The sequence below is a fragment of the Adlercreutzia muris genome, assembly GCF_008831045.1.
GTDB lineage: Bacteria > Actinomycetota > Coriobacteriia > Coriobacteriales > Eggerthellaceae > Adlercreutzia > Adlercreutzia muris.
In genome coordinates this window covers 1-53,285 of sequence record NZ_WAJS01000017.1, presented here as the reverse complement: position 1 = coordinate 53,285, position 53,285 = coordinate 1, and the positions used below count along the sequence as shown (strand labels likewise).

At 64.9% G+C, this 53,285-nt stretch carries 69 protein-coding genes (1 of these 69 running past the window's edge); 14 read left to right on the top strand and 55 right to left on the bottom strand.

The window, feature by feature from the left end; genetic code table 11:
- The 34 genes from F8D48_RS06800 to F8D48_RS06650 form a co-directional block, all read right to left on the bottom strand.
- Positions 1-112: the start of a phage tail tape measure protein gene (locus F8D48_RS06800; RefSeq protein ID WP_151430683.1), read on the bottom strand. 2,912 nt of this gene lie to the left of the window's left edge; the window shows 112 of its 3,024 coding nt (coding positions 1-112); it begins with the start codon at positions 110-112; its stop codon lies off the left edge, out of view.
- Positions 113-115: 3 nt separating this feature from the next.
- A complete protein-coding gene (locus F8D48_RS11660; RefSeq protein ID WP_170272764.1) occupies positions 116-280 on the bottom strand; it encodes a hypothetical protein in 165 nt (54 codons plus the stop codon).
- 53 nt (positions 281-333) lie between these two features.
- Positions 334-714: a hypothetical protein gene (locus F8D48_RS06795; protein ID WP_151430681.1), complete on the bottom strand. Its 381-nt coding sequence runs from the start codon at positions 712-714 to the stop codon at positions 334-336.
- A complete protein-coding gene (locus F8D48_RS06790; RefSeq protein ID WP_151430679.1) occupies positions 707-1,000 on the bottom strand; it encodes a hypothetical protein in 294 nt (97 codons plus the stop codon). Before F8D48_RS06790 ends, F8D48_RS06795 begins: the two co-directional genes overlap by 8 nt.
- Position 1,001: 1 nt before the next feature.
- Positions 1,002-1,598 (bottom strand): hypothetical protein, encoded by a 597-nt coding sequence (locus F8D48_RS06785; RefSeq protein ID WP_151430677.1) that lies wholly within the window; start codon positions 1,596-1,598, stop codon positions 1,002-1,004.
- 2 nt (positions 1,599-1,600) lie between these two features.
- Positions 1,601-1,993 carry a hypothetical protein gene (locus F8D48_RS06780; RefSeq protein ID WP_151430675.1) on the bottom strand — a complete coding sequence of 131 codons (393 nt, stop codon included), beginning with the start codon at positions 1,991-1,993 and terminating at the stop codon, positions 1,601-1,603.
- Positions 1,994-2,001: 8 nt separating this feature from the next.
- Positions 2,002-2,364 (bottom strand): hypothetical protein, encoded by a 363-nt coding sequence (locus tag F8D48_RS06775; RefSeq protein ID WP_151430673.1) that lies wholly within the window; start codon positions 2,362-2,364, stop codon positions 2,002-2,004.
- On the bottom strand, positions 2,348-2,731 hold the full coding sequence (locus F8D48_RS06770; RefSeq protein WP_151430671.1) for a hypothetical protein: 384 nt from the start codon (positions 2,729-2,731) through the stop codon (positions 2,348-2,350). The genes F8D48_RS06775 and F8D48_RS06770 overlap by 17 nt, the downstream gene beginning before the upstream one ends.
- A complete protein-coding gene (locus F8D48_RS06765) occupies positions 2,691-3,044 on the bottom strand; it encodes a hypothetical protein (protein ID WP_151430669.1) in 354 nt (117 codons plus the stop codon). Before F8D48_RS06765 ends, F8D48_RS06770 begins: the two co-directional genes overlap by 41 nt.
- 4 nt (positions 3,045-3,048) lie before the next feature.
- A complete protein-coding gene (locus F8D48_RS06760) occupies positions 3,049-4,242 on the bottom strand; it encodes a phage major capsid protein (protein ID WP_151430666.1) in 1,194 nt (397 codons plus the stop codon).
- Positions 4,243-4,254: 12 nt separating this feature from the next.
- Positions 4,255-5,034 (bottom strand): head maturation protease, ClpP-related, encoded by a 780-nt coding sequence (locus tag F8D48_RS06755; protein WP_151430664.1) that lies wholly within the window; start codon positions 5,032-5,034, stop codon positions 4,255-4,257.
- Positions 5,031-6,188, bottom strand: coding sequence for a phage portal protein (locus F8D48_RS06750; RefSeq protein ID WP_151430662.1), 1,158 nt, complete (start codon positions 6,186-6,188; stop codon positions 5,031-5,033). Before F8D48_RS06750 ends, F8D48_RS06755 begins: the two co-directional genes overlap by 4 nt.
- Before the next feature lie 13 nt (positions 6,189-6,201).
- Positions 6,202-7,806: a terminase TerL endonuclease subunit gene (locus tag F8D48_RS06745; RefSeq protein ID WP_205717344.1), complete on the bottom strand. Its 1,605-nt coding sequence runs from the start codon at positions 7,804-7,806 to the stop codon at positions 6,202-6,204.
- Between the two features lie 52 nt (positions 7,807-7,858).
- Positions 7,859-8,317, bottom strand: coding sequence for a P27 family phage terminase small subunit (locus F8D48_RS06740; protein ID WP_151430658.1), 459 nt, complete (start codon positions 8,315-8,317; stop codon positions 7,859-7,861).
- Positions 8,318-8,463: 146 nt separating this feature from the next.
- A complete protein-coding gene (locus tag F8D48_RS06735) occupies positions 8,464-8,835 on the bottom strand; it encodes an HNH endonuclease (RefSeq protein ID WP_151430656.1) in 372 nt (123 codons plus the stop codon).
- A 149-nt stretch (positions 8,836-8,984) separates the two neighbouring features.
- Complete coding sequence (locus F8D48_RS06730; protein ID WP_151430654.1) at positions 8,985-9,425, bottom strand: hypothetical protein; 441 nt, start codon at positions 9,423-9,425, stop codon at positions 8,985-8,987.
- A 42-nt stretch (positions 9,426-9,467) separates the two neighbouring features.
- A complete protein-coding gene (locus tag F8D48_RS06725) occupies positions 9,468-9,677 on the bottom strand; it encodes a DNA cytosine methyltransferase (RefSeq protein ID WP_205717343.1) in 210 nt (69 codons plus the stop codon).
- A 369-nt stretch (positions 9,678-10,046) separates the two neighbouring features.
- Positions 10,047-10,328 carry a hypothetical protein gene (locus F8D48_RS06720; RefSeq protein ID WP_151430652.1) on the bottom strand — a complete coding sequence of 94 codons (282 nt, stop codon included), beginning with the start codon at positions 10,326-10,328 and terminating at the stop codon, positions 10,047-10,049.
- 175 nt (positions 10,329-10,503) lie between these two features.
- Positions 10,504-11,583 carry a hypothetical protein gene (locus F8D48_RS06715; RefSeq protein WP_151430650.1) on the bottom strand — a complete coding sequence of 360 codons (1,080 nt, stop codon included), beginning with the start codon at positions 11,581-11,583 and terminating at the stop codon, positions 10,504-10,506.
- A 48-nt stretch (positions 11,584-11,631) separates the two neighbouring features.
- On the bottom strand, positions 11,632-11,859 hold the full coding sequence (locus tag F8D48_RS06710) for a hypothetical protein (protein ID WP_151430648.1): 228 nt from the start codon (positions 11,857-11,859) through the stop codon (positions 11,632-11,634).
- 418 nt (positions 11,860-12,277) lie between these two features.
- Positions 12,278-12,661: a hypothetical protein gene (locus F8D48_RS06705; RefSeq protein ID WP_151430646.1), complete on the bottom strand. Its 384-nt coding sequence runs from the start codon at positions 12,659-12,661 to the stop codon at positions 12,278-12,280.
- Positions 12,662-12,737: 76 nt separating this feature from the next.
- Positions 12,738-12,965, bottom strand: a complete 228-nt coding sequence (locus tag F8D48_RS06700) for a hypothetical protein (RefSeq protein ID WP_151430644.1) — start codon at positions 12,963-12,965, stop codon at positions 12,738-12,740.
- An 11-nt stretch (positions 12,966-12,976) separates the two neighbouring features.
- Positions 12,977-13,315 (bottom strand): hypothetical protein, encoded by a 339-nt coding sequence (locus F8D48_RS06695; protein ID WP_151430642.1) that lies wholly within the window; start codon positions 13,313-13,315, stop codon positions 12,977-12,979.
- Complete coding sequence (locus tag F8D48_RS06690) at positions 13,315-15,807, bottom strand: DNA methyltransferase (RefSeq protein WP_205717342.1); 2,493 nt, start codon at positions 15,805-15,807, stop codon at positions 13,315-13,317. The genes F8D48_RS06695 and F8D48_RS06690 overlap by 1 nt, the downstream gene beginning before the upstream one ends.
- A 75-nt stretch (positions 15,808-15,882) precedes the next feature.
- On the bottom strand, positions 15,883-16,098 hold the full coding sequence (locus F8D48_RS06685) for a hypothetical protein (RefSeq protein ID WP_151430638.1): 216 nt from the start codon (positions 16,096-16,098) through the stop codon (positions 15,883-15,885).
- The gene (locus F8D48_RS06680; protein ID WP_151430636.1) at positions 16,095-16,352 is read right to left on the bottom strand and encodes a hypothetical protein; all 258 of its coding nucleotides are present in this window, start codon (positions 16,350-16,352) and stop codon (positions 16,095-16,097) included. The genes F8D48_RS06685 and F8D48_RS06680 overlap by 4 nt, the downstream gene beginning before the upstream one ends.
- An 11-nt stretch (positions 16,353-16,363) precedes the next feature.
- The gene (locus F8D48_RS06675) at positions 16,364-17,446 is read right to left on the bottom strand and encodes a DNA polymerase III subunit beta (RefSeq protein ID WP_151430634.1); all 1,083 of its coding nucleotides are present in this window, start codon (positions 17,444-17,446) and stop codon (positions 16,364-16,366) included.
- 16 nt (positions 17,447-17,462) lie between these two features.
- Positions 17,463-17,840 carry a hypothetical protein gene (locus tag F8D48_RS06670; protein ID WP_151430632.1) on the bottom strand — a complete coding sequence of 126 codons (378 nt, stop codon included), beginning with the start codon at positions 17,838-17,840 and terminating at the stop codon, positions 17,463-17,465.
- Complete coding sequence (locus F8D48_RS06665; protein ID WP_151430630.1) at positions 17,837-18,622, bottom strand: hypothetical protein; 786 nt, start codon at positions 18,620-18,622, stop codon at positions 17,837-17,839. The genes F8D48_RS06670 and F8D48_RS06665 overlap by 4 nt, the downstream gene beginning before the upstream one ends.
- A 2-nt stretch (positions 18,623-18,624) precedes the next feature.
- A complete protein-coding gene (locus F8D48_RS06660) occupies positions 18,625-19,551 on the bottom strand; it encodes a DUF1351 domain-containing protein (RefSeq protein ID WP_170272763.1) in 927 nt (308 codons plus the stop codon).
- Entirely contained in the window at positions 19,482-20,027 is a 546-nt protein-coding gene (locus F8D48_RS11655; RefSeq protein WP_170272762.1) for a hypothetical protein, read from the bottom strand. Before F8D48_RS11655 ends, F8D48_RS06660 begins: the two co-directional genes overlap by 70 nt.
- Positions 20,024-20,194 (bottom strand): hypothetical protein, encoded by a 171-nt coding sequence (locus tag F8D48_RS11650; RefSeq protein ID WP_170272761.1) that lies wholly within the window; start codon positions 20,192-20,194, stop codon positions 20,024-20,026. The genes F8D48_RS11655 and F8D48_RS11650 overlap by 4 nt, the downstream gene beginning before the upstream one ends.
- 118 nt (positions 20,195-20,312) lie before the next feature.
- The gene (locus F8D48_RS06655; protein WP_151430626.1) at positions 20,313-20,510 is read right to left on the bottom strand and encodes a hypothetical protein; all 198 of its coding nucleotides are present in this window, start codon (positions 20,508-20,510) and stop codon (positions 20,313-20,315) included.
- A gap of 225 nt (positions 20,511-20,735) precedes the next feature.
- Positions 20,736-21,119, bottom strand: coding sequence for a hypothetical protein (locus tag F8D48_RS06650; RefSeq protein ID WP_151430624.1), 384 nt, complete (start codon positions 21,117-21,119; stop codon positions 20,736-20,738).
- 132 nt (positions 21,120-21,251) lie between these two features.
- Between F8D48_RS06650 and F8D48_RS06645 the strand changes: the two genes are divergently transcribed.
- On the top strand, positions 21,252-21,419 hold the full coding sequence (locus tag F8D48_RS06645; RefSeq protein ID WP_151430622.1) for a Ros/MucR family transcriptional regulator: 168 nt from the start codon (positions 21,252-21,254) through the stop codon (positions 21,417-21,419).
- Here the strand turns inward: F8D48_RS06645 and F8D48_RS06640 are convergent.
- The 3 genes from F8D48_RS06640 to F8D48_RS06630 form a co-directional block, all read right to left on the bottom strand.
- On the bottom strand, positions 21,416-21,643 hold the full coding sequence (locus tag F8D48_RS06640) for a hypothetical protein (RefSeq protein ID WP_151430620.1): 228 nt from the start codon (positions 21,641-21,643) through the stop codon (positions 21,416-21,418). The genes F8D48_RS06645 and F8D48_RS06640 overlap by 4 nt on opposite strands.
- Before the next feature lie 63 nt (positions 21,644-21,706).
- On the bottom strand, positions 21,707-21,958 hold the full coding sequence (locus F8D48_RS06635) for a hypothetical protein (RefSeq protein ID WP_028026576.1): 252 nt from the start codon (positions 21,956-21,958) through the stop codon (positions 21,707-21,709).
- A 179-nt stretch (positions 21,959-22,137) separates the two neighbouring features.
- Complete coding sequence (locus F8D48_RS06630; RefSeq protein ID WP_151430618.1) at positions 22,138-22,764, bottom strand: hypothetical protein; 627 nt, start codon at positions 22,762-22,764, stop codon at positions 22,138-22,140.
- 149 nt (positions 22,765-22,913) lie between these two features.
- Between F8D48_RS06630 and F8D48_RS06625 the strand changes: the two genes are divergently transcribed.
- From F8D48_RS06625 to F8D48_RS06595, 7 genes are all read left to right on the top strand, one after another.
- Positions 22,914-23,303 (top strand): helix-turn-helix domain-containing protein, encoded by a 390-nt coding sequence (locus F8D48_RS06625; RefSeq protein ID WP_151430616.1) that lies wholly within the window; start codon positions 22,914-22,916, stop codon positions 23,301-23,303.
- Positions 23,304-23,343: 40 nt separating this feature from the next.
- The gene (locus F8D48_RS06620) at positions 23,344-23,568 is read left to right on the top strand and encodes a hypothetical protein (RefSeq protein WP_151430614.1); all 225 of its coding nucleotides are present in this window, start codon (positions 23,344-23,346) and stop codon (positions 23,566-23,568) included.
- Positions 23,569-23,602: 34 nt separating this feature from the next.
- The gene (locus F8D48_RS06615) at positions 23,603-23,779 is read left to right on the top strand and encodes a type II toxin-antitoxin system HicA family toxin (RefSeq protein ID WP_151430612.1); all 177 of its coding nucleotides are present in this window, start codon (positions 23,603-23,605) and stop codon (positions 23,777-23,779) included.
- Positions 23,780-23,813: 34 nt separating this feature from the next.
- Complete coding sequence (locus F8D48_RS06610) at positions 23,814-24,257, top strand: DNA-binding protein (protein ID WP_151430610.1); 444 nt, start codon at positions 23,814-23,816, stop codon at positions 24,255-24,257.
- A gap of 11 nt (positions 24,258-24,268) precedes the next feature.
- Positions 24,269-24,595 carry a hypothetical protein gene (locus F8D48_RS06605; protein WP_151430608.1) on the top strand — a complete coding sequence of 109 codons (327 nt, stop codon included), beginning with the start codon at positions 24,269-24,271 and terminating at the stop codon, positions 24,593-24,595.
- A gap of 46 nt (positions 24,596-24,641) precedes the next feature.
- Complete coding sequence (locus F8D48_RS06600; RefSeq protein ID WP_170272760.1) at positions 24,642-24,995, top strand: DUF2513 domain-containing protein; 354 nt, start codon at positions 24,642-24,644, stop codon at positions 24,993-24,995.
- A 90-nt stretch (positions 24,996-25,085) separates the two neighbouring features.
- Positions 25,086-26,645: a recombinase family protein gene (locus F8D48_RS06595; protein ID WP_170272759.1), complete on the top strand. Its 1,560-nt coding sequence runs from the start codon at positions 25,086-25,088 to the stop codon at positions 26,643-26,645.
- 30 nt (positions 26,646-26,675) lie between these two features.
- On the opposite strand, the gene rplW is transcribed toward F8D48_RS06595, so the two are convergent.
- The 9 genes from rplW to F8D48_RS06550 form a co-directional block, all read right to left on the bottom strand.
- Entirely contained in the window at positions 26,676-26,963 is a 288-nt protein-coding gene (gene rplW, locus F8D48_RS06590) for a 50S ribosomal protein L23 (RefSeq protein WP_151430602.1), read from the bottom strand.
- Positions 26,963-27,589: a 50S ribosomal protein L4 gene (gene rplD / locus F8D48_RS06585; RefSeq protein ID WP_135971146.1), complete on the bottom strand. Its 627-nt coding sequence runs from the start codon at positions 27,587-27,589 to the stop codon at positions 26,963-26,965. The genes rplW and rplD overlap by 1 nt, the downstream gene beginning before the upstream one ends.
- Before the next feature lie 33 nt (positions 27,590-27,622).
- Positions 27,623-28,243: a 50S ribosomal protein L3 gene (rplC, locus tag F8D48_RS06580; protein ID WP_135971145.1), complete on the bottom strand. Its 621-nt coding sequence runs from the start codon at positions 28,241-28,243 to the stop codon at positions 27,623-27,625.
- Positions 28,244-28,257: 14 nt separating this feature from the next.
- Positions 28,258-28,566, bottom strand: a complete 309-nt coding sequence (rpsJ, locus tag F8D48_RS06575) for a 30S ribosomal protein S10 (RefSeq protein WP_016309237.1) — start codon at positions 28,564-28,566, stop codon at positions 28,258-28,260.
- A 37-nt stretch (positions 28,567-28,603) separates the two neighbouring features.
- Positions 28,604-30,721: an elongation factor G gene (gene fusA / locus F8D48_RS06570; protein ID WP_135971144.1), complete on the bottom strand. Its 2,118-nt coding sequence runs from the start codon at positions 30,719-30,721 to the stop codon at positions 28,604-28,606.
- 14 nt (positions 30,722-30,735) lie between these two features.
- On the bottom strand, positions 30,736-31,206 hold the full coding sequence (gene rpsG, locus F8D48_RS06565) for a 30S ribosomal protein S7 (RefSeq protein WP_150839719.1): 471 nt from the start codon (positions 31,204-31,206) through the stop codon (positions 30,736-30,738).
- A gap of 86 nt (positions 31,207-31,292) precedes the next feature.
- A complete protein-coding gene (rpsL, locus tag F8D48_RS06560) occupies positions 31,293-31,664 on the bottom strand; it encodes a 30S ribosomal protein S12 (RefSeq protein ID WP_016309240.1) in 372 nt (123 codons plus the stop codon).
- 485 nt (positions 31,665-32,149) lie between these two features.
- A complete protein-coding gene (locus F8D48_RS06555) occupies positions 32,150-33,373 on the bottom strand; it encodes a M20/M25/M40 family metallo-hydrolase (protein ID WP_151430600.1) in 1,224 nt (407 codons plus the stop codon).
- Positions 33,374-33,583: 210 nt separating this feature from the next.
- A complete protein-coding gene (locus F8D48_RS06550) occupies positions 33,584-34,552 on the bottom strand; it encodes a manganese-dependent inorganic pyrophosphatase (RefSeq protein ID WP_151430598.1) in 969 nt (322 codons plus the stop codon).
- A gap of 216 nt (positions 34,553-34,768) precedes the next feature.
- On the opposite strand from F8D48_RS06550, the gene sdaAA reads away from it, so the two are divergent.
- Complete coding sequence (gene sdaAA / locus F8D48_RS06545) at positions 34,769-36,379, top strand: L-serine ammonia-lyase, iron-sulfur-dependent, subunit alpha (protein WP_151430596.1); 1,611 nt, start codon at positions 34,769-34,771, stop codon at positions 36,377-36,379.
- Positions 36,380-36,386: 7 nt separating this feature from the next.
- Here sdaAA and F8D48_RS06540 read toward each other — a convergent pair whose 3' ends face one another.
- Both F8D48_RS06540 and F8D48_RS06535 read right to left on the bottom strand, forming a co-directional pair.
- On the bottom strand, positions 36,387-38,801 hold the full coding sequence (locus F8D48_RS06540; protein ID WP_151430594.1) for an ATP-dependent helicase: 2,415 nt from the start codon (positions 38,799-38,801) through the stop codon (positions 36,387-36,389).
- Positions 38,802-38,973: 172 nt separating this feature from the next.
- Positions 38,974-39,948 carry a substrate-binding periplasmic protein gene (locus F8D48_RS06535; protein ID WP_151430592.1) on the bottom strand — a complete coding sequence of 325 codons (975 nt, stop codon included), beginning with the start codon at positions 39,946-39,948 and terminating at the stop codon, positions 38,974-38,976.
- Positions 39,949-40,314: 366 nt separating this feature from the next.
- Between F8D48_RS06535 and F8D48_RS06530 the strand changes: the two genes are divergently transcribed.
- A complete protein-coding gene (locus F8D48_RS06530) occupies positions 40,315-40,719 on the top strand; it encodes a hypothetical protein (RefSeq protein ID WP_151430590.1) in 405 nt (134 codons plus the stop codon).
- A gap of 74 nt (positions 40,720-40,793) precedes the next feature.
- Here the strand turns inward: F8D48_RS06530 and F8D48_RS06525 are convergent, their stop codons facing one another.
- Together F8D48_RS06525 and F8D48_RS06520 are read right to left on the bottom strand one after the other, a co-directional pair.
- Complete coding sequence (locus F8D48_RS06525) at positions 40,794-41,153, bottom strand: YccF domain-containing protein (protein WP_151430588.1); 360 nt, start codon at positions 41,151-41,153, stop codon at positions 40,794-40,796.
- 233 nt (positions 41,154-41,386) lie between these two features.
- Positions 41,387-41,701 carry a hypothetical protein gene (locus F8D48_RS06520; protein ID WP_151430586.1) on the bottom strand — a complete coding sequence of 105 codons (315 nt, stop codon included), beginning with the start codon at positions 41,699-41,701 and terminating at the stop codon, positions 41,387-41,389.
- Between the two features lie 172 nt (positions 41,702-41,873).
- On the opposite strand from F8D48_RS06520, the gene F8D48_RS06515 reads away from it, so the two are divergent.
- Both F8D48_RS06515 and F8D48_RS06510 read left to right on the top strand, forming a co-directional pair.
- Positions 41,874-42,659 (top strand): TatD family hydrolase, encoded by a 786-nt coding sequence (locus F8D48_RS06515; RefSeq protein ID WP_170272758.1) that lies wholly within the window; start codon positions 41,874-41,876, stop codon positions 42,657-42,659.
- Between the two features lie 8 nt (positions 42,660-42,667).
- The gene (locus F8D48_RS06510; RefSeq protein ID WP_151430582.1) at positions 42,668-43,468 is read left to right on the top strand and encodes a TlyA family RNA methyltransferase; all 801 of its coding nucleotides are present in this window, start codon (positions 42,668-42,670) and stop codon (positions 43,466-43,468) included.
- Positions 43,469-43,735: 267 nt separating this feature from the next.
- On the opposite strand, the gene F8D48_RS06505 is transcribed toward F8D48_RS06510, so the two are convergent.
- Both F8D48_RS06505 and F8D48_RS06500 read right to left on the bottom strand, forming a co-directional pair.
- The gene (locus F8D48_RS06505; RefSeq protein WP_151430579.1) at positions 43,736-44,785 is read right to left on the bottom strand and encodes an aspartate-semialdehyde dehydrogenase; all 1,050 of its coding nucleotides are present in this window, start codon (positions 44,783-44,785) and stop codon (positions 43,736-43,738) included.
- A 246-nt stretch (positions 44,786-45,031) separates the two neighbouring features.
- On the bottom strand, positions 45,032-46,309 hold the full coding sequence (locus F8D48_RS06500) for an aspartate kinase (protein WP_135970994.1): 1,278 nt from the start codon (positions 46,307-46,309) through the stop codon (positions 45,032-45,034).
- A 382-nt stretch (positions 46,310-46,691) separates the two neighbouring features.
- Here F8D48_RS06500 and F8D48_RS06495 point away from each other — a divergent pair, with 382 nt between their 5' ends.
- Positions 46,692-47,867: a trimeric intracellular cation channel family protein gene (locus F8D48_RS06495; RefSeq protein ID WP_151430577.1), complete on the top strand. Its 1,176-nt coding sequence runs from the start codon at positions 46,692-46,694 to the stop codon at positions 47,865-47,867.
- A 101-nt stretch (positions 47,868-47,968) separates the two neighbouring features.
- On the opposite strand, the gene F8D48_RS06490 is transcribed toward F8D48_RS06495, so the two are convergent.
- The 3 genes from F8D48_RS06490 to F8D48_RS06480 all read right to left on the bottom strand — a co-directional run bounded on the left by F8D48_RS06490 (position 47,969) and on the right by F8D48_RS06480 (position 51,315).
- Positions 47,969-48,598, bottom strand: a complete 630-nt coding sequence (locus F8D48_RS06490) for a DUF47 domain-containing protein (protein ID WP_016309259.1) — start codon at positions 48,596-48,598, stop codon at positions 47,969-47,971.
- Positions 48,599-48,616: 18 nt separating this feature from the next.
- The gene (locus tag F8D48_RS06485; protein WP_151430575.1) at positions 48,617-49,672 is read right to left on the bottom strand and encodes an inorganic phosphate transporter; all 1,056 of its coding nucleotides are present in this window, start codon (positions 49,670-49,672) and stop codon (positions 48,617-48,619) included.
- Positions 49,673-49,824: 152 nt separating this feature from the next.
- The gene (locus tag F8D48_RS06480) at positions 49,825-51,315 is read right to left on the bottom strand and encodes a helix-turn-helix transcriptional regulator (protein ID WP_151430572.1); all 1,491 of its coding nucleotides are present in this window, start codon (positions 51,313-51,315) and stop codon (positions 49,825-49,827) included.
- Positions 51,316-51,525: 210 nt separating this feature from the next.
- On the opposite strand from F8D48_RS06480, the gene F8D48_RS06475 reads away from it, so the two are divergent.
- Positions 51,526-53,211, top strand: a complete 1,686-nt coding sequence (locus F8D48_RS06475; protein ID WP_151430570.1) for an FAD-dependent oxidoreductase — start codon at positions 51,526-51,528, stop codon at positions 53,209-53,211.
- Positions 53,212-53,285 lie beyond the last annotated feature (74 nt).

Genomic DNA, 53,285 nt, shown 5'->3' with positions numbered 1-53,285 from the left:
GCTTCAGCTCGCCCCGGAGCTGCGTCATCGTGTCTCCGGCCTGCTTGATCGCCGCGCTGAACTCCTTGGTGTCGGCACTGAACTTGATCTTCGCCTCGTCCTTCTTGGCCATAGGTCACCTCCTCTCTCTTTCCATCAGGTACTGCCTCTCGCAGTCGAGCCACCGCCCGTAGGCGGCCTTGTTCTCGGCGACGGAGAGCAGGAACGACAGGTCGGCGTGCCAGAAGAGGTCTTCCGACACGCCGCAGATGAGCACGAGCGACGTGTACAGGTCCTCCATGTCGTTGATCTCGTGCTTCGGTGTCTTGATTTTTGGAGGCTCGATGCGCCTCGTTAGCTGCTCTGTCCGCTTTCTGAAGGGGCCTCGGAATCCCTCATCTTTTTTGGGGCGGTGAGCCACTGCGTCTCCAAGGCGATGGTGTTGGGGTCGGCCGGGAGAGCGAGCATAAAATCGACGTCGCTCATGGCCCCGTCGAGGCCGCCGTTCTCGTCGAGGTACCCGCACAGGTACGCGACATAGAGGACATCGACCATTTGGAAGTAGTCCTTGCCGCCCCGGAAGATGAAGTCGTTGAACTTGTCGTAGCAGTCACGGCGCTCGGTGCGGATCTGGTAGAGCAGCGCGTTGTTGAGGGTGAGGGCCACGGTCGTGCCGTCGGAGAGCTCGAACTTCCTATGAGAGTTGATCGCGGCCGCCTTCATGTTCTTACTCATCGGCCGCACCCCCGATGGCGATGAGCGGGGCCTTGTGCGCGGCGATGATCTGCGCCGCGCGCTGGGGCGAGCACTGGAACACGTCGCCGACCTTGCGGCGAACCCCGGCGGCGAGATCGTTGAACTCGCGGAGCACGGTAGCGTCGACCGAGGCTCGCTCTGCAGGGTCGGAGATGTCGGCCTGGTCGGCCTTCTCCCCCGAGGCCTGCTCTGCGGGGCCGGGGACAGTGGACGGCTCTGCCTTCGCGCTCTTTCGCGGCGCGGTTGTCTTTTTCGCGGTGGTCATACTAGGCCTCCTTCACGTGAACCATGTCGACGGTGAACTCCTTGAGCCACGACGTCTTCACCGTCTCGTCGGACAGGCCAGACGCAAGCGCCTCGTATACGCAGTTGTCGTAGTCATCGGGCATCAGGGACAGCTCGAGCTCGATCTCGGCGACCTCCTCCGCGCCGTTCTCCACCTTGCGCGCGGGGCCGTTGGTCACGACGCAGCGGGGCCACGCCTTGTACTTCTCATTGCCGTCCTCGTCCTTGACGTAGGCCGTCATGACGAACTCAGGGTGGTGGGACTTGCGGCCATAGGCGATGACTCCCTCGATGAGGCTGTCGTCTGCGTCCATGGCCAGGGCCTTCACATAGAGTGCCCACGGCATATGGAGGGTCAGCTTGCAGGTGCCGGTGCCCGCGCCGATGGTGGAGACCTTCGCATCGACCCCACGGCACTTCTTGACGACCTTTCGGACGTCCAGGGCCTCCTCCATGCTGCCCAGGCACTTGATGGTGCCGACCTCGGTCTGCTCGGCCTCCTCAAGCGCAGGGAAGATCATATGGAGACGGTAGACCTCGTACTCCGAGAACACGGTCTCGGTAATTGCCTTTGCCATTTTTACTGCTCCCATTCTCGTGTAAGTGCGGTGATGCAGCGTTCCATGACCGACGGGGCGGCTGCTTGCGCGCCCCGGAACATGAAGTGCTGGTTTCCCGCGTGGTTTTTCGTATTGCCCCCGTCGTTGGGGAAGTACAGGTATCGGAACCTGGCCGAAGTCGCGACGGTCACGGCCAGGTTCTCGCCCGTGCGGTAGACGGGCCACTTCGAGGATCTCGCCGATGCGGGATGACCCTTGAAGCGACGCCCTGATGGGTGGATGAGCGGGTTGATACGACCGTAGATCATCGGGCCGGCCTCCCCGTGAAGCACGCCGTTGACGACGTCCTCCGCGCCGTCGCCGAAGCTGCGCACCCGCACCTCAAGAGCTTTGACGGCATCGGCGTCTAGCATGAGCCCGCTCATCGCTTCTCAGCCTTCGCGATAGTGATGATGGCCTGCTCCACAGGGTGGCCCGTCCCCGGGTTCAGCGCGTAGTCGTACTCGATGCCGCCCGAGATGCGGGTGCCGGGAATGGCTTCAAGCTCTTCCGTCACGCGATTGAGCACCTCTTCTGGCAGGTAGTCCTCTCGGGTCACGGCGACGGTGTAGAGCCGCGTCACGCCAGTCTTGTTCGCGCTCTGGTCGATTCTGGCGCGGGAGTAGACCGTGTAGTTCCACGGCGCGGCGCGCTTCATGCCGGCGTCGAACGCGATGCCGTAGAACACCTGCTTCTCTCCGGCGCGCGCGAGCGCCTCGGAGATCGCCTCAAGAATCGGCTCCATCGCACCCCACCTCCCCAAGCGGCGCGCCGCCGTCCAGGTAGAGGTACATGAACGGGCGGTCTTCGTCGATGTAGGCGACGCTGTACAGCGCGCCGTCGATGACCGCGCGGCACGAGCTGTCGATGCAGGGGACGAGGTGGCACTTGATCTTCTGGGCGAGGGTGAAGCCCCGCTGGTCGGCGAAGTCGAAGTCGCGCTCTCGCTTGGATTCGAGCGAGAAGTGGAGCCGGGCGATGAAGTCCATGTCATCGACGCCCCTGGGGGCGACGACGGCCCCGAAGGGCGTCTTGCGGCCCTCCAACTCGCGGTAGAAGTCGGCAACGCCGTCAGCGAGCGTCTGGGCCTTGCGCTTTCTTTTCAAGGGCATACTGAATCACCTCCCACTTCCGGCGGCACTCCTCGATGAGGTCGAAGTAGGCCTCGTAGAACTCTTCGAGCGCGTCGTAGTTGGCGTACCAGCAGTGGTTCTCCAGCAGGATGTTCTCGGCACCGGGCGTCGTGAACGTGAACTCTGCCGCCTCGGGGATGCCGAGGCGGAACCGCAGATCCTCCTCGGCGTTGGGGATGAGTTCGTCGCGCACGCGGTGTGCGGTCTCGTCGTCATCCCACGTGATCTTGAGCTTGCGCATCACCTGCTGGAAAAGCGCGCATTCCACCGCCGGGATATCGTCGGCGGCCATGGGGCTACACCGACGGAACGGCGTCCACGTTGCGGACGGTGATGTAGGCCGGGTCGAGGTCGGTGATGTCCACGACGACGAAGCAGGTGTTGTCGTAGGCACGGCCGCCAGCGTGCTGGATCGCCTTGAAGGTGCGGCAGTCTTCGAGGAACTTGAACGAGTCGTCGAACTCGATGCCGTTGCGAGACCCGCCGATGCCGAGGCGGTACTTGTCGAGCAGGCCGATGATCGCCTTGCCCTCGGGAACCGCCGAGGAACGGATGATCTTGGTCGCGAAGGGGAACACGTTGGACACGTATCCGCCCACCGTCGCCTGGACTGTGGTGGCCGGCATCACCTTGGTGAGGTAGTCGGTCATGTTGGTGATGAGGCACACCTCGTCGAAGGCGCGCTCGCGGCCCGTGCGCGTCTTCGCCAGCTTGGAGAGCAGGACGCCGTACTCGTCAGGGGCGAAGGAGGTCAGCTTGACGGCATCCTTCTCGGGGTACCCCGTCTCCTGCTCGAACGCGCCGTCGGGGTTGCGCATCATGCCGACGGGCATGTTGACGCCGGAGCCGTTCACCACGGCGGCTTCGAGACCGTAGCGCATGGACTCGGCCATGAGAGAGCGGATGAAGGCATCGACGAACTGCGGCCCCATGTCGAGGATGTCGAGCGGGATGATGCAGAACGCGGTGTAGCGGCTCTGGCTCATCGAGATGACCTTGATGGCACCCTTGATCTCCTTGACGATCTCGGCGGTGATCTCGCCCCAAGCGCCCATCTGGATGGCGGCGTCATTGACGATGAAGTTCTGAGCGTAGCCGACGTACTGGGCGCTCACGGCAGCGAGCAGCGGGGAGTCCTTCTGGATGTCGGAGAAGACGTCCTGGATGATGGTGGGCGGCATGAGGCTGTCCTGGTCGCCCGTGCCGATGATCTCGATGAACGCCTGCTTGGTCTTGGCGGTCTTCACGGCCTGGATGACCTTCTCATACCATGCCGTCTCGTTGGCGGTCAGAACGCGGTAGCCGCGCGACTCCATGGCCTTGGCGTCGATGTCGCGGCCGTACTGCGCGAACTCGCCGCGCAGCTCGTTGGCGATGGACTCGCCGTAGGACGCCCAGGCGAGGGCGAGGGCCTCGGGGTCGGCCTCGTTGGCGAGCATGGCGTCGGAGAGCCGCTCGCAGGCCTCCATGTTTGCGAACTTGATAGTCATATGGTTTCCCTTCTATCGGTTGATGGCGTTAAAAAAGCGCCCCAGTCGCTGGAGCGCTTCGTCGGGTTCCTCCCCGTCTTCCTCGTCTTTGTCCGGCTCATCCGGCTCGTCCGGCTCTTCGCCGCCTTCCCCGTCGTCGGGGTCGGCCTCGTCGGCATCGTCGGGGTCTTCGTCGTCGGCGCTCGACGATTGGGAGGACGCGAGCGCCACGAGGGCGCGGCGCGCGCACTGCGAGGGGCCGGCATCGGCCCCCCACGTCTCAACGGAGGTGGCGAACCCCATATCGACGGCGGCCTCGGGGGTAATCCACGTCTCGGCATCCATGAGGGCCGTGAGCTCTTCAGCGTCGATGGACGTGCGGGAGAGGTAGGCGGCCTTCGATGCGTCGGTGATGACGTCCAGATCGTCTGCCTGCTTGCGCAGTTCGGCAGCGTTGCCGGAGCCGGATGCCCACGCGTTGTGGATCATGAGCAGCGACGCCTCGTGCATCACACGCTCGTCGCCGGCCATGAAGATCACCGAGGCGATGGAGCACGCCATGCCGTCGCAGACGGTCTTGACGCGGGCCTTGAGCGCGCGCAGCGCGTTGTAGATTGCCAGGCCCTCCTTGACCTCGCCGCCGTAGCTGTTGATGTGCACGGAGATCTCGTCCACATCTCCGATCTCCTCAAGCTGCCTGGACAGGATGGCGGCGCTCATGTCCGACTCGTCACACGGCCACGATGTGATGTCGCCGTAGATGTCGAGCTGGGCCGAGCGGCCCTCCTTCTTCAGAGAGAAGTACCGTTTCATTTCTCACCTCCTTCCTGGGTAACCTGGCGCAGCACCTCGTCGATAGGACCGAAGTTGCGGGTGATGAGGTGCTGCTGGGAGTCTTCCGTCCCGATGGTCGGCTGGTTGAGGTAGTCGCGCAGCTCGTCCATGGAGTAGCCGGCCCCGAGCAGTTGCTGCACGGAGGCCGCGCTGTCGAATATGTCGATGTACTTGATTCGCGAGGTGTCCACCACGATCTCGCACCGGCGCAGCCATTCGATGGGGTCGAACAGCTTGGCGGTGAGTTCCTCGGATATCTGCTTGGCGAGGGGCTTCACGGTGAAGGTGAGGAAAACGCGCGTGATCTCGTCGAGGTTCGTCATGTTTCCGAACAGCATCGACTGCGGGATTTTGTAGATGCTTGCCACGAGCTCGAAGGCGTCCTTGCGGATCTTGATGAGGTCGTCGGAGGGGCAGCCCTTCACGTCGATCTCCTTCAGCTCTTGGCCGCGCGTCTCGAAGTAGACGGCGTTGGCACCGCGAATGAACTTCTGCAGCATCTCGCGGGGGTCGTTGCGCTGCTCGTCGGCGAGCCTGTTAAACCCACGGTCTCCCGTGCCGCCCTGCTGGGTGGTCAGCTTCCACTTGGTTCCCGCAGCGGCCTGGTACCCGGACACGGCAGCGCCCATCATCTTCGCGTACTGGTCGTACATCCCGTCGATGAGACCGCTGACGCGCTGGTTGCCGAAGGTGAGGTAGATGGCATCGCCAGCGCTGTAGCTTCGCCGGATTCCGAACCCGTTGACGGTCACGCTCTCAAACGAGACGATTCCGTAGTCGGTCTGGTTGACCGTGAAGCTGTCAGCGAGGTACAGCCCCGACCCGACGGGCACGACGAGCGCATCCCCTTTGGCCATGAGCCTGTACATCATTCGGACTTTGAGCTGGTAGGCGCTCATGATCGGGTTGGGACGCACGTTCAGCATCCGGTAGAGCTGACCGCGCTTCGGCTCGCCGTCCTCCATGACCCGCATCTCGCAGCTCGCGATGGAGTCAGCCACGTACCCGATGGCCGTGTCGGTGGCGGCCGCCTTGAAATAGAGCATGGCGGCATCGTCCCCGATGCTCGCCCCCGCAGCCGGCTTGATCTCGTCGGTCGAGACGCGCAGATCGAGGAAATCGACGACGTTCACTAGGCATCACCTCCTACACGACCAAAGGCTCGATGTACTCGATCTCGTTGCATTCGGGCAGCTCTCCTTCCTGGGTCATGGCCGCCACGAAGGCCATGAACCCGTCCGTTTTCCGGGACTTCTCCTCGATCTTCCCGTAGGTGAAATTGCCGTGGGCCGCAGGCACCAGCTTGGTGTTGTTCGTGTACCAGCGCATGAGCGGGTTCTCTCCCCAGGCGATGGACTGGTTGACCAGCAGCGAGTTGATCTTCACCTGCACGAGCATGATGTCGCTCGGCCGAACCAGCTTCACGGTCTTGTCGTCGGCTGAGAACCCGATGCCCTCAAGCTCGCGCTTGAGGAGCGAGTAGCGGTAGTTGTCGATGGCAACCTTGAGCACGTCATAGAGGCGCATCTGGGAGATCAGCCAGTCGGTGACGAGCCACGGCGACACCTCGACGTCATCGACGAACTCAAGCAGCCCCGCCGCCTCCCACTCGTCGAGAGGTGCCTTGATTCGGCCGAGGTCTGCCGATTGCCGGCACACCCACGTATGGCAGACGGCGTAGTAGTCGCCGCCGTCGCGGAACAGCAGCACGGCGGCGACGAAGTCGTTTGTCTTGGCGAAGTCGATGCCGCAGACGCAGGGCCAGCCGTACAGCTCGGGCACCTCCCGGCGCGTGGCCAGGATGTCGTCCCATTTGGCGACGGCGCTCTCCTGGGCCTGGGTCGGGCAGTTCATGCGCTTGACGATGAAGTCGAAGTTGACGGCGGGGTTCTCAACGTAGTCGGCGTATTCCTTCTCGATCTCGGTTCGCAAGATCGGAAGGTAGGGCAGAGACGGGTTCGCCTTCTCCCACTTCCCCGGGTCGTTGACCTCCTCGGGGCGGTCGAGCTTGCACATGAAGGGAAGGAATCCGTTGTCGTGCTTCTCGCCAGCGAGGATCTTCTCGGACTTGCTCTTCAGCGAGTCGAGCACACCGTCGCGCACGTCGCCGTCGGTCGTGGTGTACAGCCGGCGCGGGTGCGGCTTCTTGCCGAGGCCCGTGGTGAACACGTTGATGTTCTTCCAGTTCTCGTAGGCGTGAACCTCGTCGAAGATGACCATGCCGGAGCGGAGGCCGTCTTTGCTCTTCGGGTTGTCTGTGCGGTACTTGATTCGAGACTTGGTCGACTTGCTGGTTATGGCAACCTGGTTCCACGAGAACGACCGCTTGAACTTCTTGAAGTTGTCTGGCTCTTCGAGGATGTTGTACACATCGTCGAACGATGTTTTAGCCTGCTCCTCGGAGTTCGCACAGATGTCCACGTCGTAGGATCTGATGCCGTTGACGCCAGTGATGGCGCAAAAGGCCACGAAGCCGTCGAAGCCGTTCTTGCCCGCGCCGCGCCCGACGTAGATGAACATCTCGTCCCAGCGGGGCGTGCCGTCTGCCCTGAACACGCACATGAACAGCACGAAACAGAACTTCTCCCACGGCAGCAGGTCGAACGGGAAGTACTTCTGGTATCCCATGTAGCGCTCGATGCGGTCGTAGTCGATGACCAGCTCCTCGGTCGCGAAGACGTTGCGGACGTGGGCCACGAGCCGGTGCTGCTCCTCGCAGGCCTCGATGCCGCCGGTCTCAACCAGCCTCATCCATTCGGTGATCTCGGGGCAGTCGATGCGCCGCCGCTTCCTTGGCCGTAGGTCAGAACTCCTCTTCGCCGCCATCGTCCTCATCGACCGGCACGACGAGCTTGCATCGCGATGTCACGGTGAGGCCCAGGGATGAGGCGCAGGTGTGGGCCTGCTTGAACGCGCGGTCCTGGGCGATCTGCATCGCCTTGATGTCCGACGGATCCGACAGGCCGACGAGCTGGGCGGTGAACGATTCGTAGAGCGATTCTGAGACTACGTAGCGCGCCAAGAGGTCGGCGTCGGGCTGGCCGAAGTTGTCGGGCATCAGTCGCGCGAGCATCTTGGCGTACCGGTCGAAGTCGGCCACGCGGTCGGGCCACTGGAAAAGGTACTCGGGCGGCTCGATGTCGCGCAAGTCGAATGGCATTTCGACCTCCGAGGCCTTTCGCTCCTCGTAATCGGCACGCGTCAGATGGGTCTTACCGCGAGCCGCGAGGACGTCCACGGGTTGTCTGTGTCGTCCGGCCACGGCATCACCTCCTCTCAAAAGTCGGCCAAAAAAGGAAAATTTTCTAACTTGTCGGGTATCTCCCCCCGTTGCCAGAGGTTCTTCAGAAGCCCCCCAAGGGGGGCTGGGGGGGCCTATCTCGCTTCAGGTGGGCCTAGATGCCTCTTTCACCACTTCTCCTCCGTCAGCGGCTTCTCATCGCCTCGTTTTCTCGCTCCCTGGAACCTTCCGTGCACCCTGTTGTGGCAGGCATCGCATATGGCCCACAGGTTGCGCCTCGTGTTGCCCCCGACATCTGTATAGAAGCGGGACAGTGCGAGCTCCGGATGGTCTCTCACCTCCATCTCGTGGTGGACGCACGTGGCTCGGACGGGCTTGCCTGGCTTCTCGCGGCACCACTCGCATTCGCCGTGCGCGGCTTCCATAACCGAGGCAGACAGGTCTTTCCATTCGTCGGTCTTGTAGAACTGGTACAGCCTCGACTCGGCGATGAGCTCCCTTATCCACGATGCGAGGGAGCGGTCTTGCGGTACTCTCATGGCGCGCTCCGTTTCAGGGCATGAAAAAAGGGACGTCGTTCGACGTCCCTTCGGTTGATGTTCTATAGCGCGGTCGGAGTCCTTTCTCCCTTCCGCGTTTCTTACTGGCTACACCATATCACAGGTTTAGCGGACATTTGCGGACAACTTTACCGTTCGGCTCCCAGGTCGATGATTTCCTGCGCGAGTTGCAGCGCCCTTGTGTGAACGCGGCGGTAGTTGCGGTCGGTGTATCCCATGCGGTAGGCGGCGACCGACGGCTTGTCTCTGTCGATGTACCGATAGTGGAGGCACTGGCCGAGCTGGATGTTCGAGCGCATGACCGCCCTCACGAGCGAGCGCGCCCTGTCGCGCGCCTCGATGTAGCGCTTGATCTCGTCGTCGATCTGGTTACAGAGGTCTACGAGCCTCGCAACGCCGCCGCCAAGCTTGTCGGCCGAGGATCCGCCGCCCGACGATGACGGATCTGATGTGATCGAGTAGAGCGCGCTGATGATGCGGTTGTGCTCCTCGGTCAGGCTCTCAAGCTCGTCGCAGGCCCTCCCGTAGCCTCTCAGGATGTCCACGACCTCGGCAGTGTTTTCGGCCATATGCCAGTCCTTCCCACTATTCGGTTTTCAAGGTAACGGTTATTATACACTCTCCCCACTCTCGCGCATCAGGTCGTCAACCATCTGGATGCGCTCGCCTATCCACCGCATGACCGGCACGGCCATGGAGTTGCCCAGGGCCTTGTAGCGCGGCGTGTCGGGGGTTCCATCGTCGATTTTCGTCCAATCGTCGGGGAAGCCCTGAAGCCGCTCGCACTCCACCGGCGTCAGCCTTCTGACGACGTATCCCATTGCACGATCACCTTTCCTTCTCCGATGTCCTGGTCTCCGACGCCCTTGTAATCCCTTGCGCAGAGGGTGCCGCACACGTCGGCCCCGCTGCTCGCGACGCTATCCACGGAGACCCCCCCCCTCGCACTTCAAGGTGCCGCTCACGCCCTCGTCCACGGCGGCGTTTGTATTGTGGTCAACCACGCACAGCAGAGGGGCGTGCATACCGGCGGCGAGGGGGTGGCACGGGTCGCCGAGACGCGCCGCCGCGCCTCGGGAACTGGGGGCCGACCCGCTCGGGCCTAGCCCGCACCGTGCAGCCGCCGCGCTCGGTGGCGCGGAAGCAGTTGCGTCGGCAGAAGTTGCGGCGCGACTGCGCCATCGCCTCGATCATCGCGCCCCTCCCTTCTCCGGGCAGTACGCCGCACAGCAGCCGGGGTAGTAATCAGGGCACTCGTCGTCGAAGCGATGGTAGCCGAACCCGAGCTGCTCCATCCATGCGCGCGGCTCGACCTTTCTGAGGTGCGCCGGGTCGCATGCTGCGGCCGTGCAGCCGGTGGAGAAGCAGACGAACGCCCTGCCGTTATCGGCCACGGAGGCGACGCGGCCGAACTCGGCGTCGCCGAAGGGGCCGACGAACTCCACGTAATCGCCGCGCTTAAGTTCGCTCATCGCTCTCCTCCCCTCAGGTCGCGCCCGCACATGGGGCAGAAGCCGATGACCCTGACCACCCGTTGCGGAGAGCGGCCACCGAGGTAATCGATCACGAGTCTGTTCTCTCTGATGACCGCCGAAAATAGCCCAACGCAGATGATGCGGGATTCACCCTCGCAGTACTCGCACATGGCTACTCGCCTCCCATCCGCTTGTCCAGCTCGCGCTGGCGGCGCAGCAGATCGATCGCCTTAGCACAGTCGCAGTTGTTGACGCTGTACCTTACGTAGGGTTTCTCGCCGTCGATCTTCGCGGGGCAGTCCTCGCAGCAAACACCATAACACCCCCAGTAATCGGCGACAGTCTTCACCACATCGGTGTTGATTCGCTCCTGGGAGTCGGGCGGGGTGTGCGTGAGCCATGAGGCGGGGCACCAGGCGCCCTCCTCCACCAGATCGACGCGGTTCGGGTGAAAGCGGCTGGGCAGCGCCTTAACCGTCAGGCGGTCGTTCGCGCCGATGCCGCACAGGGCGTATGGGCCGGCCTCCGCCATGGTGTCCGAATCTCCCGCGTGCCTCGCCCCCTCGTCGGTCAGCCACACGGTTTCGCCCTCGCGCAGGGGCAGGCCGTCGGCGGCGAGGACGGGCGGGGTGTGGGTGAGGTATTCGGCGGTCAGATTGTTCCAAGCAGCCCCGCTTTCCTTCTTCGCGTGGATGTACTGGGCGTTCACCTCGTATACGGTGAGGGCATCGTCTCTGCCAAGCTCGTAGACCACATCGCCCTCCACGATGGGCAGGCCGTCGGCCCCCAGCACCTCGGGGGCGGGGCGCTCCACGCGCTGGGAGCGGCTTCCCTCGATCTGGTCACCGTCCGAGCAGTTGATGAGCCAGTCGCCGTCTCCGTACACGGTCAGACAGGCATCCTCGCCGAAGTCGGACTCGTCCACAGGCTCGCCGTCCTTGTATCGGGGGATGGGGAGCCAGCAGCGATTCACCCACTCGCCGAAGCCCTCTCCCTCGCGGAAGCCGGGACAGCCGTTGGCCTCAGCCCACGACTTCGCGCATCGTTCCAAGCCGCCTCTACGGGCCTTCGCGAGATCGGCTTCGATCTTATCGGCCAAGTCGTTCAGCCAATCATTGCAGTCATGGCCGCCGCAACTGTCCATCATGTAGAGCTTCATGCACATGTCGCACCGCATCCGGAGCTTGTCGTTCTCGGCCGCCCACCGCAGCAGTTCGCTGGCGGTCATGTCCTTGGGGTCTTTCTGTTCCATGTCATTCCTCGATTCTGGGGCGATCTGAGGCCCCGTTTCGTTTTCCTGCTAGTCCGTGGCCGCATCTGCATCAGATCGGCCCTCACAGCCGCCCTCGGTGGCTGCTGTGGGCATCCGAGCAAACGCCAGCAGCGGCACCTCGCAGATACGGGAGGAGATTCTTTCCTGCGAGAGTCCGTGGATGCTCGCGGCGGCAGCCTCGGCCTCCGCGCGGTCGAGGAAGGCCACGGTCGGCTTGGGCGAGTAGTCGTCGGTCATGATGATGTGGACGTTCATGTTCGATCCTTTCCGGGAAGGCGGTCGGGCGCGTCCCCTCATGCGAGTCGGCCCCGCGCGAAGGCCATGCCCGATCTCTATCCCCTCCCTGCATCTTCTATAGTTCTGGATAAATCTGGATATCGGAAAAGTTCCCCGCAAAACCTTGGCTAACTGTTAGGGAATTACCCCCCAACTGTTAGGGAATCCGTTCCAACTGTTAGGGAATTTCGGGACGCAATTCCCTACGCTTCCTTTAAGCAACTGTTAGGGAATCCGCTACCCTGAAATCGGGCATTCCCTAACAGGGAAGCCGTCTTTCTGTTAGGGAATAACGCGGCCCGAAACGCCTGTTTCCCTAACCGTCACCCTGCGGGACTGTTAGGGAATAGGTATCCGCTCAAGCCGAAAATTCCCTTTCACGGGGACGGGGAAACTGTTAGGGAATCTCATCGCCGTCAGCAGGCGGCAGGGGCATCACCGCGTAGAGCGACGAGTGCCCCTTCACACCCTTATGGACGAGCCTGAGGATCCCGACCTCCTGGAGGGCGCGCAGGGCGCGCACGGCCACCACGTCAGCAACGGGCACGCCTCCATAGCCGAGCGCCAGGGCGGCATCGGCTATGGACATCTGCACGGTCTGCACGTCGTGCGGGCCGAGGTCTCCCCGCCCCGCCTCGAACAGCAGCCATCGCTCCAGCCACTCGGTCTCGACCTCGCCCAGGCCGGATGCGCCGCGCACCATGGAGCACATGGGCGCGAGCAGCCTCGGCCACACCGCGTCCCGGCGCTCGGCCGAGGCTGCGGCGACGATTATGGCCATGGTCTCCGGGCGCATCCTCCAGAATCGATCCGGGGCGCTGTCGCGCTCCGACGCCATAGGGCCACCTCCTCTCTCGTCATCGGTCTTCATCGGGCGGGTCTGGCGGATCCGGGGGCACCCCGTCGAACCCGCCGCACTCCTCCGAGCAGTCGGGCCGGGTGGATTCGAGGATGTAGGGGCACCAGCCCCACCCGCAGCCGCACGGGCACTTGCACCAGTTGCGGCAGCGGTCGCACCACATACGGGGCTCGGGGCCGTCAGACGGCTCGAGCGGGCCGTCGGGCACGTCGTACGGACAGGTCATCGCGCCACCCCCTAGAACAGCCTGAGCTGGTCGTCGCGGAGTTCGAGAAGATCCGCCCATAAGGCGATCTTGCGCTCAAGCTCGTCAAGATACGCGATGCCGCATCCGCAGCCGTGGTAGTTGCCCTCGCGGTTGTCGAGAGCGCCGAATTGAACCATGCGGAAGCCGCCGACAATCGACACTGATTCGCTGAACCGGCCGAACGACATCGCGATGTGCACGTTCTCGCTGGATACCTTGACGCGGGGCTCGCCGAACTCCTCGACGATGCCGAATCTGCACACGCAAAGGCCGTTGGCCCAGGCGCACAGCTCCTCAATAGTCATGCCCTCGAAGTCGCCGACAGCCATCACGCCGCCCCCACATCGAAGAGCGTGGGCGCGTAGGCCTTCTCGTCGTGCGCGCGCAGGTAGGCCACGCCGTCGTCGAAGTAGCCGGGGTTGAGCTCCGTGCCCATACCCCGACGGCCCATGGAGACGGCGCGCAGCGGCACTGTCATGAGGCCGCCGAACGGATCGAACACCACCTCGCCAGGGTTGCTGTAGCGCTCGATGAGCCTGTCCACGATGTCGAACTGCAGTGGGCAGACGTGGTTCTGGCGGCGCTTCCGCGACTGCTCGGTGTTGAGCGTCATCATGCGCGAAACGTCCGTCCACACGTCGGGGCTCCACGACGCGGGGGCGAGGGCCATGAACGTGGTGGGGAGCTGCCCCGAGTCAGCCATGGCGTCGGCCAGGGACACGTGCCACTCGTGGTCGTAGACGTGGGACAGCGTGAAGTCCCGGAACAGCCGGCAGCGCCCGCTCATGTCCATGTCGGCGAAGTCGGCGGCCTCAAGGAGGCGGTCGCCCGAGGATCGCCAGAAGGCGTGGGCGTCGGTCTGCCAGCGCCCCAGGCTGTACTCGTCCTTCCCCTTCGCGACGGGGACGTCGGCGTATCCGCGCGTGCGGTCGGTCTGGGGCTTGTGGAAGAGCAGCACGTACTCGGGGCAGCCGACGCCCATCTTCGTGCCGTCCTTGCACTGCTCCGTCCACCCAAGGCGGTAGGTCTGGTTGTTCTCGCGCACGACGTCGGTGACCACCGTGACCATGCCCACGTAATCGAAGCCGTGGGCCATGCAGTGCGCGATCACCTGCGCGTGGAACGGGTCTACCGTCGGCAGCCCCGCGCCGGTGACCCCGCCGAACAGGATCCTGTCCTTGACGTGGCACGCGTAGATGCGGCCGGGGCGCAGCACACGCAGCAGCTCGGGGGTGAGGAAGTCCATCTGCTCGAAGAACTCGCCGTTTCCGCTCGTGTGGCCGAAGTCGTTGTAGCTCGGCGTGTACTCGTAGTGGTTGGAGAAGGGTATGCTCGTCACGATGAGGTCTACCGAGTCGGACTCCATGGAGGCCGTCTCCTCCACCGTGTCGTTGTTGACGACGCGCCACCCGTCGCCCGACTCCTCGCGGCGCTCGCAGCCCACGGAGCGCCGCATGGCGCACGCCGCGTCGGCCTCGGCCAGACCGTACTCGCGGATGATGGCGGCCATGCGCTCGGTGAGCTCGTCGTGGGCGCGCCACTTCTCGCGCAGGGCGTCCACGACGTGGCCCTCCCCCTCCGCGTAGATGATGTCGATGCGCACCGGCTCGGACTGCTGGAAGCGCTGGACGCGGTGGATAGCCTGAATGAAGTCGTTGAACTTGAAGCCGACCCCACAGAACACCTCGCGGTGGCAGTGGCGCTGGAAGTTGCAGCCGGAGCCGGACAGCACGGGCTTGGTGGCGAGCACGCGGAACTCCCCGTCAGAGAAGCCAACGATGCGGCACTCCCGCTCGTCGAGATCCTGCGAGCCGTACACCTCCACAGCCTCGGGAATCTGCCGGCCTATCTCGCGGCGCTCGTCCTCAAGATCGTGCCAGAGCACGAAATGATCGTCGGGGGAGGCTGCGACGATCTCTGCGGCCTTCTCGATGCGCGCGCCCATGGTGGCCCGCTTGATGGCGGCCGCCGCAGAGAGGGACACAGCGGAGTCGCGGATGAAGCTGAGCTGGCCGTCGCGATCCTCGGCCGGGGCGGCGTCGTCGGGCATCGGCACCTCGTGCCAGACGACCTCGATGGGCGGCAGCTCGTAGCCCTCGTCGGAATAGCCGAGGTCGCTCGGGCGCTGCACGAACACGGCCCAGGTGGCGAGCCACAGCCAGAACTCGCGCTCCTTGTGCGGGTAGAGCGTGAGATTGCCCGCCTTGGTGGAGTCGCGCTGGAAGAACCGCGTGAGGGCCTGGCCGGTGTCCATGACCCCGAGGTACCCGGCGTAGTGGATGAGCTCCTTGTAGCGGTTGGGCGACGGCGTGGCGGTGGCAACGAAACGGTACGGCACGTCATCGAAGAGCTGGAGGAACGTCTGGTAGGTCTTCGACCCAAACGAGCGGAGAACGCTCGCCTCGTCGAGGCTCACGGCTTCAAAGAGAGACACATCGAGCCGGCCGTCGCGCACGGACTCGTAGTTGGTGAGGTAGAGGCCGTCGCCCACCACCTCCTCGGTGCGCCGGACGAACTGGGGGCACATCCCGAGCAGCTCGGCATCGCGCTTGAATTCCTGGCGCACGCCGAGAGGGCAGACGATGAGGCACCGGCCGCCGCCCTCGTGGGCGAGGATGAGTCGCATTATCTCGAGCTGCATGAGAGACTTGCCGAGGCCGAACGCGGCGAAGATGGCGCGGCGGCCGCCACGGAGGCACCACCGCACGATGTCCCGCTGGTGAGGGAAGAGCACCGGCGACACGTCGTCGCCGGGGTCGAACCCGCTGCGCGGCGCGCACACCGCCTTGCGGGAAAGGAAGTTGTAGTAGAGGTCGATCACTCGACCACCTCCAATCTGTACAAGGTGCCGCCGATGAAGGCGAGCCATCCGATCTGCGGTATGTAGGCCGCGAAGCTATTCCCCATCGCCGTCCCCCATCTCGTGGAGGAGCCGCCGCCATACGGCGGCGACGATGCCGGCGCACCCGATGAACGACGCGCCGCCGAAGAAGTAACCGGCACCTTCGCCGAAGACGATGGAGATCCCCGACGAGATGAGGCCGAGGCCGATCAAGGCGAGCGTGAACGCCATGAGGGCCAGGAACTGGCCGACGTTTCTGAAGTCGATCACAGGTACCTCGCCTCCTTGTCCATATCCTCGCCGCAGGCGCGGCACACATCGCCCAGGATCTTCGGGCACAGCTCGTCTTCGGGGCACCGGCCATTTGCCTCGCGCAGGGCGCACTCGGCGTCGATGGCGCGCCGCCGGTAGTAGTCGCGCTGGCGAACCGCCTCGTTCGCGCGGCGCACGGCCTCGACGAAGGCGTAGTGGACGCCTCGCGCGTACTCGGCGAGCAGAGCGTAGTCGCTTTCCATGGCAGCCATTAGCCCACCTCCTACCGCAGGCGCACGGGCATCAGCAGCGCCTCGGTGCTGCCCGCGCGCAGAATGAACGGCTTGAGAGGATCCTGCATGGAGATGCTCACCGCGCCATCGCCCAGGCAGGCGAGCACTTCGACGAGGCACCTGGCGTTGAGCCCGATCTCGCACGGGGACGACACCTCGGCATCCACGGTCTCGCGCATGGACTCCCGATCTGACGCGCGCACGAAGGTAGCGCCCGAGTCGTCGAAGCCGAGCGTGACGGGGTTCGAGCCGGGGATGACGGCGGCGCGGCGGGCGGCGTCGAGGGCCGAGGCCCTGCCGATGCGGACGGAGCAGTTCTCCTCGCCCTCGAAGAACCTGTCCACAGGCGGGTACTCGCCGGAGTACCCGCGCGCGGTAATGACCACGCCGGGGCCGGAAGCCCGGAGCTGGTTGCGCGATGCCGAGAGCGTGATGTCCGACCCCGCGCAGGAGGCCGCAGCGGCGGCGAGGAACCCGGGCGGGAACGGCACGCGCATCTCGCCGACGCCGGGGGCGTCGCACTTCGCGCGAACCATGGCCAGGCCGTCGGTGCCCGTCAGCCGCAGAGAGCCGCCGCCGGATTCGACGAGCACGCCTTCGACGGTTCTGCCGGCACCAGACCCAGCGCCCTTGCCCTCGTCGGCGCACGCCCACGAGCACGCCTTGACGAGGGCCGCCAGGGAGTCGGCGGCGACCGTGACCGAGCAGCCGTCCTCGGGGGCCGGGAAGGGCGGGAAGTCCGAGGGGTCGAGCGACGGCACGTCGAAAGACGCGCGGCCGCAAGACACCGAAACGGAGCCATCGCTGCCCGATACGGTCACCGCCCCGTCGCTCATCGACTTGACTATCGAGTCGAGCGACTTGGCGCTCACGAGCACCTGACCCTCCTCCTCGACGAGGGCGGCAACGCTGGTGGAGCACGACTCCTCGAGGTCGTTCGCCTCGACCGCCAGGGCGTCGCCCTTGGCGGTAAGCAGCACGCAGGCCAGGTGGCTGTCCCTCTGGCCCTTGGCGATTTTGCAGGGGCTCGCCATCGCCCGGCGAAGCTCGTCCCTGTCTATAGTGACGATCAATTCGCCACCTCCTTTACTATGGGAAGGGACGCCACCCCGGCAAGCGGAGGGCGTCCCACGGGTTTGTCTGAAAATCGGTCAGCAGGTAGGCCCAGAAGGCGCTCTGCCACCCGCGCACGGAAGGCGCGATGTCGGCATCCCTTCCGTCAACCCACCACAGGTGCAGCCTGTGCATCTCAGCCGCCCCGTGGTGGAGGATGCGCCCGTCGGCGTCGTAGAGGGCGTTGCCGCGCCCGCACAGGTGCACCATGGGGCCGGCCGTGCCGCCCAGGGAGCGGGCCACGACGTGGTGCCGCTCGGGATGAGGGCGGCCGCACACGGCGCACCACCCCGGGAGGTGGTCTTCGCCGCCCATGTTGTGAGCCGACAGGCGGGACATGAGCGACCCGCTCAAAGGGGTATAACCTCGACGTCATCGACGGGGAGGGAGAGCTGTCCCTCGCACTGCGGCTCGGGGAGCGGGAACACCTCGTCGATGAACTCAAGCGCTGCCTCCACCGTAGGCTCGTTCATTCGGTAGTAGTGCTGGCCGAACTCGGCGAAGATCGCGCTGGCGATGTCGTTGCCGTCGTAGGCCCCGAGGTCGTGGATGGCGGCGATGGTGTCGGCGAGCTTGCGCTGGGCCTTGGCGGCCTTCGCGCCGAGGTGCGGAGAGAACGGGACGCGCCTGTCCTCGGCCACCGGCGGCAGGGTCACCTCCTCGTCGTCGCGCATCCACATCTCAAGGCCGCACCCGAAGCGCATGGCCGCGTTGCGGATCGCGTCGCCGATGACCTCCTTGGTCACATCGGCCCCCAACTTGCCGTCTGCGTCCCCGTAGCCGATGCGCTCGATGCCGCAGACGGTGAGGTAGATCCACAGTCCGCCGGCTATGACGAGCGGAGCGCCGTCCTGGCGCGATGCCATTGGACGCCACGACCACGAGGGGTCTACGTCGTTCAGGCGCTCGGTGATGCGCGCGTGGCCGATGTAGCTCAGGTGCTTCGCCGGCAGGGGGTGGCGCTTGCCGCACCTCGGGCACACGTGGTACGCCTCGGGCGGGACGAAGCGGTCTCCGGCATCGTTGCGGTCGTACTCGCCGACGTACACGGGCCGCAGCTCCACGGCGTCCTCGGGAAACGGCTCGCGCAGGCGTGCCAGCGCGGAGGCCTGGCGCTCGGTAAGTTCCTCCCACACAGCTACGCCACCCCCTTGATGCCGTCGCTCACCACGCCGATGGACTTTGCGTACTCGGCGATCATCGTCGCCTGGGCCTTCGTGGCGCGGAAGCGGAAGTCCCACTCGCGAACCTCGGACGCGGGCGACTTGGGGCGACAGGGAGCGCCCCCGCCCTCGGCGGCTTTGGCCTGGGCCATGGCCCGGGCGACGCGATCCTCGGCCTCGCGCTGCATCTGCTCGGCGTGGCGCTCGCGGGCCTTGGCCTCGTCGGCGAGCCGCTTCGCCTCAGCGAGGGCGGCTGACAGGTCGAGGCGCTCGCAGTAGTGCTTGTCCGCTGCCGTGGCGAACTTCGGGGCGGCAGCGCGGATGGCCTCGCGGTCGCTCACCGCCGTGGCGATCATCTGGCCGAGCTTCGAGACGGCCTTCGTCTCGCTCCAGCTACGGCCCATGAGCGCGGATTCGCGCTCGATGAACCGCTCGAGCGGTATGGCGGCCATGAGATCGGGGGCCTGGGTCTCGTACTCGGCGAGGAGCGCCGCCTTGCGGGCGGCGGTGAACTCGTCATCGAGTTCCTTCAGCCGACCGTCGATGATGGCGATCTGCTCCTTGATGACCGACTTCACCTCCTCGCACTTTGCCTTGAAGGCCTCCTTGGGCGCGTCGTAGGCGCGGAAGGCGTCCTTGCGCGCTTTCTCGATGGCCTCCACCTTGGAGTTGAGGTCGGCGCGGATCTTCCAGGCCGCCTTGCGGTCTTCGTCGGTCACGATGTCCATGCCCACGACCTTGCTGACGTAGGCGCGGGCGGCGACCTTCATGGCCTCGAAATCGGCGGACAGGCCGCCGGAGGTCGCGCCCATCTCGATGACGGAGAGGGCGCTCACGCTTCCATCTGAAACAGGCTCTGCTGCGCCGCTCGGCACAGCTCGCCCTTCGTTGTCTTTCGGCATCTGCCTTCCTTTCTCTTGCTTTTCTTCTCTCTCGAAAGCCTCGACGCGAGGGGGTCGTCCTCTCGGCACATCCTCTTGGCCTCGGCGTAGCTGCGAGCCAGAAACACCGTGCCGTCGCCCACCCGGTCGTGCCATTTCTGCTCCAGGTCGAAATCGTCTATGGGGGAGCGGTTGCACGAGATTACCCGGGCGAGCGAGGGCCGCATCATGACCATGTAGCGCGCGATGACGCTCCACAACTCGTGGGAGAAGCGGAACTCCTTGTCGCTGGTTATGCGGAGCCGGCTCTTCTTGGCCATGCGGTAGATGTAGTCGCGGCCCACCCAGTCCTCGCCGGCCTCCACCTCGCACAGACACAGGTGCATGACGCGGTTGTAGGTGCCGCGGTGGGAGGCAATCCAATCGAGGCCGTAGTCGAGCAGCTCCTCGGGGGTCTTGCGGCGCATTCCCGCGCCGCGCCCCGCGTCGCGGCTCATAGCGCCGGGCCGTCCGCAGCGGCCTCGATGCCGGCGGCGTAGCCGTCGGCCCAACCCTCTCCCCTGCCCGTCTCGAAGCCGATGTCGTGGGCGGCCGCGAGTCCCCAGATGCAGGCGAGCACGACCGCGATAATGACTGCGGCGAAAGCCACGTCGGCCGCGCTCATGCGCGGCTCGCGGGGAATGTGGTAATATCTGGATGTCTTGGGGCTGTTCTTCCTTACGGACTCCCTCAGGCCGCGCGCCCCCGCCTTGGTCAGTTGGGGCGCGCTTTCCTTGTTGGGGCTACGCGGCGGCCTTCGCCGCGTCGGGCGCGGGTATGTGCGCTTCGCCAAAATCATCACTCCTCTCGATGAAACGTCTCACCGCCGGCGCGATGTCCGATGCGGTGACAGGCCTCGGCACGTGCACGGTGACTGTGCCGAGGCCGCTTGTGTACACGTGCGTCCCCTCGGGGAACGCAACGGGATCGGATGGCGTCATGACGCCTCCTCTCGCTTGCAGGTTCGTCTCCGGGGTCGCTTTTCCGGCCAGCGTTCCCGGCAGTCGGCCATTCGGTTTTCAAGGTTCGGACGCCCAACGGCATCCACGGGGCGGCACGGCTGACCCGCCGCTATTCCTGCAAGGCGCGCGTCCGAGTGCCTGTCGTTGCGCGCCCGGTGCCGCCCCGTGGATGCCGGCCCCCGCAGGGGCCGGACGGGAAGCCGATTAGGAACCGGCCGATTCCTTTGAGGCGAAGTCGGGGCAGCCGCCGCATTCCCGATCGATGCCGGCGAGGATGTTGCCGGGGAGCCCGGCGGCGCGCTCGGATCTCGACTCGCACATCTGCTTTGCGATGCAGTCGCAGGCGATGGCCTTCGCCGCATCCGCGCCGATTCCGGCTTTGTCGGCAACCGCCCCGATCTGGCGGGACGCGGCGTCGATGACCGCGTAGGCGCCAATCGTGCTGACAGCCCCGTAGGCGTAGCTCTTCGTGCCGTCGTCGCCGACGACCGCGACAAGGCACAGGGTACCCCCGATGACCTCGCGCCAGTCCCCGTCGGACTCGATGATCACGTTCAGGCCCTCGGGCGATTTCTTCTCTTCGGTCATTTCGTTTCTCCTTTTCGCTTGTTGGTTGGTAACTTTCGCTTGATGGTTGGTAACTTTCGCTCGGCTACTTGAGAGCCGGATACACGCACTGGAGCGCCTGATAGAATCATCTGCGAAGGGAGGTGATGACCCATGGAGTTCAACGACGGCGACGTGCTGGGAATGACAGCGGCCATAGTGGCATCTGCGGTGTCGGGCGCACAGCCTGACCCTGAGTACGTCGCAGACCTCATAGCGAAGGTCTACGATGCTCTGGATAGCGCTGCGGCCGGAGACACGGACGGGGACGGCGAGTTCTAGGCTCTCGCCTCCACGACCAGGCGGGCCATCTTCAAGGCTAACCACTTCCGCAGGAAGGTGGCCCGGCTTCCCTCCATGAACGTCTTGGCTACGAAGAACGCCATCTGCTTGAGCATGAAACGCCTAGCGGAAAACTCTTTGTCTTTGACAATGGGGACTCTCCCTTCTGCGAGGCAGACGGCGGCGATCTCGTCCGCATCGATGGTTATGCTGCTCTGCTCCATGTTTCCTCTCTTTCCGTTCAGTGCGCGTATCCGGTTCTCAAGGTGCCTGCGCTGCTTTTGCGGCTAGGCCGCGCCGCCATCGCCGAGGCACACGGCCTCGTCGAGCGAGAAGCCGGTGATGCGGGCCAGCTTCGCGGTCTCGCCAAGGCTGAACTCGCGCAGTCCGCGCCGCTTGGCCGAGAACGTCCCGGGAGCCATGCCCATCACATCTCGGGCGAAGTCGTCCATGTTGATGCGGTGGACAGCCGTGTAGGCGAGAACCGCATCGTCGATGACGGGGCGGTAGAACTCCCCCGTCTCACCGATTCTTGGCATCGTTATCACCTCCCCTCCGCTTACCTGCAAGATGCCACCCGATTACCATGCCCGCGCATAAAAGATTGAACGCCGAAAACAGCGCGGACGCACGGCCGTTGCCCGTAGCCAGCAGGGTGAAAGTGAGCAAGATGCTCACCCACCAGACGACGTAGAAGGCTGCTTTCGCTCCCACGGCCCTACTCCCCCGCCCTGCAGAGCGCCGCATCAAGAGCAGCCAGGATCTCGGTCACGGCCTCGCGGTCGGCATCGTCCTCGGCCGGCATGAACAGCGCGCGGCAGTAGTCGTAGGCGCACGCGCCGTCGGGGGCGCAGACGTTGAGTTTCACCACGCGCGAGCCGTCGGGGCGCTCGGGGGTGGGGATGCCAACCTCGGACGGCTGCGGATCCGCGATGCCATAGAACGCGTACCCGTCGGCCGTGCTGCCCTTGAAGTGCGTGCGGCCGGAAGCCGCATTTTCGCTGATGGATAACTCCACGCCGCCGTCCGCATGCCCGGCGGACTCCCGCTGCTCGGCATCGTCGGCCGAGGTACCGGAGGCCATCGCCTCGGCGATGGTCTTTAGGGACTCGACCACCAGGGAGACAACGGCGTCCATGTCGAAGCCAGCAGCCTCGGCGTCGTCTCCGAAGTACTCCACGTCAACGGAGGCCACACGCTCGTCGTTGCGGGTGAGCACCACGCCGTCGCCGCCCAGCGGGGCCTCGCAATCGGTGTAGCCGTCGAAGGAGATGCTCCAGTCGTTGCCGTCTCCGTCGTAGGCGTAGGCCTTGAGGCGCGCGTCCGTGATCATCGTCCATTCCATTGCGGGGCTCCTTCGATTCGATCTTTCTACTTGTTTAGTCGATCTTTCGACTTAACAACACGTACTATAGTCGATCTTTCGACTTTGTCAACTTAAATATTGATTTTTTTGGTCGAAAAATTTACTATAGGATTAGAAGGAGGTTCGTGATGATATTTACCGAGCGGCTTAACCTCGTAATGAACGCACGCGGATGGCGGCAAATTGACCTGTGCAAAGCGTCTGGATTAACATCTAGTCAGGTCGCCTACATCGTGAAAGGCAAAACAAAAGACCCCACGATAACCACCGCAGCGAGAATCGCTAAAGCGCTTAACGTATCCCTCGACTACCTCGCAGGACTCAAAGACGACCCGGCCATAGAGCGACATACCGCGCCGGTTATGGAAATAGAGACCGTCCGGCTCGTGGAGGACTTCGAGTCGCTTCCCGAGGAGGGAAGGGGCGCGATCCTCGATCAGTTGGAGTTCCAGAAGCTGAAAAGCCTCCGCGCGTCCGAGGCCGCCGTGCAGGATAATTCCGTTCCCGGGATTGCGTAGCTAGGAAGATGGCCTGATGATTACGAAAAGGCGCATATGGGTGAAGTTGGCAGACAGCAAGCCGCTGTCGGTCGCCAGCACCCTGTGCAGTATCCTTGGTTTTCCTCTGGCGCTCCTGTCGCTGGCGGGCGTGCAGATGCCGTGGATTCTCGACGCCATCGGGAACTCGGCGTTCATTTGGCTCCCTATCGTGACGCTGATAACGGGATTCCTGGCATTTACTAAACTTATATTTAGATTTCCCTTGCGTATTGCTAAACTTTAGTTTATAATATCATCATCGGATGAAAGGAAAACCGATGGTAAAGCGAAAGGATGTGGTGAGGTTCTTCAAGGAGGAGGGCTTCGTTCTGGTCAAGGGAACCAACCATGACAGGCTGGTTCACCCGGACGGAAGGTGGACGACGCTGGGCCGCCACACCGAGATCGGGAACAGGCTCTTCGAGGAGATGAAGAAGCAGGCGGGGCTGAAGTAGCCCCGCCCCCCACCGCATCGGAAAGGAGCAGGACATGCTTCATGTGTACGAGTTCGAGGTGTTCGAGGACGAGGGCGTCATGGTCGCCCTGCCCTTCGACATGGACGGCGGCACCCAGGGCACCGACTTCGCGGAGGCCTGCGAGATGGCCGCCGACTGGCTGAAGATCGAGATGGAGCACCGCGCCATGCGCGGGCTTGAGTTCCCGGAGGCCACCTTCGGCAACGAGCCGCGCGAGGGCGGGCGCACCGTCATCGTGGCCGTGGACGCGGGCAAGGAGACGGTGCCCCGCATGACGGCGGCGGCGGCCGCGCGCGAGCTGGGCGTGACGCCCGGACGCGTCTCCCAGATGGTGAGGGCGGGGCAGCTCGAGACGTTCAAGATGGACGGGCGTACCTGGCTGACGCGCGGCAGCGTCGAGGCCCGCAAGGAGGAGGCCCCTCAGGCTGGGCGGCCGAAGAAGGCCGTCACGGCATAGGAGGGCAGGCCATGGGAATCTTCAGCAGACGATGGCTCGTGCGCGGGAACCGGGGCGAGCCTCTGGTGCTCATGGCATCGCGCAGGCGGCTCGAACTGAGGCGGGCCGGCTTCGGCGGCGGCGTCGAGTTCTCCTACGATGACCCGCGAGCCGAGTTCGGCGAGGCCTGGGCGAACAAGGACTTCTACGTCCGTGGCGGCCAGCGCAAGCGTGTGACGCGGGCGAGGGTCTACGACCTGGCGAAGGGCGGCGGCACGCGGATAGTGGAGTTCCGCAGCACGGCCGACGGCGACAGTTTCAGGCGGTGGATCGAGCGCGCGGCGGCCGCATCCAGATGATAGAATGGCCCGACTGGAAAACGGGAGGTGAGCAATGAGAAGAGATATGGACTTGGTTCGTCGGATCCTGAAGGACATGGCCGAGGCCGGCGGCCCGCTCAAGGCGTCGGCGTTCGTCACCGAGGGCACGACGTTCGAGGAGGTGTGCTACCACTTCCGCATCATGGACGAGGCGGGCCTCATAAAGGCGACGGTCACCTACGCCGGCGACGCCCCGTACTTCGCAGTGGCGAGCGAGCTGACATGGGAGGGCAACGACTTCCTCGCGACGGTAGAGTCGGACACCATCTGGCAGAAGGTTAAGTCGCGGGTGGCGAAGGCCACGGGCGACGCGTCGTTCTCGGTGTTCAAGGCAGTGGCCGTGAAGATGACCGAGGCGGCCGTGATGGCCGGACTGTAAGAAGAAAGCCCCGCGCGGGCGGCAACCCATATGCGCGAGGCTCAAGCAAAAGTTACCAACCGACGAGCGGAAGGTGGGTCGAATTATACCATGGGCACGATCAAGCCCGACGGGCGTTACGCCATGCTACTCAGAAAATCCCGCGAGGACGTTGAGGCCGAGGCGCGGGGCCAGATGGAGACTCTGGCATTGCACGAGGATGCGCTCCGCCTCCTCGCCTCGAATCTCGGCATCAAGATCTCCAAGGTCTACCGCGAGCTGGTCTCCGGCGACCGCCTGGACGAGAGGCCCGAGACCGTGCAGCTCGTGCACGAGGTCATGCGCGGAGAGTGGGACGGCGTCCTCGCCTACGACATCCAGCGCATCAGCCGTGGCGACATGATAGACCAGGGCGTCATCATGAACGCCTTCAAGTACTCGCGAACCATCATCATCACGCCGGGGAAGATCTTCGATCTGGCCGACGACTACGACAGCAACGCCGTGGAGATGAACCTGATGATGGGGCGGGTGGAGCTTGGCTGGATTAAGAAGCGCCTCATCGCCGGAAAGGAGAACCGCACTCGGCGCGGCGAGTACCTCGGATCCATAGCGCCCTTCGGTTGGGAGAAGTGCACCGTCGACCACATGAAGACCCTGCGCCCCGGCGAGCACCACGAGCGGCTTTTCCAGATGTACACCGACATAGCGTCCTGGGCGCGCGCCCCGAAGGGCATGGCCGACGACCTCAACCGCCAGGGATTCCCTACCCCGCGCGGCAAACACTGGGACGCGAAAACCATCACCAGCATCATCAGAAACCCCGTGAATATCGGCTACGTGCGCTGGAACCAGCGAAAGACGCGGGTGCAGTTCGACGAGGAGATGAACCGGCGCAAGGTGCGGGGCGTCCCGAAGGACGACGAGAGGATCCTGGCCGAGGGACTGCATCGAGGCGCGGGACTCATCACCGACGAGTTGTTCTATGCCGCCAACCGCCAGCTCGACGCGCACGGAGGCACGTCCGAGCACACGGGAAAGCCGCTGCGCAACCCGCTCGCCGGGGTGCTCGTGTGCAAGGGCTGCGGGCGGGCCATGGCTCGCTCCATATTCCCCGGGGAGCGCAGGGGCGACGGCCGGGGCAAGACGGAGTGGTACACGCACCCGCAGTCGAACCGCTACGAGTGCCATATGCAGGGAGCCGTCATGCGTGACGTCGTGGATCTGGCGGTGGACGCGCTGCTGTCCGTGACGAGGGACATAGAGGTGGCCATCGACGCCGACGACGGGCAGAAGGTCGAGGCCGCGCGGCAAGTAGCCAAGTCGCTGCGCCGCTCGCTGGCCGAGGAGGACGCGGCCCGTGACAACCTCTTCAGGCTCGTCGAGCGCGGAATAATCACCGATGCGGAGTTCGCGTCGCGCAAGGTGCTCGCAGACGGCCGCAGGGCCTCCCTAGAGGCTCAACTGGCCCAGGCCGAGGCTGAGGCCGCAGACGACCATGGCGAGGCCCTGGCGCGCGTCGTGGCCCTCCGCGAGGTAGTGGACTCGCTGCGAAACTACGAGGGCCGCGCCAAAGAGGTGAATGACATGGTGAAGTCCATCGTCTCCCGCATAGAATACGAAAGAGACCCCCAGACGGGGGAAATCCGCCTGGGGGTCTCTCTACGATAGATATAATCCCTGTTCAGGTAGGGGGTTATATCATGCGCTGAATATCTCGATGGTCTCGCCCTCGGCCAGGGTGACCATGGCCTTCTTCCAGGTGCGGGTGCGACCCTCCTGGTAGCGAACGCGCTTCGGCTTCGACTTCACGTTCAGGGTGTTCACCTTGACCACCTTCACCTTGAAGATAGCCTCGATGGCCTGGCGAATCTCAACCTTGTTGGCGTCCTTGGCTACCTCGAAGGTGTACACGTTGTTCTCCATGGCATCGTAGCTGTGCTCCGTGATGACGGGGCGGATGATGACGTCGCGGGGATCCTTCTCCATTATGCAAGCACCTCCTCGATGCGGGCCAGGCACGGCTCGGCGATGACGAGCACCTTGTTGTCAATGAGCTCGTAGGTATTGATATCGCCCACCGGCAGGATGTTCACCTCGGGGATGTTGCGGAAGGACAGGAACGCCTCGATGTCCTCGTTGCCGATGACCACGCAGATGCGCTTGCCTTCCAGACCCAGGGCCTTGATCAGCGCCACGGCGTCCTTGGTGCAGGGCTTCTCGAAATCGAAGTCCTTGACCACCACGAGCTCGCCGTCGGCCAGCTTCGCGGACAGGGCGCTGCGCATGGCCAGCTTGATCTCCTTCTTGTTGACCTTCTGGTCGTAGGAGCGGGTGTGCGGGCCGAACACGGTACCGCCGCCAGCCCACTGGGGAGCGCGGATGGTACCCTGGCGGGCACGACCGGTGCCCTTCTGACGCCACGGCTTCTTGCCGCCGCCGCGGACCATGCCGCGGGTGCGCGTGTTAGCGGTGCCCTGACGCCAACCGGCCTGCTGCGCCTTCACGGTGCGGTGCATGACAGGCACGTTCGGCTCGATACCGAACACGGCGTCGTTCACATCGACCGTGCCGGCGGCAGCGCCCTTCACGTCCTTAATCTCAATAGTTGCCATAATTTCTGTAACTCCTTGTTACCGATCGATTCACTAAGCCATGCGCACGCGCACGATGCCGTTCTTGCCGCCGGGGACAGCGCCCTTCACGAGGATCAGGTTCTGCTCCTCGTCGATGCGCACGACCTCGAGGTTCTTCACGGTCACGGTATCACAGCCCATGTGGCCCGGCAGGCGCAGGCCCTTGAACACGCGAGAGGGCGTGGCGCACTGGCCGACGGAACCGGGAGCGCGGTGGAAGTGCGCGCCATGGCCGCCCGGGCCGCCGGCAAAGCCGTAGCGCTTCATGACGCCGGCAAAGCCCTTGCCCTTGGACGTACCGGTGACGTCCACCTTCTTCACCTCGGCGAAGGCAGCCACGGTCTGGGTGTCGCCCACCTTGTACTCGCCGGCATTCTCCACGCGCACCTCGCGCAGGTAGCGCTTCGGCTCGGCGCCCTGCTTGTCGAAGTGACCCTGCATGGGGCGGTTCACGCGGCGCGGCTTGATGTAGCCGAAGCCCATCTGCACGGCCTCGTAGCCGTCGGTGTCCACGGTCTTCACCTGGCACACCGTGTTCGGCTCGGCCTGGATGACCGTCACGGGAACGATGCGGTCGTCCTCGTCGAAGATCTGGGTCATGCCGATCTTCTTGCCATAGATAGCGTTAATCATGTCCCAAACCTCCTTTACAGCTTGATCTCGATGTCAACGCCAGCGGGGAGATCGAGACGCATCAGGGAATCGACCGTGTTGGGGGTCGGCTCCAGGATGTCGATGAGGCGCTTGTGGGTGCGCATCTCGAACTGCTCGCGGGAGTCCTTGTTCACGTGGGGACCGCGGATGACGCAGTACAGGTTGCGCTCCGTCGGCAGCGGAATAGGACCGGAAACCTTGGCACCCGTCTTCTGAGCGGTATCGACGATGAGGCGCGTGGACTGATCCACGATCTCATGATCGTACCCCTTCAGGCGGATGCGAATCTTCTGACTTGCCACTTACATTACCTCCAAATAGAAGTTGCTGACGGGCGCCCTAGGCGTTGCCGCCGGCCTTGCTGATGATCTCGTCCTGCACGGACTTGGGCACGGGCTCGTAGGAGTCGAACTGCATGGTGTACACCGCACGGCCCTGGGTGCCGCTGCGCAGGTCGGTCGCGTAACCGAACATGTTGCCCAGCGGAACCTTCGCCTCGATGACGACCGAGGAGCTGCGCTGCTCCTGGCCCTGGATGAGGCCGCGGCGGGACGGGATATCGCCCATGACAAAGCCGGTGTACTCCTCGGGAGTCTCCACCTCGACGGCCATGACGGGCTCCAAGATGACCGGGTTGGACTTGCGCAGGGCGTCCTTGATGGCCATGGAGCCGGCCACCTTGAAGGCAGCCTCGGAGGAGTCAACGTCGTGGTAGGAGCCGTCGATGAGCTCGACCTTCACGTCCTCGACCGGATAGCCGGCCAGAACGCCGGAGTTCAGCGCCTCCTGGATGCCCTTGTCGATGGAGGGGATGTACTCCTTGGGCACCACGCCGCCGACGATCTTGTTGACGAACTCGTAACCCTTGCCGGCCTCCTGCGGGTACATGTTGATGACCGCATGACCGTACTGGCCGCGACCACCGGACTGGCGTACGAACTTGCCCTCGGCATTCAGCACCTCGTGACCCGGACGCTCGCGGTAGGCAACCTGGGGCTTGCCCACGTTGGCCTCCACCTTGAACTCGCGCAGCAGGCGGTCGACGATGATCTCCAGGTGCAGCTCGCCCATGCCGGCGATGATGGTCTGGCCGGTCTCGTGGTTGGTAGACACGCGGAAGGTCGGATCCTCCTCGGCCAGCTTGGCCAGAGCCACGCCCATCTTGTCCTGCTCGGCCTTGGTCTTGGGCTCCACGGCAATGTCGATAACCGGATCGGCGAACTCCATGGACTCCAGGATGATCGGCGCGTTCTCGGCGCACAGGGTGTCACCGGTGGAGGTATCCTTCAGACCCACGACGGCGACGATGTCGCCAGCCTGGCAGGCGTCGATGTCCACGCGCTGGTTGGAGTGCATCTGCAGCAAGCGTCCGATGCGCTCCTTCTTGCCCTTCACGGCGTTCAGCACGTAGCTGCCCGCGTCCAGGGCGCCGGAGTAGACGCGCAGGTAAGTGAGCTTGCCCACGTAGGGGTCGGTCATGATCTTGAAGGCCAGGGAAGAGAACGGGGCCTTCACGTCGGCGGGACGCTCCTCCTCGGCATCGGTGTCGGGGTTGGTGCCCTTGATGGCGGGGATGTCAACCGGGGACGGCATGTAGTCGACCACGGCGTCCAGCAGCTCCTGCACGCCCTTGTTCTTGTAGGCGGAGCCCACGAACACCGGGTTGATCTGGCAGGCGATGACACCCTTGCGGATGGCGGCCTTCAGCTCCTCGACCGTGACCTCTTCCTCCATGAGGACCTTCTCCATGAGATCGTCGTCGCAGTCGGCGGCGGCCTCCAGAAGCTCCTGGCGGTACATGGCGGCATCGTCGGCGAACTCGGCCGGGATGGCATCCATGGGCTCGGGGTAGGTCATGCCCTTGTCGTCGGCCTTGAAGTCCCAGGCGGTCATGGTCACCAGGTCGATGACGCCCCAGAAGTTGTCCTCGGCGCCCATGGGAACCTGGGCGGCCACGGCCTTGGCACCCAGACGATCGCGCATGGTCTGGATGGCATGGAAGAAGTCGGCGCCCACGCGGTCGTACTTGTTGATGAAGGCGATGCGGGGCACGCCGTAGCGCTCAGCCTGGCGCCACACGGTCTCGGACTGCGGCTGCACGCCGGCAACGGCGTCGAACACGGCCACGGTGCCGTCGAGCACGCGCAGGGAACGCTCCACCTCGGCCGTGAAGTCCACGTGGCCGGGGGTGTCGATGATCTGGAAGCGGTACTCCTTGCCGCCGGCAGCGCCGCCGGGGTACTTCCAAAAGCAAGTGGTGGCGGCAGCGGTGATGGTCACGCCGCGCTCCTGCTCCTGGACCATCCAGTCCATGGTAGCGGCACCGTCGTGCACCTCGCCGATCTTGTGGGTCTTGCCCGTGTAGTAGAGGATGCGCTCGGTCGTGGTGGTCTTGCCTGCATCGATGTGGGCCATGATGCCGATATTGCGCGTATCCTTCAGATCGATTTTAGCCATATATCACACCAGCCTTAGAAGCGGTAGTGCGAGAACGCACGGTTAGCCTCGGCCATCTTGTACATATCCTCGCGCTTCTTCACGGCGGCGCCGGTGTTCTCGGAAGCGTCGATGATCTCGTTGGCGAGACGCTGGATCATGGTGTGCTCCTTGCGCTTGCGCGAGAAGTCGACGATCCAACGGATGGCCAGGGTAGTGGCACGACGGGAGTTGACCTCCATCGGCACCTGGTAGGTGGCGCCGCCCACGCGCTTCGGCTTGCACTCGAGGGTGGGGCGCACGTTGTCCATGGCCTTCTTGAACACGGCCAGCGGATCCTCGCCGGTCTTCTCGGCGACCAGATCGAAGGCACCGTAGACGATGTTCTCGGCGGTGGACTTCTTACCGTCAAGCAGGACCTTGTTGATCAGCTGCGTGACGAGACGGTTGTTGAACTTTGCGTCCGGCTGCGTTTCGCGGCGGACTGCTGCTGCACGACGCGGCATGTAGTTTCTCCTTTTGCTTCTGCGCGCTTCGGGGCGGTGCCCCGCCCATTAGGCCGAACCCTTCGGCCCGCGCGGCTTAACGAATGTTATTTCGGGCGCTTGGCGCCATAGCGGCTGCGGGCCTGCTTGCGGTTGTCCACCGCAGCGCAGTCGAGCGCCGCGCGGATGACCTTGTAGCGGACACCGGGAAGGTCCTTTACACGACCGCCGCGGATGAGCACCATGGAGTGCTCCTGGAGGTTGTGGCCCTCGCCGGGGATGTAGGCCGTGACCTCCATACCGTTGACGAGACGCACGCGGCAGACCTTGCGAAGAGCGGAGTTCGGCTTCTTCGGGGTGGTGGTGTACACGCGAGTGCACACGCCGCGCTTCTGCGGGTTGCCCTTGAGAGCCGGGGTCTTCGACTTGTCGACCGACTTCTTGCGGCCCTTGCGGACCAGCTGGTTGATTGTAGGCAAGACTCTTTTCCTTTCCTTTTATCCACGAGCTTACACTGCACAAAACAAGCGCCTCCCAGAGGCGTGAGGATGCATACTACGAGGGTTCCCGCCGTGTGTCAAACGCCACGCATCCGGGCGTGTCCATATCTTCCGATGAGCGGCACAAAACGTTCACAACTGGGAAATACGTCCCGAAGCTGCCCGCACGAGGGCGCCCTGCCCCGGAGGGTGAGCTCCTGCCCTGGAGGGCGGCCTGCCCTGGAGGGTGCCCTGCCCCGAAATGACGAAGCGGCCGGGCGCACCGTCATTTCGGGGCATTTCCAAACCCCCTATCTGATCTGGCGATATGCGACAAATACCAGGTCAGGCGCACGACTGAAAGTGCCGGTATGCCCACCCCGCAGCCCGAAAATGACGATGCGCCCAACCGCTTCACCATTTTCGGGCAGAAAACTTCGTCATTTTCGGGTGGGAAACTTCTTTATTTTCGGGAGAAAAGATTCCTAGCAGGCGTACTCGGCGATGATGGCCTCGACGTAGCGGGCCATATTCTGAAGATCGGCCACTTCGATGTACTCGTCGGTGCTGTGGAAGTTGGTCATGCCTATCCCCAGGGTAATGGCATCGGCCCCTTTGGCGGAAAGCACATTGGCATCGGCCCCGCCACCGGAGACGGCATGGCGCACAGGCAGCCCGCAGGCGGCCGCGGCGGCCTCCAGATGCCCCACAATGGCGTCACCCGCTTCGTGGACCACGGCCGGGTAGTCGAGCTCCCAAGCCACTTCCACCATGCCGCCGAGGCGCTCGGCGGCCTCTTCCAAAGCCGCGGTCATAGCATCACGCTGGGCAAGCACGCGATCCTCGAAAAGCGAGCGGCACTCCCCTTCCAGCTCGCAAGCGGCCGGCACGATGTTCACGGCCACGCCGCCCTCGATGTGGCCGACGTTGGCCGTGGTGCACTCATCGATGCGGCCGAGCGGCATGGTGGCCACCGCGGCGGCGGCGATCTGAATGGCGGACACCCCCTCCTCCGGCTCCACCCCGGCATGGGCGGCGCGGCCCTCGATGCGGGCGCGCAGGGTCCAGTGGTAGGGCGCGCCCATAATGATGGTGCCCGGCGCCCCGTCGGCATCGAGCACGAACAGCGGCACCGGCTCGGAAGGGGCGGCGCCGTCGCCCAAAAGCCCCCCGGCAGCAGTGCCGCGCGAGGCCGCCGGCAGATCGGCCGGCCACGCGAGCGCGTCGTCGGCAAGAGCCGAGGAGCCGAGCAGGCTCTGCTCCTCGCAGGTGGTGAGCAGCACCGTGATATCGGGGCGCACGGCGCCGGACTCCACGACCGAGCGCACGCCCTCGAAGATGGCCGCAATACCAGCCTTGTCGTCGGCCGACAGAATGGTGTCCCCCGCCGAGCACACCACCTCGGCCATGCGGCAGGTCACATCATCGCAGATATGACGCGTCTCCACCACGGCCTCGATGCCCGCGCAGGGCTTCACCGTGTCCAGATGGGCCGAGAACGCCACGCGCCCTGGCACCGTGCCCGGCAGATGCGCGATGAGGTTGCCCGTATCTGACCCGGTTTCCGCCGCCGAAGCGTCGAAGGCGACGGTAAATCCCATCTCGGCCAGCTTCTCCGCGCAGCAGGCGGCCATAGGAGCCTCGTGCCACGACGGGCTCTCGATGGCCACCATCTCCAGAAACGATTCCAGCACGCGGTCGGGATTCATAGGGGTCCTTCTTTCCAAAACTCCGAAACTTTTGGTCGCAGGAATGCGCCCAAGGAAAAACAGCGAGGGTCCGGCAGGCGCCTGGGATTGCCCCGCCTTTTGCCCGAGCGGCCTTCGCACCGTGCCGTGGCAAAAACAAGGGGCCGGGCCAGGTGCCTGTCGGACCCGCAGCGTCGCGCAGTAATTCTCCGGGGAATTATTACGAGGCTTCTACGAAGCCAGAATGGGAGCCGCCACCTGCTTCTTGCGGGACAGCACGCCGGGCATCCAGTTGCCGCCCTCGCAGCACTCGATCTCGAAGACGCGGTTCACGCGGGCAGGGTCGCCCTCCACGATGAACTGGCTTCCCTCGGCCAAAATGTCGGTGACCAGCAGCAGAGCGAACTCGTAGCCGTTGCCTTCCACGAGCTTCTTCATGTGCTCGCGAATCTCGGCCTCGCGGCCCATCACACAGGGCAGGTCCACCGTCTCGCGCTGGGCGATGAGCACGGTCACGTCATCGTTGACCTTGAACTCCTTGGAATCGGCCTCCACGAGCTTGGCAATGGGCATGGTATCCTCGCCGCCGCGGGTGCGGAAGATCTCCATGCCGAACTCCACGGCGTCGATGCCGAGCTTGTCGGCCAGGAAGTTCACCTGGTCGATATCCACCTGGGTGCAGGTGGGAGACTTCATAATGACCGTGTCGGTGAGGATGGCGGACAGGAGCACCCGGGCGATGGCGTCGGGCAGCTCGATGCCGGTCTGGCGGAACTGCAGCGTGACGATAGTGGCCGTGGATCCGATGGGCAGGTTCAAGAACAAGATGGGATTGGCCGTGGTGACATCGGCGATGCGGTGGTGATCGATGATCTCCACGACCTCGGCCTCCTCGATACCCGGAGCGGCCTGGGCCACCTCGTTGTGATCCACGAGGATGACCTTCTGGCGCACCGTCTCGCCGTCATGCTCGACGGGGTTCACGTTGTCGATGAGCACTGGCTCGGGAATATCGTTGCGCTCGAGAAGCCACGCGCTCTCCACGGGCAGGGGGCCCAGGCGGGCGGGCACGTACTCGACGGCCTCGGCCTCACCGTCGCGGGCGGCCAGGGCGTTCTTCAGATGCGCGTATCCCACAGCGGCGGAAATGGAGTCGTTGTCGGGATTGCGATGGCCCACGACGAGAATCTTGGCGGTCATTGGTGCCCCTTTCTGTTCTTGTACCAATCTCACCTTATACCAATTTACGGTTTTGAGGCAGTATACCCCTCCCAGCCCTCGGTGGCGATGGGCTATGATAGCGTTCTGCGACGAAAACAAATGCTCGCGCGGCCGACGGCGGGCAGCGCCACCCGCGAGCCCCGGTTCTACCGGCGATCGGGCGGACGAGGCCGCGGCGCCCGCGAAAGGAGCAGCATGAAAACCTACGGTCTGCGGGATATCATCGGCCCCATCATGGTGGGCCCGTCCAGCTCGCACACGGCTGGTGCCCTGCGCATCGCCTCCATTGCGCGCAAGCTCTTCGGCGGCAACCCCGAGCGCGTGACCTTCACGCTCTACGGTTCCTTCGCCGCCACGGGCAGCGGGCATGGCACCGACAAGGCCCTCGTGGCCGGCATCATCGGCCTGGCCGCCGACGACCCGGACGTCTCGCGCTCCTTCGCATTGGCCGAGCGGGCGGGCGTGGAGGTCGATATTATCTGGGACACCGCCAGCCCCTGCGACCACCCCAATACCGTAGACGTGCACTGCGAGGACGGCGAGGGCACCGTGCTCGACATGCGCGGCGTCTCTATCGGCGGGGGCGCCGCGGTCATCCGGCGCATCAACGGCATCGACGTGGACATCACCGGCGAACACACGAGCGTGGTGGTGCACCAGCACGACGTGCGCGGGGTGCTGGCCCACATCTCCTCGGTGCTCGCGAGCTGCGGCATCAACATCGCCACGGCCAACCTCCACCGCACCGAGAAGCGCGGCGACGCCTTCACCGTGCTCGAGACCGACGACGACGTGGACGGCAAGGTGCGCGACTACCTCATCCTGCACCCGGATATCCTGAACGCCCGCATTATCCCGGCCATGAGCGCCACCGACGGCGCGGCCGTGGCGGTGCCGCCCGGCGCCGACGAGGCGTTTGCGCGCTGGAACTACACGAGCGGCGCGGAGCTTCTAGCCCTGTGCGAGCGCGAGGGCGCAACCATCGCCGAGGCCTTCCGCGCCCGGGAAGAGGCCCTCTGCGCCAAGCAGGGCGTCGCCGCCGACGTGGATGACTACTTGAACCGGGTGCTCGCCGTCATGGATGCGGCCGCCACGGTTCCCATCGAGGCTCCCGAGCGCTCCATCGGAGGCCTCATCGGCGGAGAGGCGGCGAAGGTGACCGCCAGCCTGGAGACCGACGATGCCAAGCGGCGCCTCATGGACCCGCTCACGGCCAAGGCGGCCGTCTACGCCCTGGCCACCCTAGAGACCAACGCCAAGATGGGCATTATCGTGGCCACCCCCACGGCCGGTTCCTCGGGTGTTCTGCCCGGCGTGCTGCTGGCCATGCGCGACGTGCGCGGCTACAGCCACGACGAGCTGCGCGAGGGCATCCTCACGGCGGCGGCCGTGGGCTACATCGTGGCCCGCAACGCCAGCGTCTCTGGCGCCGAGGGCGGCTGCCAGGCCGAGGTGGGCAGCGCGGCGGCCATGGCGGCGGCGGCGGCCGTGGCCATGGCCGGAGGCACGCCGACCCAAGCGCTCGATGCGGCATCGAACGTCATCCAGTGCCTGCTGGGCCTGGTGTGCGATCCGGTAGGTGGCCTGGTAGAGCTGCCCTGCCAGAAGCGCGACGCCACCGCCGCGCCCCTGGCGCTGGTGTGCGCCCAGATCGCGCTGGCGGGCGTGAGCAACCTCGTACCCTTCGACGAGAACGTGGCCGTGATGGACAAGGTGGGCCGCGAGCTGCCCATGGAGCTGCGCGAGACCGCCCGCGGCGGCATCGCCACCGCCCCCTCCGCCTGCAGCTTCTGCGCGGGGTGCTAGGCGAGGGCTAGCCGATCTTCACGATGGGGGCGTAGTCGCGCAGCAGCTTCTTGGTCTGGCCGGTCTTGGCGAACTTGACGTGCAGGGTGTCGCCGTCCACCTTTACCACGATGCCACGGCCGAAGGTCTTGTGGTCCACGGCATCGCCGGCGGCGAAGGCGGCCTTGGCGGCGGCCTTCTTGCCCGCGTTCGGGTTCACCCCGGCACCAACGCGCCCCGACGCGGCCCCGCCTCGCGACACGGATCCGCTGCTGGCGGCCGTGCGGCCCGAGCCGGTAGCGGCACGGTACTCGGCGAAGGAGCGGCCGCCGGATCCCGAGGCGCTCGACCGGCCGAACACGCGGCCCTCCCCCGCCTCGGTGCCCGAGCCGGCAATGCCCCGGCGGCTTCCCCGTTTCTCCCAGCCGGTGCCGGAGAAGCCCGCCGAGCCCAGACCTGTGGTCTGGCGCAGCTCGCTCGGGATCTCGCCGATGAAGCGCGAAATGGGGTTCGCGTGGGTCTGGCCGAAGATCTGGCGCTGCTGGGCGCAGGTGAGGTAGAGCTTCTTGCGGGCGCGGGTGATGGCCACATAGGCCAGCCGCCGCTCCTCTTCCACGGCCGCGGCGTCGCCCACGGAGTTCATGTGGGGAAACAGGGTCTCCTCCATGCCGGCCACCCACACGCAGTCGAACTCCAGGCCCTTGGAGGAGTGCACGGTCATGAGGGTGACGGCCTGGCCGTCCTCGGTCACCGTGTCCAGGTCGGTGCGCAGGCGCACCCACTCGATGAAGTCGGCCAGGGAATCGCCCCGCAGCACGCGCACCGGCTCCGCCTCGGGGCTCTCGCCGGCCGTGGGCGCGGCGTAGTCGGCATCCTCGGCATCATGAGTCTCCACGAACTCGTCCACTACGCCCAGAAACTCCTGGATGTTCTCGATGCGGCCGCGGGCCTCGTCGGTGCCCTCGTTCTGCAGCGCCTCGATGAGTCCGGCCTGATCGATGATGCGCTCGATGACCTTGCGCAGGTCGCCCTCGTAGCTGGCACCGTCCTTGAGAACCTGCACGAATTCGCCCACGGCCCGGCGGGTGGCCGGCCGAATGTCCTCATCGACGATGGCCAGCTCGGCGGCGGTGAGGAAGGGCATGTTCAGCTCGCGGCCGAACTGGTCGATGCGCTCGATGGTAGCCTTGCCGATGCCGCGGCGCGGTACGTTCACCACGCGCTTGGCGGCGATGTCGTCGGCCGGGTTCACCACCAGGGTGAGATAGGCCATCACATCGCGGATCTCCGCGCGGTCGAAGAAGCGGGTGCCGCCGACGATGCGGTAGGGCACGCCGGCCCGCAGCAGCATGTCTTCCAGCATGCGGGACTGGGCGTTGGTGCGGTAGAACACCGCCATGTTGTTGTAGGACACGCCGTCTGCGCAGCGCTTCTCGATCTCCCCGGCGATCCAGCGACCCTCGTCCCGCTCGTCGGAGGCCATGTACACCGAGATCTTGTCGCCGTCGCCCGATGAAGTGAACAGGCGCTTCGCCTTACGGTGCTGGTTGTTGGCGATCACAGCGTTGGCGGCAGCGAGGATGTTGCCCACGCTGCGGTAGTTCTGCTCCAGCTTCACCACGCGCGCCTCGGGGTAATCGCTCTCGAACTCCAAGATGTTGCGCAGATCGGCACCGCGCCAGGAGTAGATGGACTGGTCGTCGTCGCCCACCACCATGACATTGCGATGACCAGCAGCCAGGAGCATGGTGATGGCGTACTGGGCGCGGTTGGTGTCCTGGTACTCGTCCACCATGATATAGCGGAAGCGCTCCTGGTAGGCGGTGCGAACGTCCTCATGCTGCTTGAGCAGCAGGTAGGCGTACAGCAGCAAATCGTCGAAGTCCACGGCATTGGCCGCGCGCAAGCGCTCCTGGAGCCGCGTGTACACCTGGGCGGCCACGCGCCCCACCGGGTCGGTGGCCCGACTCTCGAAATCACCGGGCACGACGAGGTCGTTCTTCGCGCTCGAGATGCGGTTCATGAGCTGGTTGACCGGAAAGCGCTTCGGGTCGATGTTCAGCTCGGCCATGATGTCCTTATACAGGCGCTTCATGTCGTCCACATCGTAGATGGTGAAGCTCTTCGTGAAGCCCAGGCGATCGGCATCGGCCCGCAGGATACGCACGCACATGGAGTGGAAGGTGGACACCCACATGCCCCGGGCTCGGCCGCCGACGAGCTGGGCCAAACGCTCGCGCATCTCAGCCGCCGCCTTGTTGGTGAAGGTGATGGCCAGAATCTCCCAGGGCGCCGCCAGGTTCTGCTCCAAAATGTTGGCGATGCGGTAGGTGAGAACGCGGGTCTTGCCGCTTCCGGCGCCGGCCAATACCAAAAGCGGGCCTTCGGTGGTGACGACCGCCTCGCGCTGGGGGCCGTTCAAGGTGTCGATATCGATGGGCACAGGTCCGTCCTTTTACTTCGCAAACAAAGGGGCGCTCGGCCCCGAACAACGGGAAAGCCGTCCACAAGAGACGGCTTTCCATTCTATCGCCCTCTGGGGCGATACGGCGAAAGACCCATCAAGGTTTCACCGCCTGTTCGATAAACAGCGAGGCGCGGCGGGCGCGGCCGCCCTAGGCGCCCGTAGAGTCCTGCACTGCCTCTCCGGCCGGACGTGTGGCGGTGCCGGCCTCGGGGGCATCGCCGAACCAGTTGTCGTACAGCTCGTCGTAGGAGCCATCGGCCTTCAGGGCGCCCAGGGCGTCGTTGATTGTAGCAGCGAGCTCGTCGTTGCCGGCAGCCACGATAAAGGCGTAATCCTTGGCAGAGGGCACCACCTCTACCGCCTGGAGATGGGGCTCCCTCACTTTGATGTAGCGACGAAAGCGCGGCTCATCCACAATGGCGGCCTGGGCCCGCTCGGAATTCAGCTCCATCAGGGCGTCGATGCCGTCCTCGAAGGGCACCACCTCCGCTTGGGGCAGAAGCTCGGCCACCCAGGAGGCGATGGCCGGCTCGTCCTGAATGGCCACCACCGGAGCCTCGGCCGCGGCCAGAGCCTCCAGGCTGTCGAGGCCGGCGCCCATCTTCGTCAGCACCGCGTAATCGGCATGCAGGTAGGGCTCGGTGCACGTAACGCCCTCCAGACCACCGTCCGTGGTGAGGGAGGAGGCACCCAGATCGGCCTCGCCGGCCGCCACCTTGGCCGCCACATCCTCGGGCTGCCCCGGCGTGATGTTCTGGTCGGCATCTTTGTGGTTCACCGCCTTGGCGAACCGCACGTCCAGCCCCGCCTGCTCGCCCACCAGCTCGAGCAACTCCACGGTGAAGCCGATCTGGCTCGTGCTGGTAGCCTGCTCGTAAGGCTCGCTATTGAGCGCCGAGGCCACCACGAGCACCCCGGACTCGTCCGTGGTAGCTCCCTCGACCGCCGCCTCGACACCAGATCCCATCGAGGCGGCCTCGTCGGACGAGCAACCAGTGAGCACCGATACGCAGGCGGCCAAAGCGACGGCTGCGACAAGCGCGAGCACGGCGGCGAGCGCCGCGCGGAGGGCCGCGCCAAGCGGCACGCGGCGGCCGGGGGCGGAGAGGGACAGGTCGGTCATAGGGGTTCCTCGCTTTCGGGACGGGCTTCTTGCGGGGCGCTCGCGTGCGGCGCGGCCTGGACGCGCTGCCCGGCTGCGCCCGCGCACGAGCCCGTGGCTTGTCGCCTTCTACCTTAGCCGCCCCGAGGGAGTCCGCATCATCCCCGAGCGGCCGGGGGCATCATCCTCCGAGGGCGAATTTCAACGAAAACGAAGCAGTTTGCCCAACAATTCCCCTCTTCTGGCCCGTGCGAGGGCCCTTCGCGACCCAACGCCCTACCATGAAAGCGAAAGGAACCGGCGGAACGAGCGGGAAAGCGCCCGAAGCCGATGCCACGCGCCAGCGCGCTTCCCCGCCCCATGCCATCGTTGAGAGAGGATCCCCCTATGAGCGACCACAAAGCCCGGGAACTAGAGCACGGCACAGCCCCCCAGCACCGCGCGCGCAAGGAAACCTTCGCCGAGCGCGACCCCTTGGCCGCAGAGGAGCCGACCGTGTTGGAGTCGTCGGCCGACGATCCGGAATTTCCCGCCATGGAGGAGTTCGAGGTGGATGAGGGCGGCCCCAAGGCGAACACGCGCAAGCATCCCGGGCTCATCTGGGCAGCCATCGCCATCGTGGCCGTCATCGCGCTCTGCATCGCCTTCGCCGCCGCCGGCGACTGGATGAATCCCACCCAAGCCGAAAAGGTGCAGCAGACCGAGTTCGAAGAGCAAACCGTCCCCGAAGATTTAGGGTCGAACGAGAATCCCGAGGCAGCCCAGGCCGACTGGCGCACGGTCATATCCTAGGACTCGCGCTCCAGCCTCAACCCCTGGCCGAGAGCCTTGAAAGGCTCCGTCCGGCCCCATAAGCCATGGGGAGCCTACATTACCTGCGCGCCGAAGGGCAGAAGGGACAGCTTCGCCATCTTGAGGCACTGCAGCCCAATGGGAATGCCGATGACCGTGATGCAGTAGGCCACGCCGAGCACCGCGTAGGAAATGGCCATGGGCAGGCCCGCCAAGATGAGCCAGAAGATGTTGGCGATAAGCGACGGCGCTCCCCCGCCGTAGACGATGGTCTTCCCGAAGGGTGCGAGCGTGAGCGAAGCCATCTTGAAGCACTGCCGCCCGAGCGGAATGCCGACAATAGTGATGCAGAATACGAGGCCAGCGAAGCACCAGGCAATCGCCGTGACCAGACCACCAAAGATGATCCAGATTATGTTCGCGATCGTAGACATGGGGCAACTCGATTCGATAGAGGTGATCCTGCACGGTCGGGCCAACATGATAGCAGCATCCCTTTCGATCCCAAAGGACAAGCCAACCGCCGATGGTGACTGGAGGGCCTCCCCGAGAGCGGGCCGGGCGTCATCGATGGCACGGCGGCGCCAGCGGCCCTCGCGGCGCCGCCGACGCAAGTGCCCCCGCGAAGAGGCCGCGGACCCCTCGACGAGGAATAGGGAGAAACAGCCTAGACCACTACGACGAGAGACTCTTCCTCTACAACCACCTCGGTCTGGCGCTGAGCATCCAGCCGGCGATTGCGGAAGTAGACGAGCCAGTTGGCGCCAATGCACACCACGTTGATGAAATAGACGATCAGCACCCAGTTCAGATTGCCGGAAACGAATTTGGCCGCGATGCCGGCGAAGTAGCCGGCGGTAATGAGCGCGATGAACTGCCAGCTGGTGCCGGCCGCTGTGCCGGCCCGATAGTTCTTGTAGGCGTTCAACGGCCACGACAGGCCGAAACAGATGAGCATGATGGCTTCGAGCACTTCCGCCATAACTCCGACCACTTCCCTTACTTTTGCACGGATATGCCAACGGGTTTTGATTCTAGGCCGTGCGGCCGCCAGGTCAACCCGCACGGCGCGAGCGGCGCCATCCGTTACCTTCCGGCCACGGCACTTCCATAGATCCTCTGCTATGCTTATCCCCATGGAAACTTGGTACGACATGCATTGCCACCTCGGCTTCGCGCCCGACCCGGCAGCGACGGCCCGCGCCGGCGCCCATGTGGGCATCGGCGCATTCTCCTGCACCGTCTCGCCGGAGGAGTACGAGCGGATCGCCCCCCTCATGGCCGATGGGACCACCGTGGCCGTGGGGCTCGGAGCCCACCCGTGGCAGATCGCCGATGGCTCGGTAGGCAGTGACGCCCTCGTGCGCTTCTGCGAGCTCGCCGCTGCCACGGCCTTCATCGGCGAGGTGGGGCTCGACTTCGCCGGCCCGCGCGACGGCAACGAGAGCCGCGCCGTGCAGACGGCCGCCCTCCAGCGCATCCTCGCTGCCTGCGATGACGGCGCTCCCAAGCTCATCTCGCTCCACGCCGTGAATGCCGCGGGCACCGTGCTCGATCTGCTGGAGGCGGCCGGCACGGCCCGGCGGCATTGTTGCATCTTCCACTGGTTCTCGGGCACCTCCGACGACCTGACCCGCGCGCTGGCCGACGGCTGCTACTTCTCCGTAGGCCCCCGCATGCTGGTATCGCGGCGCGGACGCGAGTACGCCCGGCAGATTCCCCTCGACCGCCTGCTGCTGGAAACCGACATGCCCTCCCGCGCGGGAGAGACGCTGCCCGCCAACGTCTGGCAGGCCGAGCTGGGCAATGCGCTTTCCGGCATTGCCCAGCTGAAAGCCATCGACCGCACCCTTCTCGCCGAGCGTCTGGCCACAACGAGCGCCGCCCTGCTTGGCACCGAGCAGGCACCGCTGCCCCGCGCCCGAAACTTCAGGTTATAATGGCCCCCATGAGCAAGAAGCCGAAGAAAATGCGCCTGGACGACCTGCTCGTCGCACGGGGGGACTTCCCCACCCGCGACGAGGCCCTGCGGGCGGTCATGGCTCGGGAAGTGCGCGTAAACGATGCATATGCGACGAGCGCTGCCGTGAAGGTGGCTCCCGATGCCGACATCTTCATTCGGGGCCGCAAGCAGTTCGTCTCCCGCGGGGGCAAGAAGCTCCAGGGGGCCCTTGATGCCTTCGGCCAAGAGGCAGCGGGCCTGAACTGCCTCGATATCGGCTCCTCCACCGGCGGCTTTACCGACTGCCTCCTGCAGGCCGGTGCGGCGCGGGTGGCGGCCCTGGACGTGAACTACGGGCAGCTGGCCTGGAAGATCCGCCAGGACCCGCGGGTGGCCGTATTCGAGCGCACCAACATCAAGGACGCCGACCCGGCCGCGCTCGGTGCCCCCTTCGACCTCATCGTCATCGACGTGTCCTTCATCGGCCTGGCGGCCCTGGCTCCGGTCTTCCCCCGCTTCAGCCGCCCGGGCACCGTCTTCATCGGGCTGGTAAAGCCCCAGTTCGAATCGGCCCACGACGAGACCGATCGCGGTGTCGTGCGCGATGCGGCCGTGCGCAGGCGCTGCGTCGAAGAGGTGAAGGCCGCACTCGCCGCCGAGGAGTTCGAGGCGACCGGCGTCGTGGAATCCCCCATCACCGGCCCCGAGGGCAACGTGGAATACCTCGTCCGCGCCGTGTACCGCGGCAATTTGGAAGGGGCGGCCGACTCAGTCGATGAGTCCCTTCATTTCCGCACGAGATCTTGAGTTATGAGCGTCTCGGTTTCTCACAGCAACTACAGCTCGGGAGAGATCACGGCAAAGTACCAGGTCAGGCAGGTGCGTAGATCAACAAGTTTCCGTACTGGACCGTCTGTCGCTTCCCGAGAGGCTCATAACTCCCGATCTCGCGCAGAAAGGGCCCTCTTCGAATGCCGAATGCAGACTGTCAAAGCGTCGGCGCCCAAGACCCCCAGGCGCCGACGAAAAAGGCGGCCCGAAGGCCGCCTCGCGCATCGAATTCGGAGCTGCGCCCTAGGGCAGCAGCAGCTGGGCAATCTGCACGGCGTTCAGCGCGGCGCCCTTGCGAATCTGGTCGGCCACGTTCCAGAAGGCGATGCCGTGGGGCACCGTGGGATCCTGGCGCAAGCGGCCGATGAAAGTGCCGTCGGTGCCAGCGAGCAGGCCGGGCATGGGATACACCTTATTGTCGGTATCATCCATGACCACCACGCCTGGAGCAGCTTCCAGGGCGGCACGAGCCGCATCCACCGTCACCTCGTCGGCGAACTCCACATTGATAGCCTCGCCGTGGCAGCGCAGCACCGGCACGCGCACGCAGGTGGCGCTCACCTGAATGTCCTCGTCGCCCATGATCTTCTTGGTCTCTACGACCATCTTCCATTCTTCCTTGGTGGAGCCGTCGTCCAGGAACACGTCGATATGGGGGATGCAGTTGAACGAGATACGATGGGCGAAGGCATCGATGACCAGCTCGTCCTCGGGGGTACCGTCCAAAAACGCACGGGTCTGGTCGTAGAGCTCGGCCATGGCCGGGGCGCCGGCGCCCGAAGCCGCCTGGTAGGTGGACACCACGACGCGCTTGATGGGCGAAAGATCGTAGAGCGGCTTCAAGGCCACCACCATCTGGATGGTGGAGCAGTTCGGGTTCGCGATGACGCCGGAATGCCAGGCCACGTCCTCGGGGTTCACCTCGGGCACCACGAGCGGCACGTCCTCATCCATACGGAAGGCGCTCGAGTTGTCGATCATGACGGCACCGGCCGCCACCACGGCATCGCGCATCTCTTTGGACACCGAGCCGCCGGCAGAGAACAGGGCGATATCTACGCCCTCGAAGGCCGTCGGGGTCATCTCCTGCACTACCAGGTCGCCGGCCGGCACCAGGCCGCAGCCCGCGAAGGGCACCTTCTTGCCCGCCGACCGCGCGCTGGCCAGCGCCCGCACTTCAGAAGCGGGAAAATCCACATCGTGCAGTACGCGCAGAAACTCCTGTCCCACCGCGCCCGTGGCCCCCGCCACGGCAACTACCGGGTTCGCGGGCATCTCTTTCATCCAAGCCATGGGTTCTCTCCCCTTCTCTCGTGTGTTCTGCTCGGTTGTGCGGCAAGGGCATGGGCCCTTGCCCTACTTCTTCACATCACCGGTTCGCCCAAGGAAGTCAGCGAGGGTTCGACCGGTGCCCGGCATTGGGCCGAACCGCGGCCGAGCGGCCTTCGCCCGCGAGGGAAAGCGGTGAAGCGCAAGGCTAGGCACCGGTCGGAACCGCAGCATCGGCCCGTTCCGTCGTTGCATAGCAACGACGGAACATCACCGCCCCTTCTTCATCTTCGCGGCAATTTCCTCGGCAGACAGCTGGGTTTCCACGAACAGGTCGTCGGAGTCCAGACCGAAGGCGGTGTGCAGGCACTGGACCGCCTGGGCCGCCTGGGCCGCGTCCACGATCACCGACAGGCGAATGGGGGACGTGGAGATGGCCACGATGTTGATGTTGTTGTCGCCCAGGGTCTGGAAGGCCCGCGAGGCCACGCCTGGAGACGACTTCATGCCGGTGCCCACCAGGCTCACCTTCGCGATGTCCTCGTCCACGATGAACTCGCGACCACCGATCTCGGGCACCACACGGGCCAAGGTCTCTTGGGCCCGGCCCAGATCGGCACCGGGGGTGGTGAACGAGATGTCGGTGACACCGCCCTCGGCCACGTTCTGGATGATCATGTCGAGGTTCACGTTGTTGGCGGCCAGGGCCGAGAACATCTTCGCGGCCACGGCGGGAGCGTCGGGCAGCCCGCGCACGGTGACCTTCACCTCGGATGTATCGCTCGCGATGCCGGTGATGACGGCTTCTTCCATTTCGTACTCCTCCTTGATATAGGTGCCTTCCGCCTCGGAGAACGCCGAGCGGGAATGGATGACCACCTTCCACTTGCGCGCGAACTCCACCGCGCGGCTCTGGAGCACCCCCGAGCCGGCGCTGGAGAGCTCCAGCATGTCGTCGTAGCAGACGGAATCGAGCTTGCGGGCCCGCGGGGCCACGCGGGGGTCGGTGGTGTAGACGCCGTCCACGTCGGAATAGATCTCGCACACATCGGCGTTGATGCCCCAGGCGATGGCCACGGCTGTGGTGTCCGAGCCGCCGCGGCCCAGGGTGGTGATGTCTCCATTGGCGTCGATGCCTTGGAATCCGGCCACGACGGGAATGTAGCCGGCCTCCAAGGCATCCAAGATGCGCTCGTTGTGCACCTTGATGATCTTGGCCTTATTGTGGGTACCGTCGGTTTCGATGCCGGCCTGGCGGCCGGTGAAGCTCATGGACTTGTAGCCCATGGACTCGATGGCCATGGCCAAAAGAGTCATGGACACCTGCTCGCCGGTGGACAGCAGCCGATCCAGCTCGCGAGCGGGGGGTGCCGCAGTCACGGCACTCGCGAGGCCCATGAGCTCATCGGTGGTCTTGCCCATGGCCGAAACCACGGCCACGACCTCCACTCCCTGCTGCCGCATGCGCACCAGACGCTTCGCGACGTTCTTGATGCGCTCGGGCGACGCGACCGAGGTACCGCCGAACTTCGCTACGATCAAAGACATGGCACCCTCTCCTCTTCAGCATGCGGGGAATTGCCTTGCGGATACTAGTGGGCTCACTATAGCAAAAACAAGGCCATGTGTCGGTTTTCCGACGGTAGACGGGCGCGGGCCGCTGACGGAACGCCCATTGTTTATGATGGCCCTGTTGCGTACTATAGGCACTTCGCCGAGCGCCCCGGGCCTCGGCGCCCTGCCATCCGAAGCTATCGGGAGGAGCCTGTATGCCGACCACCATCGCCCGCGACCCCCTCGTCGCGGGCCCGCACCGCCGCCGCATCGCGCGCCGCCGGAAGCTCTGCGCCCTGCGTCTCGCACCCGTCGCAGGCCGCCCCCGAACGGCCGCGCCTGCCAGCGCCCCGATGCCGCGGGCAGGGGTGCCGTCGTGCTAGAGACCGCCTTTACCCTCCCCTTCTGGTTCGAGTTCGCCGCTACGGTCACCGGCGGCCTGTCCGGTGGCATGTCCGCCGTGCGGGCCCGCTACGACATCTTCGGCACCGTGGCCATCGCCTGCATCACCGGTATGGGCGGCGGCATCATCCGGGACATCCTCCTGCAGAATTACGGCCTCTACGCCTTCCAGAGCCCCTGGTTCCTGCTGTCCTGCGCCGTGGCCGGCGTGGTGGTGTTCTATTTCGGCAAGCTGGCCACCTACCTGGACCCCATCGTGGATCTGCTCGACAACATATCGGTGGCCCTGTGGGCCATCATCGGCGCGTCGAAGAGCCTGTCGGCCGGCCTCACCATCATTCCCTCGGTGGTGCTCGGCACCATCACGGCCATCGGCGGCGGCATCTCCCGCGACGTGCTCATGAACCGGCCGCCCGTAGCCTTCCAAACCGGCCCCATCTACGGTTCGGCAGCCCTCATCGGCTGCATCGTGTACTGTCCCCTGAAGGCCAACGGCATCCTGCCCGACTCCGCCGGATTCCTCTGCGCGGCCCTCATCATGGCTCTGCGCTACCTGTCCCTTATCATGGGCTGGCGCACCAAGCCGCCTCGGGATTACTCCGACCGCGTCGTGGAAAGCGTCGTGCGGCCCGCTCGCTTCATCGCCCGCAAGGTGCACGTGCCCATGGGCAAGACGGCTCGCGAACGCCAGGGAAACACCCGCCTCGAGCGCTTCAGGCGCCAGGGCAAGCGCCTCTACGACCGCCTGAGCGGCCGCTGGATGGACGAGACCGGCGAGCAGATGCAGCCTACGGTGCTCATGGACAAGCTGGAACTGCCCGTGGTGGAGGCCCCTGCCGCGGGCCGCGGCACCGAGGTTGGCAGCCCCGATCCCTCCGACCGCCTCTTCGTGGACCGCGACGAGCTGTACCGCATCATCGGCCTGGATCCCAGCCCCGAGCCCGAGCCGTCCTGCGACCCCTTCGAGCCCCAGACTCCCGAGCCGGCCCGCCATCGCTCCAAGAGCCAGGTGAAAGCCGGCAACCCCCGCGCCCGCAAGAAAGCGGAGACGGAGGAGCACGAGTCAACGGCCCCGAATCTCCGAGACGCCGAGACCGGGAAAGACGCTGGGGCCGCCCCCAACGAACAGGCCCCCGATCCAGCTGATTAGCAGCCTGCGCGCAGCACGAGGGTCCCGGCACGGTGCCGGGACCCTCGCCTTTACAACGCGTTCTTGCGCAGCGTCCCTACAAGGATGCGGCACCCGAAGCGCTACATGTTCTTCAGCAGGATGGTGCTCATGAGATCGGCCGTGTGCTCGCAGGCATCGCAGCAGCTTTCCATATGATCGTAGAGGCGCGACCATTTCAGCACGTGCACCGGCTCGTCGGCATGGTTCACGTGCAGATTGCGGATAACTTCCACGTACAGCGTGTCGGCCTCGTCCTCGTAGTTGCTCACCTCGATGACCAGCTGCTTGAAGCTCTTGGAGCGCTTGAAGTTGCGGAAGTCCTCCATGGCCACGTGCACCGCCTTGCAGGACCTGCGGATGAGCGTGGCGAAGCGCTTGGCATCGTCGGGGATCTGGTGCACGTCGTACATGTACAGGTACTGGAGCACATCCTCCATCTCGTCGAGGATGTTGTCGAGGGCCTGGGCCAAAGCCACGATGTCCTCGCGATCGAACGGCGGCATGAAATCGCCGGCCACCTGCTTGTAGATATCGTGGTTGATGGTGTCGCCACCGTGCTCCAGCTCGTGGGCCTCCTCCAACATGGGGCGCAGGGCCGCGGCATCGGTGAACTCGTCCATGGCGCGGATGAGCACGCCGGCCTCCTGGACGGCCAGATCGGACAGCTCCTCGTAGGCGCTGAAATAATCGTACTTGTGCTTCTTACCCACTGTGTTCTCCTTTTCGCGTTACAGGATCATAAGAAACAACTTCGCGCAGATGTAGCCGAGGATGCCGCAGCCGGGAAAGGTGAGCACCCACGTCTTCACCATGTCGATGGCAATGGACCACTTCACGCTCCGAGGGCTCTTGGCCGCCCCCACGCCCATGATGGCCGTGGTGTTGGTATGGGTGGTCGAAACGGGAAGGCCACCGAAGGTGGCCAGGAAAAGGCTCACGAACGTGGACAGGGACGCGGCGAAGCCCTGGAAGGCCTCAAGCTTCACCATGTCCATGCCCACGGACTTGATGATGCGCTCGCCGCCCACAGCAGTGCCGAAGCCCATGTTGAACGCGCAGAAGATCATGAGCCACATGGGCATGACCACGCCAGAGAGGTCCATGCCCATGCCGGCGGTCATCATGATGGCCAGCATGAAGATGGACATGAACTTCTGGCCGTCCTGGGCGCCGTGCATGAAAGCCACCGCGGCCCCCGAGCCCACCTGGGCCCACTTGAAGAAGCGGTTGGCCCGGACCCGGTCGGCGTTGCGGAAGGCGCGCCCGATGATCTTGTAGTTGATCCAGCCGAGGCCGAAGCCGAGCAGGGTGGACAGCAGAATGCCGTAGACCACCTTCATCCACTCGGCGCCGTTGATGGCGTCCAGGCTGCCCTGCACGGCGATGGCCGCGCCGGTAAGGCCGGCGATGAGCGAATGGGACTGGGAGGTGGGAATGCCGAACCACCAAGCCGCCGCGCCCCACACGATGATGGCCACCATGGCGGCCATCAGGGCCGTCAGCGCCTGATGGGAATCGCCGCCGAAGTCCACCATGGAGAAGATGGTGTGGGCCACGGCCGTGGACACGAGGGATACGAGCAAAAGCCCGAGGAAATTGAATACGGCCGCCATGATGATGGCGTGACGCGGCTTCATGGCACGAGTTGAAACCGCCGTGGCAATGGCGTTAGGCGCGTCGGTGGCGCCGTTGACGATGATGACGCCGATATTGAGCAGCGTCACCACCAGCAAAATAGGGTTCTGCATCAGCTCAGAGAGGAAAAAAGCCCACTCGATGGTCACGGAGTTCCTTCCAACAGACGGTTCGATGCCGAAAAGCGCACCGCCTTAATTCTACCCTATGGCAGGACGCCTTACCGTGCAAACTCCCCGTCTTTTTTGTCAATCTTAGCTCAACCCGATTCCGAATGGCCGTGGAGGGGCTCAGCGGGACGCTACCGCAGGCTGGCCGGATCTTCCTCTCGAGCAGACAGCCCCTCGGCCTCGCGATCGATCAGCAATAGCAGCTCGGCTTGGGAATGGACGCCCAGCTTCCCGTACAGATTCCGCATATGGGTCTTCACCGTTGACTGACTGACCACCAACTTCTCAGCGATATAGGGGGCCCGGTAGTTTTGGGCCAGCAGGAACAGCACGTCGCGCTCCCGCGGCGTCAGCTCGAAGCGATCCCCCACCATGGCGCACAAATGCTCCATGGCAGGCCGCAACGGCGCCCCGGCCACGGGCATCGGCACCCTCGCGGCCCCGCGGCCGGGCGCATCGGCGGATACGGCCATCACCCCCGCATGCTGATGCACATACAGAAGCGCCAGCACGCTGGCCACGGCGAACACCGCCAACACGGTCACCACGGCCACGGCCGCATAGGTCGATGCGGGCAGCACGGCATGCAGCCCCGAGAACAAGGCCCGGGCCGCAATCAGAAAGGCGAAGGAGCCGTACAGCGGCGCCGAGGACACGAAACCCCCTTTCTGCGGCGGAAACAGAAACGGCGTCATCAGCACATAGAACAGAACGATCTTGTAGGTGGAATCAACAATGAGGAAGTGCAGCGCCCACAGGTCATTGGCCAAGGAGGCCGTATAGAAGGCCATGAACGTCACCGGTACTACCACCAGATCGAACACGAGCACGAAGCTGCGGCTCCACGCAAAGCGCAGGATAAGCCCGACGACCCCGCCTCCGATGATGATGGCCGCCCCGATGGCCGCCTGGATATCGGCCGAGGCCACGGCCTGTTGTTGCAGCTGCATCCACGAGTGCTGGGTGGAAATAGTGGTCGCACGGCACAGCAAGGGCAGTACCACCAGCCCCACGGCCACCACGCGCTCCCGCATTGTTGCCAAGGTGAAGACGGGCAGCGCCGGCGACGGGGCAGCGGGGCAGCGATCGGGGCGGAAGGACACCAGCGCGGCACCGGCCGCCACGGGCAGCAACCCGAGAAACCCATCGACGACCACCTGGGGCACGAAGGCCAGCGCCAGCGTGGCCACGCCCGACAAGAGGCAGCCCGCCGCTATCACACACGCAGCCCTCCAGGCACCCAGGCCGATCAGACGCTCGCCCCACAGCACCACGAGCAAGCCCGTGCTGATGCGGTAGGCAATGCGAATCTGCACCATGACGGCATCATCGAATCCGATGCCCCACATTACCAGCCAGGTGGACACAGTGGCTACCGCAGCCGTCACCGCGCGCACCGCGCCCAAAGCCGCCCCGTGGCGGCGACCCCGCGCCAACGCCATGCCCACCGTGCCAATGAGAATCGCCTCGAACACATAGGGCACGGGGGCGAACATCGAGAAGCTCACGGCATGTCCCACGGGCATGCGCTGGATCTCCAGCACCATAAGGGCGCAGGCCACACCTATGACGGCGCAGCGCGTACCTCGTAAAGACGCTTTGAGCGAACGCGACGAATCCATGGCTTTCCCTCCCCTTTTTCACTGCACCGTTATATCAGAAAAACGGTATGAACGCGGTTCCCACCTCCAATTTCATACCGTTTGTGGGAGGTGCGCGACCGCCCGACCGAGTACGGTAGGTGCCGCGGGCCATGCACCCGAGGTCCCATTGGGGCGCGGGTTGCGACCCGTCACGCGACCGAAGTGCAACATGTGAAAGGAGAGGGAGTCGTGGAACTGAATCGTCGAGACTTTCTGAAGGGTGCGCTGGCAGTGGGTGCCGTCAGCGCCGCAGGTGCCGGGTTGACGGCGTGCGCGCCGGCAGCCAAGGACAACCCGCAGGCCGCCGAGACCGGCGGCATCGAGTACCCCGCGGGCCTGCAGGAGAGCGATTTCAAGGAGTCGCCCGTCGAGCTTGCCCCCATCACTGAATTCGCCGACGAGAAGACCTACGATGTCGTGGTCGTCGGCGCTGGCACTGGCGGCGTGCCGGCGGCCCTGTCCGCCCTCGAGGAGGGCGCGACTGTCGCCGTGCTCCAAAAGGAGTCGAAGGCCATCGCCCAGGGCGGCACCTGTTCTGGCGTGCTTCTGGACGAGAGCGACGAGCAGGGCGTCATGAACTACATCCAGGGCTTCTTGGAGGACTGCGGCTGGCGCGCCGACCGCAAGCTGGCCGAGACCTACTGCAAGTACTCCGGCGAGGCCATCCGCTGGACCCAGGTGCGCACCGCCGAGGCGGGCTTTCCGCCCTACACCGTGCGCCCCACGGCCGTCACCGAGTACGAGGACGGATCGAAGTGCTCCCGCCGTTCCATCATGTTCGGCCCGAAGCCCTTCAACAACGGCACCATGGTGGAGCACTTGGCCGAGCTGGCCGCCGAGCGCGGCGTGGAGTTCTTCTACTCCACCCCCGGCGTGCAGCTGGTCACCGACGAGTCTGGCGCCGTGACCGGCGTCATCGGCAAGAGCGGCAACGACTACATCAAGTTCAATGCCACCAAGGGCGTCATCCTGTCCACGGGCGACTACCAGAACAACCAGAGCCTCGTGGAGCGCTACTGCCCCGACGTGAAGGATTTCGACCGCAAGCAGAGCGGCAAGACCGGTGACGGCATCCTCATGGCCATGGCCATCGGGGGAGGCTTCGTGCCCGTGGGTCACTCCCACATGCTGCACGACTTCGACTCAGGCCCCATGTTCAACGAGCCCTTCCTCACCGTGAACGAGAACGGCGAGCGCTTCATGAACGAGGACTGCGTATTCGAGGAGATCAATTGCGTGCTGCGCAACCAACCCAAGCCCGGCTGGTACTCCCAGATCTTCGATGACGACTACATCGCCCAGGTGACCGAATGGGGCGGCAAGCCCACCGACAAGGAGAAGATCAAGCCCTACATGCCCGATGTGGAGATGGATCGCTCCGGCGAGAGCGGCGCCAACGTCATCGAGGGCCTCATCGACACCTACTGCTGCGACACGCTGGACGAGCTGGCCGGCAAGCTGGGCATCCCGGCCGACGCCCTGAAGAAGTCGGTGGAGCGCTACAACGAGCTCGTCGACGCGGGCTTCGATGCCGACTTCGGCAAGCAGGCCAAGTACCTGAGGAAGGTCGAGAAGGCGCCGTTCTGGGGCATCCACAAGCACGTGCGCGTATCCGCCCTGTGCGCCGGCGCCACGGTGAACGAGAACTACCAGGCCACCCGCACCGATGGAGAGGTCATCCCGAACCTGTGGATCACCGGCTTCTCCGCGGGTCAGCTGTGCGGCGCCCCCGACTGGTCCATGTACCAGGGCGGCATGTCCGCCGGTCACTGCATCATGACCGGCCGCATCTGTGGCATCCAGGCCGCCACGGGCGGCAAGCTGGAGGCTGCGACCCCCATTACCGAGGCCGATGTGGTGGCCGTCTCCGCCTAATCCGCCCCACCTCCACGAGAAGGCCGGGGCCCGATACCCCAAAATGTCGGATCCCGGCCTCTTGGCCCCACCCC

Bases quoted from the DNA above. Each gene is read 5' to 3' on its own strand.
- F8D48_RS11660 (WP_170272764.1), bottom strand. From the start codon at position 280: ATGGAGGACCTGTACACGTCGCTCGTGCTCATCTGCGGCGTGTCGGAA.
- F8D48_RS06795 (WP_151430681.1), bottom strand. From the start codon at position 714: ATGAGTAAGAACATGAAGGCGGCCGCGATCAACTCTCATAGGAAGTTC.
- F8D48_RS06790 (WP_151430679.1), bottom strand. From the start codon at position 1,000: ATGACCACCGCGAAAAAGACAACCGCGCCGCGAAAGAGCGCGAAGGCA.
- F8D48_RS06785 (WP_151430677.1), bottom strand. From the start codon at position 1,598: ATGGCAAAGGCAATTACCGAGACCGTGTTCTCGGAGTACGAGGTCTAC.
- F8D48_RS06780 (WP_151430675.1), bottom strand. From the start codon at position 1,993: ATGCTAGACGCCGATGCCGTCAAAGCTCTTGAGGTGCGGGTGCGCAGC.
- F8D48_RS06775 (WP_151430673.1), bottom strand. From the start codon at position 2,364: ATGGAGCCGATTCTTGAGGCGATCTCCGAGGCGCTCGCGCGCGCCGGA.
- F8D48_RS06770 (WP_151430671.1), bottom strand. From the start codon at position 2,731: ATGCCCTTGAAAAGAAAGCGCAAGGCCCAGACGCTCGCTGACGGCGTT.
- F8D48_RS06765 (WP_151430669.1), bottom strand. From the start codon at position 3,044: ATGGCCGCCGACGATATCCCGGCGGTGGAATGCGCGCTTTTCCAGCAG.
- F8D48_RS06760 (WP_151430666.1), bottom strand. From the start codon at position 4,242: ATGACTATCAAGTTCGCAAACATGGAGGCCTGCGAGCGGCTCTCCGAC.
- F8D48_RS06755 (WP_151430664.1), bottom strand. From the start codon at position 5,034: ATGAAACGGTACTTCTCTCTGAAGAAGGAGGGCCGCTCGGCCCAGCTC.
- F8D48_RS06745 (WP_205717344.1), bottom strand. From the start codon at position 7,806: ATGAGGCTGGTTGAGACCGGCGGCATCGAGGCCTGCGAGGAGCAGCAC.
- F8D48_RS06735 (WP_151430656.1), bottom strand. From the start codon at position 8,835: ATGAGAGTACCGCAAGACCGCTCCCTCGCATCGTGGATAAGGGAGCTC.
- F8D48_RS06730 (WP_151430654.1), bottom strand. From the start codon at position 9,425: ATGGCCGAAAACACTGCCGAGGTCGTGGACATCCTGAGAGGCTACGGG.
- F8D48_RS06725 (WP_205717343.1), bottom strand. From the start codon at position 9,677: ATGGGATACGTCGTCAGAAGGCTGACGCCGGTGGAGTGCGAGCGGCTT.
- F8D48_RS06720 (WP_151430652.1), bottom strand. From the start codon at position 10,328: ATGAGCGAACTTAAGCGCGGCGATTACGTGGAGTTCGTCGGCCCCTTC.
- F8D48_RS06715 (WP_151430650.1), bottom strand. From the start codon at position 11,583: ATGGAACAGAAAGACCCCAAGGACATGACCGCCAGCGAACTGCTGCGG.
- F8D48_RS06710 (WP_151430648.1), bottom strand. From the start codon at position 11,859: ATGAACGTCCACATCATCATGACCGACGACTACTCGCCCAAGCCGACC.
- F8D48_RS06705 (WP_151430646.1), bottom strand. From the start codon at position 12,661: ATGGCCATAATCGTCGCCGCAGCCTCGGCCGAGCGCCGGGACGCGGTG.
- F8D48_RS06700 (WP_151430644.1), bottom strand. From the start codon at position 12,965: ATGACCTGTCCGTACGACGTGCCCGACGGCCCGCTCGAGCCGTCTGAC.
- F8D48_RS06695 (WP_151430642.1), bottom strand. From the start codon at position 13,315: ATGGCTGTCGGCGACTTCGAGGGCATGACTATTGAGGAGCTGTGCGCC.
- F8D48_RS06680 (WP_151430636.1), bottom strand. From the start codon at position 16,352: ATGGCTGCCATGGAAAGCGACTACGCTCTGCTCGCCGAGTACGCGCGA.
- F8D48_RS06660 (WP_170272763.1), bottom strand. From the start codon at position 19,551: ATGCCGAAAGACAACGAAGGGCGAGCTGTGCCGAGCGGCGCAGCAGAG.
- F8D48_RS11655 (WP_170272762.1), bottom strand. From the start codon at position 20,027: ATGAGCCGCGACGCGGGGCGCGGCGCGGGAATGCGCCGCAAGACCCCC.
- F8D48_RS11650 (WP_170272761.1), bottom strand. From the start codon at position 20,194: ATGAGCGCGGCCGACGTGGCTTTCGCCGCAGTCATTATCGCGGTCGTG.
- F8D48_RS06655 (WP_151430626.1), bottom strand. From the start codon at position 20,510: ATGACGCCATCCGATCCCGTTGCGTTCCCCGAGGGGACGCACGTGTAC.
- F8D48_RS06650 (WP_151430624.1), bottom strand. From the start codon at position 21,119: ATGACCGAAGAGAAGAAATCGCCCGAGGGCCTGAACGTGATCATCGAG.
- F8D48_RS06645 (WP_151430622.1), top strand. From the start codon at position 21,252: ATGGAGTTCAACGACGGCGACGTGCTGGGAATGACAGCGGCCATAGTG.
- F8D48_RS06640 (WP_151430620.1), bottom strand. From the start codon at position 21,643: ATGGAGCAGAGCAGCATAACCATCGATGCGGACGAGATCGCCGCCGTC.
- F8D48_RS06635 (WP_028026576.1), bottom strand. From the start codon at position 21,958: ATGCCAAGAATCGGTGAGACGGGGGAGTTCTACCGCCCCGTCATCGAC.
- F8D48_RS06630 (WP_151430618.1), bottom strand. From the start codon at position 22,764: ATGGAATGGACGATGATCACGGACGCGCGCCTCAAGGCCTACGCCTAC.
- F8D48_RS06625 (WP_151430616.1), top strand. From the start codon at position 22,914: ATGATATTTACCGAGCGGCTTAACCTCGTAATGAACGCACGCGGATGG.
- F8D48_RS06615 (WP_151430612.1), top strand. From the start codon at position 23,603: ATGGTAAAGCGAAAGGATGTGGTGAGGTTCTTCAAGGAGGAGGGCTTC.
- F8D48_RS06610 (WP_151430610.1), top strand. From the start codon at position 23,814: ATGCTTCATGTGTACGAGTTCGAGGTGTTCGAGGACGAGGGCGTCATG.
- F8D48_RS06605 (WP_151430608.1), top strand. From the start codon at position 24,269: ATGGGAATCTTCAGCAGACGATGGCTCGTGCGCGGGAACCGGGGCGAG.
- F8D48_RS06600 (WP_170272760.1), top strand. From the start codon at position 24,642: ATGGACTTGGTTCGTCGGATCCTGAAGGACATGGCCGAGGCCGGCGGC.
- F8D48_RS06595 (WP_170272759.1), top strand. From the start codon at position 25,086: ATGGGCACGATCAAGCCCGACGGGCGTTACGCCATGCTACTCAGAAAA.
- rplW (WP_151430602.1), bottom strand. From the start codon at position 26,963: ATGGAGAAGGATCCCCGCGACGTCATCATCCGCCCCGTCATCACGGAG.
- rplD (WP_135971146.1), bottom strand. From the start codon at position 27,589: ATGGCAACTATTGAGATTAAGGACGTGAAGGGCGCTGCCGCCGGCACG.
- rplC (WP_135971145.1), bottom strand. From the start codon at position 28,243: ATGATTAACGCTATCTATGGCAAGAAGATCGGCATGACCCAGATCTTC.
- fusA (WP_135971144.1), bottom strand. From the start codon at position 30,721: ATGGCTAAAATCGATCTGAAGGATACGCGCAATATCGGCATCATGGCC.
- rpsG (WP_150839719.1), bottom strand. From the start codon at position 31,206: ATGCCGCGTCGTGCAGCAGCAGTCCGCCGCGAAACGCAGCCGGACGCA.
- F8D48_RS06555 (WP_151430600.1), bottom strand. From the start codon at position 33,373: ATGAATCCCGACCGCGTGCTGGAATCGTTTCTGGAGATGGTGGCCATC.
- F8D48_RS06550 (WP_151430598.1), bottom strand. From the start codon at position 34,552: ATGACCGCCAAGATTCTCGTCGTGGGCCATCGCAATCCCGACAACGAC.
- sdaAA (WP_151430596.1), top strand. From the start codon at position 34,769: ATGAAAACCTACGGTCTGCGGGATATCATCGGCCCCATCATGGTGGGC.
- F8D48_RS06535 (WP_151430592.1), bottom strand. From the start codon at position 39,948: ATGACCGACCTGTCCCTCTCCGCCCCCGGCCGCCGCGTGCCGCTTGGC.
- F8D48_RS06530 (WP_151430590.1), top strand. From the start codon at position 40,315: ATGAGCGACCACAAAGCCCGGGAACTAGAGCACGGCACAGCCCCCCAG.
- F8D48_RS06525 (WP_151430588.1), bottom strand. From the start codon at position 41,153: ATGTCTACGATCGCGAACATAATCTGGATCATCTTTGGTGGTCTGGTC.
- F8D48_RS06520 (WP_151430586.1), bottom strand. From the start codon at position 41,701: ATGGCGGAAGTGCTCGAAGCCATCATGCTCATCTGTTTCGGCCTGTCG.
- F8D48_RS06515 (WP_170272758.1), top strand. From the start codon at position 41,874: ATGCATTGCCACCTCGGCTTCGCGCCCGACCCGGCAGCGACGGCCCGC.
- F8D48_RS06510 (WP_151430582.1), top strand. From the start codon at position 42,668: ATGAGCAAGAAGCCGAAGAAAATGCGCCTGGACGACCTGCTCGTCGCA.
- F8D48_RS06505 (WP_151430579.1), bottom strand. From the start codon at position 44,785: ATGGCTTGGATGAAAGAGATGCCCGCGAACCCGGTAGTTGCCGTGGCG.
- F8D48_RS06500 (WP_135970994.1), bottom strand. From the start codon at position 46,309: ATGTCTTTGATCGTAGCGAAGTTCGGCGGTACCTCGGTCGCGTCGCCC.
- F8D48_RS06480 (WP_151430572.1), bottom strand. From the start codon at position 51,315: ATGGATTCGTCGCGTTCGCTCAAAGCGTCTTTACGAGGTACGCGCTGC.